Below are 57,671 nucleotides of genomic sequence, written 5' to 3'. Positions count from 1 at the left end.
TCCTGGTAGCCGACGCAGATATTGATGGTTTGCAGGCCGTCGAGTACGTCCAGCTTGGTCAGGCAGATGCCCGAGATGCTGTTCACATCGATAGCACGACGCAGGATAACGGCGTCGAACCAGCCACAACGGCGGGCACGGCCGGTAGTCGCGCCGAACTCGTGGCCTTGTTTGGCCAGGTGCGCACCGACTTCGTCGAACAGTTCAGTCGGGAAAGGACCCGAACCTACGCGAGTGGTGTAGGCCTTGGTGATGCCCAGGATGTAGTCCAGGAACATGGGACCAACACCCGAACCAGTCGCCACGCCACCAGCGGTGGTGTTGGAGCTGGTCACGTACGGGTAGGTACCGTGGTCGATGTCGAGCAGCGAGCCTTGGGCGCCTTCAAACATGATGTCTTTGCCAGCGCGACGCAGGTCGTGCAGTTCGGCAGTCACATCCAGCATCAGCGGCTTGAGCAGCTCAGCGTATTCCTTGCACTCGGCCAGGGTCTTGTCGAATTCGATGGCTGGCTCTTTGTAGTAACCCACCAGCATGAAGTTGTGGTAACCCACCAGTTCACGCAGTTTGTCTTCAAAGCGCGGCATGTTGAGCAGGTCGCCCACACGCAGGCCGCGACGTGCGACCTTGTCTTCGTAAGCCGGGCCGATGCCGCGACCGGTGGTGCCGATCTTCAGCTCGCCACGGGCTTTTTCACGGGCCTGGTCCAGCGCAACGTGGAAGGACAGGATCAGCGGGCAGGACGGGCTGATACGCAGGCGCTCACGCACCGGTACGCCTTTCTCTTCCAGCTTGGTGATCTCACGCAGCAGGGCGTCCGGTGCAACCACCACGCCGTTGCCGATCAGGCACTGCACGCCTTCGCGCAGCACGCCCGACGGGATCAGGTGCAAGACGGTTTTTTCGCCGTCGATCACCAGGGTGTGACCCGCGTTGTGGCCACCTTGGTAGCGCACTACGGCGGCAGCATGTTCGGTCAGCAGATCAACGATCTTGCCTTTGCCCTCATCACCCCATTGGGTGCCCAGGACTACGACATTCTTACCCATAACACTTGTCCTCTTCGCGCAAACTTGGTGCCGGCCACGGGCCGACAGGAAAACTCAAGAAGCCAATGGCGATACTTGCCACAGCCCGTTCTGCTGAATCAATTGCCGGTCGCAGTCCGCTTCACGGGCGGCGGCCAAAGGTTGCCCAGGCAACGCCTGAACGACACGCTGACCCTCACTGCGCAACTGGCAAACCTGCTGCCAGAGTGCCGCATCCGTACTGTCAGGCATCCAGATACCGCCAGACGGTAGCTCGATCTCAGCACGCCCCAGGGTCACCAGGGTTTTCAAATCGGTGGAGAAGCCGGTGGCCGGGCGGGCACGACCGAAGTCGGCGCCGATGTCGTCGTAACGACCGCCCTGGGCGATGGACTGGCCAACACCCGGCACGAATACGGCAAACACCACACCGGTGTGGTAGTGGTAACCACGCAATTCGCCCAGGTCGAAATACAGCGGTAACTCCGGGAAGCGCACGGACAGCCGTTCGGCAATTGCCAGCAGGTCGTCCAGTGCAGCCAGTACCGGCGCCGGCGCATGAGCCAGGCGCTCACGGGCCGCTTCCAGCACTTCACGCCCGCCGCACAGGTCGACCAACGCACGCAGCATGCCCGACAAATCGGCAGGCAAGCCCTCGGTCAACGTAATGACCTCGTCGATGGCCTTGCGTTGCAGCGCGTCGAACAACTGCTGCTCGACTTCACCGGACAAACCGGCGGCGCGCGCCAGGCCACGGTAAATGCCTACATGCCCCAGGTCCATGTGCACGTCCGGCACATCGGCCAGTTGCAGCATGGCCAGCATCAGGCTGATGACTTCCACGTCGCTGCTCGGGCTACCGTCGCCGTACAGTTCGGCGCCCAGCTGAATCGGGCTGCGCGAGGACGACAAGGCGCGCGGCTGCGCATGCAGGACGCTGCCGGCATAGCACAGCCGGCTCGGGCCTTCGCGACGCAGGGTGTGCGCATCGATGCGCGCCACCTGCGGCGTGATGTCGGCACGAAAGCCCATCTGCCGCCCCGACTGCGGGTCGATGACCTTGAAGGTACGCAGATCGAGGTCCTGGCCCGCGCCGGTCAGCAGGGATTCCAGGTACTCGATATGGGGAGTCACGACAAACTCGTAACCCCAGCTCTGGAACAGATCCAACACCTGGCGGCGCGCTACTTCAATGCGCGCTGCCTCCGGTGGCAGTACTTCTTCGATGCCATCTGGCAGCAGCCAGCGGTCTACCGTTGCCATTACGCCATTCCCCTATGATCCGGGCGGCCAGCCGTTGGGCGAGCCTTGAGTGAAGCAGAAAATGACCGGCTCATGCGCAAATCAGCGCGCATGAACAACAGGGCGAAAAGCCTGTAATCGGCTTCGCCTGTCATTTCCCTCGAAAAACCTGTCGAGTCGTTCAACTCGGGTGCCTGCATAAAAACAGCAATCAAACGTGCAGACGCAAAAAAGCCGGGAATTTCCCGGCTGCCGCATCATACACACGTTTTCCCAAAGGATCACCCCGCCCGAGGCTTTAGCCGCCAGGCGGAGGACGATTCAGGTCAACGCCGTATCAAGGCTTGGCTTTTTCCAGGTAACGGAAGAAGTCGCTGCTTGGGTCGAGGACCATGACGTCGGATTTGTTCGCGAAGCTTTCACGGTAGGCTCGCAGGCTACGATAGAAACCGTAGAACTCCTGGTCCTGGCCGTAGGCCTTGGAATAGATCGCCGCCGCCTGGGCGTCGCCGTCACCGCGAACCTCTTCAGATTCACGATAGGCTTCAGCCAGCAGCACTCGACGCTGACGATCAGCGTCGGCACGGATGCCTTCAGCCAGTTCGTTACCTTTGGCGCGGTGCTCGCGAGCTTCACGCTCACGCTCCGAACTCATGCGTTCGAATACGCTGCGGTTCACTTCCTTCGGCAGGTCGATGGCCTTGACCCGAACATCGACAACTTCGATGCCCAGCTCTTTTTCGGCCATCTTGTTCAGCGAAGCGGTGATGTCAGACATCAACGCATCACGCTCGCCCGAGACAACCTCGTGCAACGTGCGCTTACCGAACTGGTCACGCAGGCCCGATTCCAGACGACGGGACAGACGCTCGTCAGCGATCTGCTTGAGGCCGGAGGTTGCGGTGTAGAAGCGCTCGGCATCTTTCACGCGCCACTTGGCGTAGGCATCGACCATGACGGCTTTCTTTTCCAGCGTCAGGAAACGTTGTGTCGGTGCATCCAGCGTCATCAGGCGTGCGTCGAATTTGCGCACCTGGTTAACGTAAGGCACTTTCACATGCAGGCCCGGCTGAACGTCAGCCTGGACCACGCGACCGAACTGCAGCAACACCGCACGCTCGGTCTGAGCCACGATGTAGAAGCAGTTCCAGGCAGCGATCGCCACGACGACCACGACAATAAGGGCGATCAGCGATTTATTGCTCATCAGCGACTCTCCCTGGTACGTGCCTGCTGTTGCTGCAGATCAGCTGCTGCACGCGCATTCGCTTCATTGCTGGTGGCTGCTGCGCCCGTCACCGGAGCGCTGGTGCTGCGACCACTGTCAATCATCTTGTCCAGCGGCAAGTACAGCAGATTGCTCTGGCCGTTCTTGTTACCGGTCACGAGAACCTTGCTGGTATTGCTGAAGACTTCCTGCATGGTGTCCAGATACAGACGCTCGCGGGTAACTTCAGGTGCCTTGCGATACTCGCTAACCAGTTTGGTGAAGCGATCTGCCTCACCCTTGGCGCGCGAGACGGTTTCGTCACGGTAGCCGTTGGCATCTTCAAGGATGCGCTGGGCCTGACCACGGGCTTCCGGCACGACGCCGTTGGCATAGGTTTCAGCCTGGTTGCGCGAACGCTGCTCGTCTTCACGGGCACGGATCACGTCATCGAAGGCTTCCTGCACTTCACGCGGTGCCGCTGCGCTCTGTACGTTGACCTGGGTAACGGTAATACCGGTGCGATAGGTATCCATGAAACGTTGCAGGCGCTCCTTGATTTCGCTGGCCATCAACTCACGACCTTCGGTCAGTACCTGGTCCATGGCGGTGGAACCCACCACATGGCGCAAGGCGCTTTCAGTCGCGTGCTGCAGGCTGATTTCCGGCTGATCGACGCTCAGCACGAAGTCCTGCAGGTTGCTGATCTTGTACTGCACGGTCAGCGGCACTTCGACGATGTTCTCGTCTTCAGTCAGCATTTGACCCTGTTTGGTGTAGGCACGCTCACGAGTGACGTTTTCCAGGTACTTGCGATCGATTGGCGGGAAGTAGATGTTCAAGCCCGGGCCAACCGTTTCGTAGTACTTGCCGAAGCGCAGCACCACGGCTTGCTCCTGCTCGTCGACGACATAGACCGCGCTGTACAGCCACACAGCCGCCAGCACGACGAGGACGACGCCAAGTATGCCGCCGAAGCCGCCACTTTTGCCCGAACCGCCGCCGTCATCACCACGTTTCTTACCACCACCGAACAACCCGTTCAGGCTTTCCTGCAGCTTTCGGAAGGCCTCGTCGAGATCCGGTGGTCCCTTGCGGTCGCCGTTATTGCGGCGCTTGCCACCCCAAGGATCCTGATTATTCGAGTTGCCACCCGGCTCATTCCAAGCCATAGCGCTCTCCATCTGATAAAGCAAAGACGCACCCACGGCGCGCCGACCAATGCTACAGAATGCCTGCGACTGCGGCACAACCGCTTTCTCAGGCTTTTATTGCAAAGTGTGTTGCTCGATGAACTCTGTCGGCACAACGCCTTCACGGCTGACCAGCCGATTGAGCTCCGAGCGCGGCAATCGAACGGCCAGCAAGCTGACCCCTTCTTCGTCGTATTCTTCTTTCTGCACCGCACCGAGGTCGAAAAACTGCGCACGCAGTCGAGCGAATCGTTGCGGCAAGCGCAAGGTACCCACAAACAGCTCACTGCCCAGCAACTCGGCAATGGCTTGCTCCAGCAACTCCAGGCCACTGCCATCACGCGCCGACAACCAGACCCTTAGAGGCTTGCCGTTTTCGTCGCGCTGGATTTGTGGCTCGACGCCTTCAAGCAAATCGAGTTTGTTATAGACCTCGAGGATCGGCAAGTCCTGGGCACCAATCTCGCCCAGCACCACCATCACCTGTTCGATCTGCAACATGCGATCCGGCTCGGCCGCATCGATCACGTGCAACAGCAGATCGGAGTTGCTCGACTCTTCGAGGGTAGACCGAAACGCCTCGACCAGCTTGTGTGGCAAGTGGCGAATGAAACCCACGGTGTCGGCCAGCACGATCGGCCCCAGGTCGTCCAGTTCCAGACGGCGCAAGGTCGGGTCCAGGGTGGCAAACAGCTGGTCAGCCGCATACACATCGGATTTAGTCACGTTGTTGAAGAGCGTGGACTTGCCGGCGTTGGTATACCCCACCAGAGACACGGTAGGGATATCCGCGCGCGTACGGCCACGTCGCGACTGTTCGCGCTGGCTGCGCACTTTTGCCAACCGGCCCTTGATCTGACGCAGGCGAACCCGCAACAGGCGGCGGTCGGTTTCCAGTTGGGTTTCACCCGGGCCACGCATGCCGATACCGCCACCTTGACGTTCAAGGTGAGTCCAGCCACGTACCAGGCGGGTGCTCATGTGGTCAAGCTGGGCCAGTTCTACCTGGAGCTTGCCTTCATGGGTACGGGCGCGCTGGGCGAAAATATCGAGAATCAGACCGGTGCGGTCAATCACGCGACACTCGAAAACCCGTTCGAGGTTACGTTCCTGACTCGGCGTGAGGATGTGATTGAAGATCACCAGATCTGCCTTCTCGGCATGGACCAGGTCGCGCAGTTCCTCGACCTTGCCACTGCCGATCAGGAATTTGGCGGTTGGCCGATGACGCGGCACGTTAAAAAACGCAACGGTCTCGGCGCCGGCCGAATTAGCCAACTCCTGAAACTCCTGCGGATCTTCGCGCGCCTCAGGGTCCTGTCCATCCAAGTGAACGAGGATCACTCGCTCACCACCACCGTGGCGCTCAAAGAACAAAGGAGACTCCTATCAGGCGTTACCTGGCTCAGCGTCACCCGCTTCGGATTCGGTTGCGCTAGGCAGACGAATTGGACGAACCGGCACCACTGTCGAGATAGCGTGTTTGTAAACCATCTGGCTCACGGTGTTCTTCAGCAGGATAACGAACTGGTCGAAAGACTCGATCGTGCCTTGCAGTTTGATCCCGTTGACCAGGTAGATGGAAACCCCAACTTTCTCTTTACGTAAAGTATTCAGGTAAGGGTCTTGTAGCGAATGCCCTTTTGACATGTGCCGCACTCCTTTAAGGATTCAAAATAAAAAATAGGTAAACAGATGGCTTGTGGCCGTCACACCCCCAAGGATAGACGGCAATTGCAAGGACTCAGCTCAATATGGAGATGGTCCCCAGGTATTTCAAGGCGCGCGGCAGATTGTCGCAATCCAGGCTGTCCAACCAATGTAAGTCAGCCCAACTGCGCAGCCAGGTGAACTGACGCTTTGCCAACTGGCGCGTGGCAATAATTCCACGCTCCTGCATCTCGGCTTGCGTCAGCTTGCCATCCAGGTAGTCCCAGACTTGTCGGTAGCCTACTGCACGTATAGAGGGCAACCCGGCATGCAGGTCACTTCGTTTACGCAGGGCTACGACCTCGTCAATGAATCCCTGTTCCAACATTAATGTGAATCTTTGTTTAATTCGCTCATGCAGTACTTGGCGATTCGCCGGAGCAATGGCCAAGTTCGCGACAGTATAGGGCAATTGTTGCCGCCCCGAAGCGGCTGCTTCAGTACTTTGCGCAGATTGTTGCAAGCGTAGCGCAGTCATGCTCTGACCGCTCACCCGGTAAACTTCCAAGGCTCGACTAAGGCGCTGGGGATCGTTCGGATGAATACGCGCCGCGGATTCCGGGTCAATGGCCGCCAACTGGTCGTGCAGGGCTTGCCAACCCAGGCGCGCAGCCTCTTCCTCGATCTGTGCGCGAACCTCGGCGTCGGCCGCTGGCATGTCTGCCAGGCCTTCCACCAAAGCCTTGTAATAGAGCATTGTACCGCCCACCAGCAGCGGTATTTTGCCGCGAGCGGTGATCTCGGCCATAGCCTCCAGCGCGTCACGGCGAAAATCGGCGGCTGAATAGCTCTGCGCCGGATCAAGAATATCGATCAGGCGGTGCGGGTATTCGGCCAGCAGTTCCCTGGAAGGCTTTGCAGTGCCGATATCCATGCCGCGGTAGACCAGCGCCGAATCAACGCTGATCAGCTCGCACGGCAGGACCTTGCTAAGTTCGATGGCCAGGTCGGTCTTGCCGGCGGCGGTCGGCCCCATGAGGAAAATCGCAGGAGGAAACTGGCTCATCAGCGACCGCGCAAGAACAGTTTGTCCAGATCGTCCAGGCCCAGTTGGGTCCAGGTCGGTCGGCCATGGTTGCATTGGCCGCTGCGCTCGGTGTTTTCCATGTCACGCAGCAGACCGTTCATTTCCGGCAATGCCAGGCGCCGGTTGGCGCGGATGGCGCCATGGCAGGCCATGGTGCCGAGCAATTCATTCAAATGAGCCTGGATGCGGTCACTGGTGCCGTATTCCATCAGGTCCGCCAGCACGTCACCGACCAGACGATTGGCCTCGGCCTGCTTGAGCAGTGCCGGTATCTGCCGGATGGCCAGTGTTTCCGGGCCCAGGCGCTGCAACTCAAACCCCAGGCGCTGGAACCAGGCCTGGTGTTCCTCGGCGCAATCGGCTTCGCGCTGGCTGACCGCCAGGGACTCTGGCACCAACAGCGGCTGGCCACTCAAGCCTTCGCTGGCCATGGCAATTTTGAGGCGCTCGTACATGATCCGCTCGTGGGCGGCGTGCATATCGACCAGCACCAGCCCCTGGGCGTTTTCCGAGAGGATGTAGATGCCCTTGAGCTGCGCCAGGGCGTAACCCAGCGGCGGAATGTCCTCTTGTCCGGCCGGCAGCGCGGCTGCGTTGGCTTCGGGCAGCGGGGCAAAGAACTCACGGTAGGCCGCCTGCGCTTCAGCTGCCGGCACTGTGGACTGTGGCCGTGGCGAGTATTGATACTGGTAGCCGGCACCCGCGCCCGAACCCGCCGGCGTATTGAACGTCGGCTGGGCCTGGGGTTGCTCCAGCAGCGCGTTGGCCGCCAGGCGCATTTCACCCTGCGGGCCGAACTCGCCGGCATCGATGCCGGTGGGGCGCACGATCGCCGTGGCGACAGGCGCTGCCAGATGATCGTCCGGACGCACATCGCCCAGGGCGCGGTGCAGCGTGCCATAAAGAAAATCGTGAACCATGCGCCCATCGCGAAAGCGCACTTCGTGTTTGGTCGGGTGCACGTTGACGTCAACGCCTGCCGGATCGACCTCGAAGAACAGCACGAAGGTCGGGTGCCGGCCATTGAACAGTACGTCGCGATAAGCCTGGCGCACGGCGTGAGCCACCAGCTTGTCGCGCACCGCACGGCCGTTCACGAAGAAATACTGCAGGTCGGCCTGGCTGCGGTTGAAGGTCGGCAAACCCACCCAACCCCACAGATGCAAGCCGTTGCGCTCGATTTCGATCGGCAGGGCCTGCTCGAGGAAACCCGCACCACAGATTGCCGCCACGCGCCGGGCGCGGGCCGCATCATCGTGCGCCTCATGCAGGCTGAGGATAGTCTTGCCGTTGTGGCGCAGGTGGAATGCCACGTCGAAGCGGGCCAGCGCCAGACGCTTGATCACTTCCTGCAGGTGATCGAATTCGGTTTTTTCGGTCTTGAGAAACTTGCGTCGCGCCGGTGTATTGAAAAACAGGTCGCGAACTTCCACCGAGGTGCCCACCGGGTGAGCAGCTGGCTGCACGCGGGGCGCCATGTCCCGGCCTTCGGTCTCGACCTGCCAGGCCTGATCGGCGTCGCGGGTGCGCGAGGTCAGGGTCAGGCGCGCCACGGAACTGATCGACGCCAATGCCTCGCCACGAAAACCAAGGCTCATGACCTGTTCGAGGTCTTCCAGGTTACGGATCTTGCTGGTGGCGTGGCGGGCCAGGGCCAGCGGCAGGTCATCCGCCGAGATTCCACGGCCATCGTCACGCACTCGCAGCAGTTTGATGCCGCCCAGCTCGACATCGACGTCAATGCGCCTGGCGCCGGAGTCGAGGCTGTTCTCCAGCAACTCCTTGATCACCGAAGCCGGGCGCTCGACCACCTCGCCGGCAGCAATCTGGTTCGCCAGGCGCGGGCTGAGCAGCTCGATACGAGCATCGTTGCCGACAACTGCGCTCATTCCTTGGCCGCCAGTTCGGTGCCAGGAATGGTCAGGTGTTGCCCGGCCTTGAGGTCGTCACTTTTCAGGTTGTTCGCGCTGCGCAAGGTGGCCGGGGACACCTGGTAGCGCACGGCAATCATCGCCAGCGTCTCCCCAGGGTTGACCCGGTGATCACGCGGCCCCTGGGCGATCCCACCGGAATCACGCAACCAGGCGATGTAGGTGCCTGGCGGCGGGTTCTGCTGGAAGAATTGGCGTACGCCGCTGCTGATGGAGCGGGCCAGCGCCTGCTGGTGACTCGCCGCGGCAAGTTTCGACGCTTCGTTGGCATTGGAGATAAACCCGGTTTCCACCAGGATCGACGGGATATCCGGTGACTTGAGCACCATGAACCCGGCCTGCTCCACTCGTTGTTTGTGCAGCGGAGTGACGCGACCGATGTTGCTCAGGACTTTCTGCCCGACGTTCAGGCTGGAGGTCAGGGAGGCGGTCATCGACAGGTCGAGCAGTACGCCAGCGAGCATGCGGTCCTTGTCATCGAGGCTGACATTGCCAGCGCCCCCGATCAGGTCGGAACGGTTTTCGCTATCAGCCAGCCAACGGGCTGTCTCCGAAGTGGCACCGCGATCAGACAGGGCAAACACCGAAGCGCCGAATGCCGCCGCCGATGGGGCCGCGTCGGCATGGATCGAGACGAACAGGTCGGCGCCTTTCTTGCGGGCAATTTCGGTTCGGCCGCGCAGCGGGATGAAGTAGTCGCCGGTGCGGGTCAGTTCGGCGCGGAAGCCTTTCATGCCATTGACCTGACGCTGCAGCTCCCGGGCAATGGCCAGTACCACGTCTTTTTCACGTTGGCCACGGGAGCCCGAGGCGCCAGGGTCTTCGCCACCGTGCCCGGCATCGATGACCACGATGATTTCCCGCTTGCCAGCCGGGGCTGGCGGCAACTTGACCGGCGGATCGATTGGCGTGACCGGCACCGGCGCCACCTTGGCGACGTTGGTCGGCGCGGGAATAGGCGCGGCATCGGCAGCGTCGTCGAACAGGTCGACCACCAGGCGATTGCCGTACTGGGCGTTCGGCGCCAGGGTAAAGCTCTTGGGAGTCACGGCTTTCTTCAGGTCGATGACCACGCGCAGGTCGGTCGGCGTACGCTGGGCCGAGCGCATGGCGGTGATCGGCGTATTCGCCGAATTGACACTCAATGGTGCGCCAAGGGACGCGCCATTGATGTCAATGACCAGTCGATCCGGCGCTGTCAACGTGAAGACACTGTGTTGCACTGGCCCAGACAGGTCGAACACCAGCCGGGTGTTGTCCGGCGCTCGCCACAAGCGAACGCTGTTGACCTTCGATTCGGCCACAGCGTTGACGGTTACCGCCAAAAGCAACAATCCTACGGCAGCTACCATCGCGCGAAAGCGCATACCTGACCCCATCATTTAATTGAATTCCAATGCCAAAGCGGCACACCAGGACTCGCCACGCGAGCCTTGGGACAAAATTTTCAGCGAACGGCCGCTGTGTTGCGGGCTAATGGTAATGGTCAGGTCGGGCTTTGGCAAAAAGCCTGCACCCTTTTCGGGCCATTCAATAAGACACAACGCGTCATCTTCGAAATAATCCCGTATCCCCAGGTACTCCAGCTCTTCCGGATCGACCAGCCTGTAGAGGTCGAAATGGAAAGCCCGGACCTCGCCGATCTCGTAAGGCTCCACCAAAGTGAAGGTCGGACTTTTTACCGCGCCGACATGCCCCAGCCCCCGAATGATTCCCCGTGACAAGGTGGTCTTGCCTGCCCCCAGATCGCCCTCGAGAAAAATCAGACCATGCCCGCCAGTGGTTCGTGCAATGCGCTCGCCAAATGCGCTCATCGCTTCTTCATCAGCCAGGTACAGGTTTACTTCAGACACGGTGCTTGCTCCTCCAACAACTGACGAATGGCCGGGATCAGATCACTGGCCGCCAGCCCACGGCCCGATTTTCCTTCTTGCGCGCCGGCATTGGCATGCAGCCATACCCCCAGGCAGGCCGCGTCGTACGCGTCCATGCCCTGGGCCAGCAACGCACCGACCAATCCTGCGAGTACATCGCCCAAGCCGGCGGTAGCCATCGCCGGATGGCCTTGATGACACAGCGCCAGACGCCCATCCGGGCTGGCGATCAAGCTGCCGGCGCCTTTGAGAACGACGACAGCTGTATATTTTTTGCTCAACGCGCGGGCTGCAGCCGGGCGGTCCGCCTGGACCTCGGCCGTCGACATGCCCAGCAAGCACGCGGCCTCCCCCGGGTGCGGGGTAATGATGCAGCCTTTGGGCAAGCTGACGTGCGCCTCGGACAGCAGGTTCAGTGCATCGGCGTCCCAGACTTGCGGCAGCGGTGCGTTGGCAGCGGCCGACAACAGGCTGCGTCCCCAGGCGTCGCGACCCAAGCCTGGGCCGACGACCAGCACCGAGACCTTTTCCAGTAACCCCATCAGCTGGTTCGCGGAGGAAGTCCCCAGCACCATGGCTTCTGGCATTCTGGCTAAAGCGGCGGGCACGTGTTCGCTACGAGTCGCCACGGAGACCATGCCCGCACCACTGCGCAGGGCGCTTTGCGCACTCAGGAGAATAGCGCCGCCGAAGCCCCGATCACCGCCGATAAGCAACACATGGCCAAATTTACCTTTATGTGACGCCGGCGCCCTGGGTGCCAGTCGAGGCAGATTGCCAGTACCCAGGCGACGAGCGCTGACAGGCGCCCGCGCCAGCAGCTGCGGCTCCGCCTGCAGGTCGTTGAATACCAACGTTCCTACTTGATCCGCCGCATCGCCGGTGAACAGCCCCAGCTTCAGGCCAATGAAAGTCACCGTCAGGTCGGCGCACACGGCGCAGCCAAGGATGCGCCCGGTATCGGCACACAGGCCTGAAGGAATATCCACCGCGGCCACTGGCAGGTCGCTACAATTGATGGCGGCGATTGCACTGGCATAGGGTTCACGTACTTCGCCGCTCAGCCCGGTGCCGAGCAAAGCGTCCAGCACGATGCCACGCAAGCATGGCTGCGCATCCCAGGCCTCAATGACGACCTGTTCGGCAACGGCTTCGGCATAAGCCCGCGCCGCATCTCCCTGCAGCCGCTGGGGGTCAGCAACAGCCAGCACTCGCACCGACCATCCCGCGCGCCGGGCCAGCACGGCAACCAGATAGCCGTCACCGGCATTGTTGCCGTGCCCCGCCAACACGCTCAGTTCGTTCGCCGCCGGCCATTGGCGCACCAGCGCGCGCCAGGTTGCCCGCGCCGCGCGCTGCATCAATTCGAAGCCTGGCGTACCTGCCGCAATCAGGCTCGCATCAAGCTCGCGGACTTGTGCGGCGCTGTACAGCGCGTCGGGTAATTCATCTTTAGTGTGCGGCATACGTCTTCGGGCTCCGATGTCTGGCAGAATTATACGCACCTCAGCTCCGGTTTCTCTCGCCTCATGCCCGCTATTACTACAGACCTGCCCGCCCTCGCCCAATCCATCAAGGACTGGGGCCGCGAGCTGGGCTTTCAGCAAGTCGGCATCAGCGGCCTCGACCTGGCCGAGCATGAGCAGCACCTGGAGCGCTGGCTGGCAGCCGGCTACCACGGCGAAATGGAATACATGGGCGCCCACGGCAGCAAACGCTCGCACCCGGATCAGTTGGTACCCGGCACCCTTCGAGTGGTTTCCCTGCGCATGGACTACCTGCCGGGCGACACCGAAATGGCCAAGCGCCTGGCACAACCTGAAAAAGCTTATGTCTCGCGCTATGCGTTGGGCCGCGATTACCACAAATTGATCCGTAAACGTGTGCAACAGCTGGCAGAAAAAATTCAGGCGGTCATCGGCCCCTTCGGCTATCGCGCTTTCGTCGACAGCGCTCCGGTGCTCGAGAAAGCGATCGCCGAAAAGGCCGGCCTGGGCTGGATTGGCAAGAACACCCTGGTATTGAACCGCAAAGCCGGCAGCTACTTCTTTCTCAGCGAGCTGTTCGTCGACCTGCCCCTGCCGGAAGACCCGCCCCACGCCACCGAGCACTGCGGCCGCTGCACCGCTTGCCTGGACATCTGCCCTACCAATGCCTTCGTGGGGCCCTATGTGCTGGATGCCCGCCGCTGCATCTCCTACCTGACCATCGAACTCAAAAGCGCGATTCCCGAAGAACTCCGGCCGCTGATCGGCAATCGGGTGTTCGGCTGCGACGACTGCCAGATGGTCTGTCCATGGAACCGTTTTGCCCGGCCATCTGGCGAAAGCGATTTCAAGCCGCGGCACAATCTGGACAACGCTGAACTGGCCGAGCTGTTCATGTGGGATGAAGAAAAATTTCTCGGCAGCACTGAAGGCTCGCCGCTACGCCGGGCGGGTTATGAGCGTTGGCTGCGCAATCTGGCGGTGGGGCTGGGGAATGCACCGTCGAGTATTCCGGTACTGGAGGCGCTGAAGGCTCGGCGCGAGTACCCGTCGGAGCTGGTGCGCGAACATGTCGAATGGGCCCTCAAGCAACATGGACTGCTGTAGGAGCGAGCTCGCTCGCGATGGTCGTCAACGATGACGCTGGGGACCTGGCACCCGGCGGCGCTCTCAGGTTTTTCGCGAGCGAGCTCGCTCCTACAGGAGGCGTTTCAGTCAACGATAACCTGTGCCCCGCAGGCAGGGTGGCGGCGTCAGGCCTCGTCGTTATAAACGAACTTGGGCATTTCCCAGTGGAATCGAATCGCCAGCAAACGCAGCAGGAATCCGCCAAACAACGTCACCAGGATGGCCTGCTCGCCAGGCATCTGCAGGTAAATGCACAACATGTAGCACCAGGCTGCGGCGAACGAGACGCTGGCGTATAGCTCGCGGCGGAAGATCAGCGGTATATCGTTGCAGAAGATGTCCCGCAGGATGCCGCCGAACACGCCGGTGATCACTCCGCTGACAGAAGCCACCAACATGCCATGGCCCATTTCCAGGGCGGTCATGCAGCCGATCAGGGTGAAAGCCACCAGCCCCACGGCGTCCAGCACCAGGAACAATGAGCGCAAGTGGCGCATCCAGCGTGCCGCAAAGATGGTGAACATGGCTGCGAACGAGGTCAGCACTAGGTATTCCGGGTGTTTGACCCAAGTCAGCGGGTAATGCCCCAGCAGCACATCGCGCACCGATCCACCGCCCAGGGCCGTGACGCAGGCGATCAGCACCACGCCAAACCAGTCCATGCCGCGACGCCCGGCAGACAGGGCGCCAGTCATGGCTTCGGCGGTGATGGCGATCAGGTAGAGCATCAGCAACATGGTGGCGGTCCTTGCAGGAAGGCGCGCAGTCTACTCACTTCGCCGAGGCACCAAAAGAGGGCGCGTGCGGTGCCCCCCCCGCAGGCTGCGGTCTTTTAACTTTTTTCAAGATCAAGAGATCGCAGCCTTCGGCAGCGCCTACGCAGGGCGCGTAGTCCGCAATCAGAACTTGATGAAGTGCTTGCGGTAATGTTGCAGCTCGGCGATGGATTCGCGGATGTCATCCAGGGCCAAATGGGTGCTGCCCTTCTGGAAGCTGTCACGCACCTCGGGCGCCCAGCGCGCGGCCAGCTCCTTGAGCGTCGACACATCGAGGTTGCGGTAGTGGAAATAGCTTTCCAGGGATTTCATGTGCGTATAGAGGAAGCGACGGTCCTGACAGATGCTGTTCCCACAGATCGGCGACTTGCCCTTGGGCACCCACTTCTCCAGAAAGGCAATGGTCTCGGCTTCGGCTTCAGCCATGCTGATGCGGCTGTCGCGAACCCGTTGAGTCAAGCCTGAGCCGCCATGCTGACGGGTATTCCACTCATCCATGCCGGCGAGAATTTCATCGCTGTGGTGGATAGCAATCACCGGACCTTCGGCCAAGGTGTTCAAATCACTGTCGGTGACGATGGTGGCCATCTCGATGATGACGTCGGTATCAGGGTTCAGACCGGTCATTTCCAGGTCGATCCAGATCAAATTCTGCGGGTTTTGCATGTGTCGGCTCCTAGGCAATGCTGCGCAGTTTAGCTTAGAGAGGTGGCTGGGCGTGCTAAACTCGCGGCCGTTTTACCTAATCGCTGCATTCTTGATACGGAACACCCATGGCCAAACGCCAACTCAATCGTCGTCAAAACTGGCGCATCGAAAAGATTCAGGGCGAGCGCGCTGCCCGCGCCGCCAAACGCGAGTCCTCGGCTGTCGAGGCACTCGAAGGTGGCGACCTGGGCCCGGAACAGACCGGCCTGGTGATCGCGCACTTCGGTGTACAGGTCGAAGTCGAGGCGCTCGATGGCGATTTGGCCGGCCAGGTATTCCGCTGCCACTTGCGGGCCAACCTGCCTGCGCTGGTAACCGGAGATCGGGTCGTCTGGCGTGCCGGCAACCAGGGTATCGGCGTCATCGTCGCGCAATTGCCGCGCAACACCGAGCTCTGTCGCCCGGACAGCCGTGGCCAGCTCAAGCCGGTGGCGGCCAACGTCGACATGATCGTGATTGTCTTCGCCCCGCTGCCCGAGCCTCACGCCAACCTGATCGACCGTTACCTGGTCGCCGCCGAGCATGCGGGTATTCGCCCGCTGCTGCTGCTCAACAAATTCGACCTGATCGACGAGCAGAATGCCCCGGCGCTGAATGCCCTGCTGGCGGTCTACCGCACCCTGGGTTATCCAGTGCTGGAAGTCTCTGCGCACCACGGCAATGGCATGGAGCAGCTTCAGCAACAGCTCGATGGGCGCATCAGCGTATTCGTCGGCCAGTCCGGCGTCGGCAAGTCCTCGCTGGTCAACAGCCTGCTGCCGGAAGTCGACACCCGTGTCGGCCCGCTGTCCGAGCTCTCCGGCCAGGGTACTCACACCACCACCACCGCGCGCCTGTTCCACTTCCCCGGCGGCGGTGAGCTGATCGACTCCCCGGGCATCCGTGAATTCGGCCTGGGCCACGTCAGCCGTGCCGATGTCGAGGCCGGCTTCATCGAGTTCAACGACCTGATCGGCACCTGCCGCTTCCGCGACTGCAAACACGACCGCGAGCCGGGTTGTGCCCTGCTCAAGGCACTGGAAGATGGCCGCGTGCAACAGCAACGGATGAACAGCTACCGCTCGATCATCGCCAGTCTGCCGGAAAGCACCTACTAACAGCTGCCCTGCCCCCTCGATGCCGAGGTGGTGGGCTCGCTGCTGCCTGCCTGCCTGCCTGAAACCTGAAACCTGAAACCTGAAACCTGAAACCTGAAACCTGAAACCTGAAATCATTAGATGTCAGATGTTTCTGCAGGGCTTGTCCACGTCTATTGCGCCGGCGCGCCCGGTTTCGGCGCCGCATCCTCGAACAGATTCAACCGCTCGCGAATCTCATGCGCCGGTATCGGCTGCTGGTCGGCAGGCAAGGCATTCGGATCAACCGGAGTGGCCGGGACCTCCCCCGGCGCGCCCTGCCCCTGGGGCAGCGCTCCCGTAGGATCAGCACCTTGCGCCCCTTCAATGGCTTCCTGGGCCTTTTTGGTCAAGACCACTATGTCGATACGGCGATTGACCGGATTGACCGGGTTGACCCGGTCAAACAAGGCCGAAGACGCATAACCGACCACGCGCGCCACCTGCGATTCAGGATAACTACCCGCTACCAGTGCACGTCGTGCGGCGTTGGCGCGGTTGGCCGAGAGTTCCCAGTTACCAAACTCGCCGCTGCCGGTGTACGGCGTGGCATCGGTGTGGCCACTGATGCTGATCTTGTTCGGCACAGCCTTGATGGTATCGGCCATGGCCAGCAGGATGTCTTCGAAGTAAGGCTTGAGCCGGGCGCTGCCCGAGTCGAACATCGGCCGGTTTTCCGCGTCCATGATCTGGATACGCAAGCCGTTCGGGGTAATCTCGAACAGGATCTGGTCCTTGAACTTCTGCAGCTGCGGGTTCTCGTCAACCTTGTTCTGCAACTCCTGCAGCAACAGTTCCAGGCGCTCTTTCTCGACCTGCTCGGCCATGCCTTCGACCTGCTCGGTATCGATGGTCACCTTGTCCGGCTGCGGCTGGGACTTGACCTCAGGATTGAGGGTGTTCTCCGGCGCCAGGGTCGGCGAGCCGCCCAGGTCGATGATGTAGGGCGTGCCACTTTCGGAGAACCCGATAGGGTCCTTGAAGTAGCCGGCGATGGCGATCTTCTGCTCAGGCGTTGCCGTGGACATCAGCCACAACACCAGGAAGAACGCCATCATCGCCGTCGCGAAGTCGGCGAAGGCGATTTTCCAGGCGCCGCCGTGATGCCCGCCGGCGATGCGTTTGACGCGCTTGATGATTATCGGCTGGTTGTTTTCCATGACTCAGCGTCCGCGAACCGCTTGTTCCAGCTCGGAGAAGCTTGGACGGTGCGCCGGGTACAGGACCTTGCGCCCGAACTCCACCGCCAGCGACGGCGGCATGCCGGAGGCCGAGGCGACCAGCGAAGCCTTGATGGCTTCGTAGACGTTCAACTCTTCCTTGGCATCGTGGGCCAGGGAAGTGGCCAGCGGGCCGAAGAAACCGTAGGCCGCGAGGATACCGAAGAAGGTCCCCACCAGTGCCGCACCGACGTGCATGCCGATCGCTTTCTGGTCGCCTTCACCCAGGGAAGCCATGGTCACCACGATACCCAGTACCGCAGCCACGATACCGAAACCCGGCATGGCGTCGGCGATGCCGTTGACCGCGTGGGATGGGTGCTCGAGGTCTTCCTTGAGGCTGTAGAGCTCCATGTCGAACAGGCCTTCAAGCTCATGGGGAGCCATGTTGCCGGAGGACATGATGCGCAGGTAATCACAGATGAAAGCGGTCATGCGCTCATCTTTGAGCACAGTCGGGTACTTGGCGAAGATCGGGCTCGCCGCCGCATCTTCGATGTCGCCTTCGATGGCCATCATGCCTTCACGGCGGCTCTTGTTGAGGATTTCGTAGATCAGGCCCAGCACTTCGAGGTAGAAGGCGTGACTGAAACGCGATCCGAACATGCTCAGGGATTTCTTGAGCACGTGCATCGTCATGTAGCCGGGGTTGGCCTGCAGGAAGGCGCCGAGCGCCGCACCGCCAATGATCAGTACCTCGAAAGGCTGGATCAGGGCGGCAATTTTGCCGTGGGATAGCACGTATCCGCCGAGCACGCTCGCGAATACGACAATGATGCCGATTATTTTAGCCATAGGTAGGAGAGCACTTACTGAGTCGGGTTCAAGGTCATATTCGGAAGTTAAACAATCTCTTCTTCTACTTATCGGCGAAACTGCGCCAGACTATAGCCCGTTCAGGCGAAAAGCCACTTTGGCTCATTCAGCGCGCAGGTAATGCAGACGATGATCACGTCCATCCATGGCTAATGAAACGAACGTTCCAACCCCAAAACCAACGACGCTCGAAGGCTGGATCAAGCTTCTCGACAGCGTCCGGCTGCCCGTACCGCAGGCCAGCCATGACCGGGTATGCCAGGCGATTCGCAACAGCCGCAGCTCACTGCGTGACATCGCCGAACTGATCCAGGGCAGCCCGGCCCTGGCGCTGAGCGTGATTCGTGAAGCCAATCGGCAGGTGCGCAGCGGCCTTAGCGAACCGGCGGAAAACCTGGAAGTGGCGATCAATCGTCTCGGCCTCAAACGCACTGAAGAACTGCTCGCCCGCCTGCCGACGCTGCCCCAGATGCAAATCCCTGCGACCTTGCGCCAGTTGCAGCTGATCAGCCAGCACGCGACCCAGCAGGCCAACGGCTTTTTCGCCAGCCGCCTGGCCCGGCTCTGGCAGGACATCCATTGGGGTAGCCTGCTGTTTCTGTCACCACTGTGGCCGATGGCGCTGATCTACCCGCAGTTGCTCGAAGAGTGGGAACGGCGCGTGATTCATAGAGGTGAATCCGCGCGCAAGGTCGAACAGCAGTTGTTCGGCGTGCGTTTGCTGGACATCTGCCAGGCCCTGGTCGATCTGTGGCGCCTGCCGATCTGGGTGCAGCAGGGTTACCGCCTGTTGCTCAAGGAACAGCGCGAACTGGTCAAGGTGCTGCGCATTGCCCGCGACAGTGACCACCCGTTGCGCCAGCAGAATAGCCTGGATGACGACCCGACCCTGCGTCGCTGGCTCAATCAACCTGCCAACACCGTACTACTGGCCAATGGCCTGGCGCTTTCGGCACAACAAGCCTGGGACAGCCCCCACAGTAGACGCTGGCAGAACCTGACCAGCCTGTACCTGCAAGTTTCGATGGACGAGGTGCAGCAGCAATTGCACCAGCAGGCTGCCAACAGCGCCCGCTACCATGCCATGCCAGACCTCTGGCACCCGGCGGTCTCACTGATCTGGCCCTGGGACACCCCGCGCCAGCAGGCAGGCGCACAGCCGACCCCGCCGCCGACTGCGCAAGACCTGGCCAAGTGGCGCAAGGTGTGTGCCGAGTTGCTGGTGGAGCCGAGCCGCTTTGCCAATGCGATGCACCTGACCACGTCCGCCAGGGATGCCCTGGTTGCCTGCGGCATGCGCCGGGTGCTGATCCTGATGGCTGATCGCACTCACGCCAATTTACGCGTGCATCAGAGCGCCGGACTGCCCAAGGACGCCGCCAGCCTGAATTTGCTGGTCAGCCAGAGCACCGTGCTGCAACGCCTGCTCGCCCACCAGGCCCAGGTGCGCCTGACCCCGGAAAATAATGCACAATTTTCCGCATTGCTCCCGGCCAGCCTGCGCTCGCTGTTTGGCGGCGAGCATTTGCTGCTGCGTTCACTGGTCAATAATGGCCGGGTGATCATGCTGGTGGTGGCGGACCAGGGTGGTGGACCGTTCTCGGATATCACCGTACAAGCCTTCGGCAAAACCGCGCAGTGCATCGAGAAGGCGCTGCACAGCTTTAGCCACCGTGGCCAATGAGGCTGCGTTACAATCCCCCTTTTTGTGCTCGGGAGACCTCACATGTCTGACTTCTCTGGCTTGGCGCTGGTCATCGAGCCCGGCGACCTGCTCGCCCGTCTCGACGCGCGCAATCTGATCCTGGTGGACCTCACCAGCAGTGCCCGCTACGCCCAAGGGCATATTCCTGGCGCGCGCTTTGTCGACCCCAAGCGCACGCAACTCGGCCAGCTACCCGCTCCGGGCCTGATCCCGCCAGACGCGGCACTTGAAGCGCTGTTCGGCGAACTGGGCCACCACAAGGATGCGCTGTACGTGGTGTATGACGACGAAGGCGGCGGCTGGGCCGGGCGCTTCATCTGGCTGCTCGACGTCATCGGCCACAAGCACTACCACTATCTGGATGGCGGCCTGCTGTCCTGGCTGGCGGATGGCCTGCCGGTCTCGACCGAGGTCCCGGCTTCGGCGGGAGGCCCGGTAAGCCTGACCTTGCACGACGAACCCACGGCCACCCGAGAGTACCTGCAAAGCCGGATTGGCGCCGCCGACCTGGCCATTTGGGACGCGCGCGCGCCGCAGGAGTATTCCGGCGAGAAGGTCCTGGCTGCCAAGGCCGGACACATTCCCGGAGCCATCAATTTTGAATGGACCGCCGGCATGGATCAGGCGCGCAACCTGCGCATCCGTAAAGACATGCCGCAGATCCTGGAACAACTGGGGATAACCCCGGACAAAGAAGTTATTACTCACTGCCAGACTCACCATCGCTCTGGCTTCACTTATCTGGTGGCCAAGGCGCTCGGTTATCCGCGGGTCAAGGGTTACGCCGGCTCCTGGGGCGAATGGGGCAACCATCCCGACACCCCCGTAGCGATCTAAGGTTTTTAAGGACAGTTAATGAACAAGCGTCTGTTTATCCTCAGCCAATACCTGCTGCCTCATCACTTGCTCTCGCGACTGGCCGGCTGCATTGCCGAATGCCGTGTGCGCTGGTTCAAGAATGCCTTCACCGCCTGGTTCGCCAAGCGCTACCAGGTGGACATGTCCCAGGCACTGGTAGAAGACCTGACTGCCTATGAACATTTCAATGCATTCTTCACCCGCGCCTTGAAAGAGGGCGCTCGCCCTCTGGACGAAACGCCGGGGGCGATCCTCAGCCCGGCCGACGGCGCAGTCAGCCAGCTTGGCCCGATCGAGCATGGTCGCGTTTTCCAGGCCAAAGGCCACAGTTTCAGCGTGCTGGAATTGCTCGGTGGCGATGCGGCCAACGCTGCACCGTTCATGGGTGGCGACTTCGCCACCATCTACCTGTCGCCGAAAGACTATCACCGCGTGCACATGCCGCTGGCCGGCACCCTGCGCGAGATGGTCTACATCCCGGGCCGCATTTTCTCCGTCAACCAGACGACTGCTGAAAACGTGCCGGAACTGTTCGCCCGCAACGAGCGCGTCGCATGCATTTTCGACACCGAGCGCGGGCCGATGGCCGTTGTGCTGGTCGGGGCAATGATTGTGGCCTCGATCGAAACCGTCTGGGCAGGCCTGGTCACTCCGCCCAAGCGTGAACTGAAAACCTTCCGTTACGACGAAGCCGCCCGTGCGCCGATCCACCTGGAAAAAGGGGCGGAATTGGGGCGCTTCAAGCTAGGTTCGACCGCCGTGGTGCTGTTCGGCCCGGATCAGGTGAAATGGGCTGAGGGCCTGGGTGCACTGTCGCCGGTGCAGATGGGCCAGGCGCTGGGCTTGCCGAAGGCCTGATAACCGGCCTGTCCCGGTAGGAGCTGCCGAAGGCGGCGATCTTTTGATGTTAAAAACAGAGTCAAAAGATCGCAGCCTGCGGCAGCTCTACGGGGGCGGCATGGTTTTTATATTCGCAATCAAAAGATCGCCGCCTGCGGCAGCGCCTGCACGGTCTGATTCCTGCTATGGTTTTCGCCATGAATGAGACCACCCCACTCCAGCTGTTACGTGCACCGCTCCCTCAACAGGCTCGCCTGTCGTTCTGTGAGCCAACCCCGCGCGATCTCAAGCGCTGGATCGCCAACCTGCCCAAGGCCAACATTGGCGAAACGGCCCGCTTGCTCTATCAGGGCCTGGGCGAACTCAACCAGCTGCTCACCCCCAGTGACAATCGCCTGCAATTGCTCGAGCTGTTGCGACCCGAGGTGTACTACGTCTGCAAACACCTGGAGCGGCACTTCCTGCATCAGGCGATTGTGCTGGACGAGCGCTCGCGCAAGATCGCCAACCTGTGCCAGGCATTGCAAAGTCACCTGGCGATTGGTTACAAGCAGATCGTCCTGCGCGTGTCACCGCGCTTCAGCAAGGATCGCGCCGCGCTCTTGACTAAAGCGCTGCAACGGGCAATCCATTGCCTCAACGGGCCGCTGATGCGCGCGACGCAGCTGTATTGCCCGGCGCCGGAAGGCCTCTGGCTGGAGCTGCATCAACTCTACCAAATCGCCTGCTCGCACCAGCTCCAGCGCCAGAATGTGCGCGACGAATTGGCCAGCCAGACGCAAAACCTCAGCATTGAGCAGACCTATGTCACGGCGCTGCTGATGGGTGCTGCACGCTGCAATCAACTGCGGCAGAACCAGATCGCCCGTCTCGCCGAAGTGCTGGAGTCATGGAGCTCGCTGATACGCCTGAATCCGGGCCAATCGGTGGAAGGGCTGTTCGCCGTCGCGCCAATGCTCGATACCGCGCCGCGCTACCGCTCCAAATTCAGGAGCGAACAGCAGGGCGATTTGCTGGCCATTGATACCACCCCGCTGGTGGCGGCCATCGACGCTCATCTGCACAAGACCGACTCGGCCCAACCTCTGCTGGTGCCGACGGGTTTGAGCCTGGATACCTTGCAACACCTGAGTGCCGCCTGGGGGCAGACCGCCGAGCGCAGTTTTCAACGCACGGCAAGCCAGGGCCAACTGACCCTGTGCGTCGGCATGAGCGCCCTGCATTTCTATCTGGGTGGCCAGCGCTCGTTCAGTGAGCTGCTGAAAAACCACGGCGGCCGGCAGGCGAAATTTTCTGCGCTGTCGTCGGCCACCAAGGGCCAGGACCAATGGAGCCACGCCTTCGACGTGGCGCCGGAGGGCAACACCCAGGACCTGCTGCCCTACGAAGAAATCGAATACCCGCAGCTGCAAAATGATGACGGCAATGACACGGCCGACAGCAATCGGCATTTTCCGACTTATGTCTTGCCTGTGGTCAACCACAGCCCGGGAGGCTATTGCCTGGCATGGCCTGGCGAAGTACCCGCCGAGCTTCAGGCGGGTGAGATGGTCGGCATCGAGGATGTCGCGGGCCAGGGCTGGAGTATTGCGGTGGTGCGCTGGATTCGTCAGGTTCGTGGCGGCGGCACACAGATGGGCATCGAACAGGTTGCACCGTACGCCGAGCCCTGTGGCCTGCAACTGGTGCGCACCCGTGATGATCACAGCCACTACCTGCGCGGCCTGTTGTTGCCCGCGATCAGCGCGGTAGACGTGCCCGCCACACTATTGGCACCGCGGCTGCCCTTTCAGGAAGGGCAAAAGGTGATGATCAACACCAACGGCGAGGAACATCGGGCAGGGCTGGATCGGCGGGTGGCGAGTACCAACAGTTTTAATCAGTTCGCTTACCGGTCTTTGGAGGGTGCCAAAAACGATAACGCCGCCGGTGGCGGCGTCGAGGAAGACTTTGATTCTTTGTGGAAGTCGCTTTGAGGTTAGGCATGAAAAATGTGGTGCGGCCATCGCGGGCAACCATTGCTCCCAGGTCGGTGATTCTGTGGGAGCAAGGCTTGCCCACGATGAGGCCTGATCAAGGGACTAAAGCCTTAGAGCTGCCCATCACGATCGCGAAAGCCCAGCAGATACAGCACCCCATCCAGCCCTAGGGTCGAAATCGCCTGCTTCGCCGACTGCTTGACCAGAGGTTTGGCACGGAACGCCACGCCCAACCCGGCGATCGCCAGCATCGGCAAATCGTTGGCGCCGTCGCCCACCGCAATCGTCTGCTCCAGACGCAGGCCTTCCTTGTGCGCCAGCTCCCGCAACAGGTCCGCCTTGCGCTGCGCATCGACAATTGGCTCGACCGCCACGCCAGTTACCTTGCCGTCGACCACTTCCAGTTCATTGGCAAATACGTAGTCGATGCCCAGTTTGGCTTGCAGCTGCTTGGCGAAGTAAGTGAAGCCGCCTGACAGGATCGCTGTCTTGTAGCCCAGGCGCTTGAGTTCGGCGAACAGGGTCTCGGCGCCTTCGGTCAGGCGCAGCGAGGCGCCGATCGAATCCAGCACGCTGACGTCCAGCCCCTGCAGCAAGGCCAGGCGCTCCTTGAAACTCGCGCGGAAATCCAGCTCGCCGGCCATCGCCCGCTCGGTGATCGCAGAAACCTGCTCGCCCACACCCGCGGCCTTGGCCAGTTCATCAATGACTTCGGCTTCAATCAGCGTGGAGTCCATGTCGAACACCGCCAGGCGGCGGTTGCGGCGGAACAGCGAATCTTCCTGGAAAGCGATATCGACGTTCAGGTCCTGCGCCACGCTGAGGAATTCGGCCCGCAGCGCCTGCGGGTCGGCCGCTTCGCCACGCACAGAAAACTCGATACAGCCCTTGCCCTTGTCGGCCGGCGTATCCAGCGGCATGCGTCCCGACAAGCGATCGATATGATCGATATTCAGCCCGTACTTGGCCGTGATCGAGCTGACGGCCTGCAATTGCTCGGCAGTCACCTTGCGGGTCAACAGGGTAACGATGTGGCGTTTTTTTCCCTGGTTGCCGACCCACTGCTGGTAATCCGCTTCGGAAACCGGCGTGAAACGGACCTGTTGATCGAGCTTGTAGGCCGTAAACAGTATGTCCTTGAGGACGGACTTGCCTTGCTCGGTGTCGGGAATCTCAACCAGGATGCCGAACGACAGGGTGTCGTGGATCACCGCCTGGCCGATGTCGAGAATGTTCACACCACCCTGGGCCAGAACGCCGGTAATGGCCGCAGTCAGACCCGGACGGTCGACTCCCGTGATGTTTATCAGGACGATTTCGCGCAAGGCGCACCCCCGCAAGTGGAAAAAAACCGCATTCTACCCACATTCAGTGACCATCGGGCACCGTGAGCGCTTTGCCGGTCTGGGGCCTGTCGCTATACTGCGCGTCAACTTCACGGACAAAAGAGCCGAGCTCAAGTGAACCGGCCCACGCCAGTAAAAACCGATAACTTCTTTCTGCTGATCTTCCGGGCACTGCGCCATCGCCGTGTACCGATTGCATTACGCATTGCCAGCCATAACGTGATCCTGGTCGCCCTGGCCCTGGTCATCTACGCCTGCGTGATGGGATTGCAGTTCAAGCAGGCCATGCATGAGCAGGCGGATGCGCTGGGTGAAAGCCTGACCACGCAAACCGCCACCTCCGCCACCGAGTTGCTGGTGTCCAATGACATCCTCAGCTTGAACGTGCTGCTCAACAACCTGACCAAGAACAAGCTGGTGGCTCATGCTGCCATCTATAGCGTGGATAACCGCATCCTCGCCGAAGCCGGTCAGCGCCCCAAGCACAGCCTGCTGGGCGAAGCCGAGGGCATGTACCAGAGCAAGATCACTTTCCAGGACGTGACGGCCGGGCAACTGCGCATTAGCCTGGACATGGATCAGTTCCAGCAGCCGATGACCATCAGCCTGCAGAGCATGGGCATTCTCAGTGCCATTCTGCTGGCCTTGTCCCTGGCGCTGAGCCTGCGCCTGGGTCGGCACATCTCCACGCCACTGCTGCAACTACGCGTGTGGCTGCGCAACATCGACGAATACACCCCGGCCACCGAGCGTCAGGACGAGATCGGCGACCTGGCGCGTCAACTGCACGCCAACTTCGCCCCGGAGCCGGTTGAACCGGAGCCGGACCCGGAGCCTGAGTACGAAGAGACAGAGGACGAAGACGAGCCGTCTTTCGAAGTGCGCAACCTGCGTGACCCGAGTTTCGACGAAACCAGGCCGGTGGCCGGCTTGAAGCCTGCGCCTCGGCAGATTGTCAGCACTGTCGAAGATGATGACGACGAAGACCCGTTTGCCGACCTGCGTGACGAAGCAGTGGCCAGCGCGCCCAAGCCCGTGGTTAAAGCGCCTGCTTCCAACGTGCCTCAACACAGCGCGGTGCTGGCCGTGCAACTGGGTGCCCAGGATCAACTGCGCCGCCTGCCCCGTACTCGCCTTGAGGAGTTGCTCAAGCGTTATCGCGACTGCCTCGACCAGGCCGCCTCGCTCTATCAGAGCGAGCTGCACACCCTGAACGACGGCAGCACCCTGATGCTGTTCCACACTGAAGACAGCGGCGAAGACTACCTGACCAATGCGATCTGCTGTGGCGAGTTGCTGCGCGCACTGGGTCATCAGTTGCAGATCGAAGTGGCCGACTCGGGCATTACCCTGCAACTGCAGCTGGGCCTGACCCTGGGTGACGAGCTGTTCGGTCTGAGCCAGATTGACCTGCTGCTGACCGAATCGGCCCAGGACGCCCTGGCCTTGTCTCAACACAGCCGCAACCTGCTGCTGGTGGAACGCAAGATCGGCGACGACGTGCTGATCCGCCAGCGCGCGCGGATCCGCCCGATCGCCAGCCCTGAAGGCGCCTGCTGCGTGGAGCGTTTGATGGAGCCGTATCCATCGATGCTGGAGCGGCAACTGGCGCGGATGCATGAGCGTCGGGCTTAAGCCCTGATGTGAAAAAGCCCGCAGACAAGTGATTGTCTGCGGGCTTTTTGTTGCCTGTGCTGGCGCCATCGCGGGCAAGCCCGCTCCCACAGGGGTTCTGGGTCCACACATTTTCTGTGGACACTGCGGGTCACCGCAGGAGCAGGCTTGCCCGCGAACTGCCCCCAACAGGGTTCTGGGTCTGCACATGTTCTGTGGACCACCGCAGGTCACTGTGGGAGCGGGCTTGCCCGCGAAGAGGCCCCCACAGGCAACATCGATCTCCCAAGACAGACAGAACAAAGCCCGCACAAGGCGGGCTTTGTTCTGGCCTCATTCAGGCCTTAAAACCTGAACACTTCCATATCGGTGCGAATCGGCGAAGCCATCGGGATCTTCGGCTGTTTGTCCTTTTCCGCTGCGGGTGCGGCAGGCTTGGCGGCCGGTTTTTTCGGCCCTTCGGCAACTGGGGGCTGGTTGGCCAGGGGCTTGAGCGCCACAGACAGCTGCTCGGCCAGCCGTTGCAGCAATACGCCCTGGGCCTGGACCTGCGCCGCCGTGCCGCCTGCGTGCTGCTCCTGCAGATGAATGATGCGGTTGTCCCGCACCTGGCCGCGACGGTCGATCAAGCGCCATTGCGCATCCAGGATAGCTGGCTGCGACTCACCCGAATCCAGGCGTGTAATGGTCAACAACACCTGCACATCCGGCGTGAAGCCAAGCGTCGCCGGCGCCAACACCACGCGCTGGCTGTCCAGGTGACCAGACACCTGGCGTAGCAGCAATTGATCGATGTCCGAAGACAGGCTGCCAGCCCAACGACCGTCGGTCGACGCCTGGAGGCTGCCATCCGGTTGCCGCTGCAAGAGGGTCTCACGTTGCAGGTAGTCGGCAATTGTCACCGGCCCCAGCAAAACCGCCATGCCGGCACTTTGTGCCGGCTGCACCGGATTACCGCTGTCCAGCTGATACAGCGACACCGGTTGGTGAACGCTGCAACCCGCCAGGCCAAGAACGCCAGCGAGCATCAAGATAAAAGGAAGGCGCAGAGCAGTCATCGTCCCATCCAGGTGGTTGCCACACGGCTAACCACAGTGAAAATACTCAATAAATATGAAGATCGCTCGGCCACGCCGGCGCTTGAAAGGCCGTATCATCCGTGAATATGCGTCCCGACTCCAGCGCGAAAGCGTCGATCTACGCGTTAAATCGTAGATCGAGCGCTCTAGCACGCCTAATTGAGGTTTTCGACGAACAGCGCATCCACCCTTTGAAAGCCTCGTGGCAGTTTGTTACCACGGCGTCCACGCTCACCTTTATAGTGTTCGAGGTCGTCTGCCTTGAGCGAAAGCGTGCGTTTGCCGGCCTGCAGCACCAGTGTGGCGCCATCGGGCAGCACGGCGATGTCCGTGACATATTCTTCGCGACTGGCTACTCGCTCACCGGGAATGCCGATGATCTTGTTGCCTTTGCCCTTACCTAATTGTGGCAGATCACTGATCTTGAAGATCAGCAGGCGACCTTCGGTGGTCACCGACGCCAGCCAGTTATGCTCTCGATCAGCAACCGGGCGTGGCAGGATCACCTTGGCGTTGTTCGGCAGGCTCAACAGCGCCTTGCCCGCCTTGTTCTTGGCCTGCAGGTCCTCGCCCTTGACCACGAATCCATAACCGGCGTCGGATGCGATCACGTACAGCGCATCGTCCTCGGGCATCATCACGCATTCAAAGGTGGCGCCTGGCGGCGGCGTCAGGCGACCGGTCAGGGGTTCGCCCTGGCCACGGGCCGATGGCAGTGTATGCGCCGCGACCGAGTAGCTGCGACCGGTAGAGTCGATAAATACCGCAAACTGGTTGGAGCGCCCGGCAGCCAGGGCCTTGTACCCATCACCAGCCTTGTAGGACAGCCCGGTGGCGTCGATTTCGTGGCCCTTGGCGGAACGTACCCAGCCTTTTTCCGACAGCACCACCGTGACTTTCTCGTTCGGCAGCAGGTCGTGCTCGGTCAGGGCCTTGGCCTCGGCGCGCTCGACGATTGGCGAGCGACGGTCGTCGCCGTAGGTTTCGGCGTCCTTGATCAGCTCGGTGCGCACCAGTTTCTTCAACTTGGCCTCGCTGCTCAGCAAGGCTTGCAGCTTCGCTTGCTCCTTGAGCAGTTCGTCCTGCTCGCTGCGCAGCTTCATCTCTTCCAGCCGCGCCAGTTGACGCAGGCGGGTGTCGAGGATGTAGTCGGCCTGGATCTCGCTCAGGGCAAAGCGCTCGATCAGCGCAGCCTTGGGGTGCTCCTCGGTGCGGATGATGTGGATCACTTCATCCAGGTTGAGGTAGGCAATCAACAAGCCGTCCAACAGGTGCAGGCGACGCTCGACCTTGTCGAGGCGGAATTGCAGGCGGCGACGCACGGTCTGCACGCGGAATTCCAGCCATTCCACCAGCAGCGCGCGCAGGTTCTTCAGCTGCGGCTTGCCGTCCAGGCCGATGATGTTGATGTTGACCCGGTAGCTCGACTCCAGCTCGGTGCTGGCGAACAGGTGCTGCATTAACCCATCGTGGTCGAAATTCTTGCGCGCGCCCGGGATGATCACGATCCGGCACGGGTTCTCGTGGTCCGATTCGTCGCGCAGGTCAGCGATCTGCGGGGCCTTGGAAGGCTTGGCCTGCATCATCGCGGCGATCTGTTCCAGCACCTTGGCACCGGACACCTGGTGCGGTAATGCGGTAACGATGATGTCGCCGTCTTCGATGTGGTACACGGCGCGCATGCGCACCGAGCCGCGACCGGTCTCGTAGATTTTCAGCAGGTCGGCGCGGGGGGTGATGATCTCCGCCTCGGTCGGGTAGTCCGGCCCCTGGATGTGCTCACAGAGTTGTTCGACCGTGGCCTTGGGTTCATCCAGCAAACGTACGCAGGCCGTGGCCACTTCACGCAGGTTGTGCGGCGGCACGTCGGTGGCCATGCCCACGGCGATGCCGGTGGTACCGTTGAGGAGGATATTCGGCAAACGTGCAGGTAATACCAGCGGTTCGTCGAGCGTTCCGTCGAAGTTTGGCCCCCAATCCGCCGTGCCCTGTCCCAACTCGCTAAGCAGTACTTCGGAATAACGCGACAACCGCGCCTCGGTGTAACGCATGGCGGCGAACGACTTGGGATCGTCGGGCGCACCCCAGTTGCCCTGGCCGTCGACCAGCGTGTAGCGATAGCTGAACGGCTGGGCCATCAGGACCATGGCTTCGTAGCAGGCCGAGTCACCGTGCGGGTGGAATTTACCGAGCACGTCACCGACGGTACGCGCCGACTTCTTGTGCTTGGAATCGGCGTCCAGCCCCAACTCGCTCATCGCATAGATAATGCGCCGCTGCACCGGCTTCAGGCCGTCGCCGATATGTGGCAAGGCGCGGTCCATGATCACGTACATGGAGTAGTTGAGGTAGGCACTTTCGGTGAAGTCAGCCAGCGATCGGCGTTCTACGCCGTCTAAGCTGTCTGCAAGGATGTCGCTCATGCGGGCCTCATCGGTTCGTTGTCTGGCGCAGCAGCATGGTGCCACCGCGCTGAGTAAATTCAAGTTTGTTCAGGGCGCTCATACCGAGCAGCACCTGTTTGCCTTCCAGCCCGGGGGCGACCAGCGCGCGAACGTCACGCAGCACGATGTCGCCGACCTGCAGCCGGTCGATTCGGGTTCGATAGCCCTTGCTCAAACCGTTGGCGGTGCTCAGGGTCACCCCGAAGCCCTCTTCCAGTTTCAGCTGCTTGGCCATCTCTGCCGGGACCGACACATCAGTCGCCCCGGTGTCGAGCATGAAATCCACCGGCTGGCCGTTGATCTGGCCGCTGGCGACGAAGTGGCCCTGGCGATTGCTGGCCAGTTTTACCTCGATGAACCCCTCGCCCTGTTCGGAGTCGACCACAACGTTGGGATTTTGCTGGCGCGCTTCCCATTCGCCGAAAAACCGCGTCGCCAGAAACAACGCGGCGCACCAGGCCAGCACCATTAGCACACGGCCGGCACGCTTGCCCGGCGTCTGTTGACTCATGATTTGCCACCCCATCCGCCTTCAGGCGCAGCAAAGCGCCAGATGAACGGGCGAACCTCGCCATCGACGCGAGCCCCTGTGTTGTTGTCGACGCCTATCCAGACGCCCGTGGCGTCCACTACCAGTGCTTCTTCCAGCCCGTAGTCCTGTGGATAACGCCGGTCATCCTGCAGCAACTCGGCGGCATACGACCAGCAACGCTCGACCTTGGCCGTTGTTGCATCGCGCCGGCATATTTCGTAGGCATTGCGTTCGAGGGTGAACAGCTTGCCGTTGAACAATGACAGGTCGGCGAAGTCCAGCGACACCGGTCTTGCGTGGTGAAACTGCGGCGGCTGCGCTCGCTTGCCACCCTCGCTCAGCAGCACACAGTTGCCGTCACAGTCCCATTGCGTGGCCCCACGCTTGATCAGCAGCAGGCCGCGGCGATCACGCTCGGCGGCCAGCCATAGCTGGTCGCCTTGCGGGTTGACCGCCAGGCCTTCGAACAGTGCATTGAAGCGCAACAACATGCCCCCGGCCCGCGCCTCGCGGACCAGCCTGGGCGCAATGTTCAACCAGGACGCAGGCCCGGTTGGCGGCACCTGCAACACGGCCGCATGGGATTCGCTGACGATGTATCGATTACCGGCGTTGTCGCAGGTGATGCCTTCGAAGTCCAGGTCGCCGCCGCGCACGAATGATGCCGCCCAACTGCGCGAGCTCAAGCTCCAGGGCAAACCGCTGGCCGGTACCACGGGCACATCGATGTGCACGGCTGCGGCCTGCCAGGGATCCTGCAGGGTATCGAGACGGTAGATCTGGTCATCGTCGCGATCGGACACCGTCCACAGCTCGCCGCCGCACTGCGCCAGCCCTGACAGGTTGCCGCCATGCATGCCGGCCACGGCATGCCCGGACACCAGGCGCAACTCCGGGACCGGGTCGGCCAACGCCGCCGTGCTCAGGAGTAACGCACACGCCAGGGCCAAGCCAACCCGCATCAGCCAAGAACCTCGGCCAGGTTGCCTTTGGACTCCAGCCAGGACTTGCGATCGCCAGCGCGTTTTTTCGCCAGCAGCATGTCCATCATTTCAGCGGTGGCTTCGTAATCTTCCAGCGTCAGCTGCACCAGGCGCCGGGTGTTCGGGTCCATGGTGGTTTCGCGCAGTTGCGGCGGGTTCATTTCACCCAGGCCTTTGAATCGGGTGACCTGTGGCTTGCCGCGCTTCTTCTCGGCCACCAGGCGATCGAGAATGCCATCACGCTCGGCCTCGTCCAGGGCGTAGAAGATCTCCTTGCCGAGGTCGATACGGTACAGCGGTGGCATCGCGACATAGACGTGACCGGCATCCACCAACGGGCGGAAATGCTGCACGAACAACGCGCACAGCAGGGTCGCGATGTGCAGCCCGTCGGAGTCGGCGTCGGCGAGGATGCAAATCTTGCCGTAACGCAGCTGGCTCATGTCCGCAGCACCGGGATCAACGCCAATCGCCACGGCGATGTTGTGCACTTCCTGGCTCGCGAGGACTTCACTGCCGTCGACTTCCCAGGTGTTGAGGATCTTCCCGCGCAGCGGCAGGATGGCCTGAAACTCCTTGTCCCGCGCCTGCTTGGCCGAACCGCCGGCGGAATCACCTTCCACGAGGAACAGCTCGGAACGCATCGGGTCCTGCCCGGCGCAGTCGGCGAGTTTGCCCGGCAATGCCGGGCCTTGGGTGATGCGCTTGCGCTCGACCTTCTTGCTGGCCTTCAGGCGACGCCCGGCGTTGTTGATCGCCAGCTCAGCCAGGAGCATGCCGGTTTCCGGATTGGCGTTGAGCCACAGGCTGAACGCATCCTTGACCACCCCGGAGACAAACGCCGCCGCCTCACGGGACGACAGGCGCTCCTTGGTCTGGCCGGAGAATTGCGGCTCCTGCATCTTCATCGACAGGACGAAGGCAATGCGTTCCCAGACGTCTTCCGGCGCCAGCTTCACACCGCGCGGAAGCAGGCTGCGGAATTCGCAGAATTCGCGCATGGCGTCGAGCAAGCCCTGACGCAAACCGTTGACGTGGGTGCCGCCCTGGGCCGTCGGGATCAGGTTGACGTAGCTTTCCTGCACGCTGTCGCCGCCTTCCGGCAACCACAGCAGCGCCCAATCGACCGCTTCCTTGTTACCGGCCAGGCTGCCGCAGAACGGCTCGTCCGGCAGGCGTTCGAACTCGGTGACCGCATCGACCAGGTAGGAGCGCAGGCCGTCTTCGTAATGCCATTCGACTTTCTCGCCGGAGGCCTTGTCTTCAAAACTGACCAGCAAGCCGGGGCATAGCACGGCCTTGGCTTTGAGTACGTGCTTGAGGCGGCTGACGGAAAATTTCGGCGAATCGAAGTATTTCGGATCCGGGGCGAAGAAAACACTGGTGCCGGTGTTGCGCTTGCCGACGGTACCCACGACTTCCAGCTCGGTTTTCTTGTAGCCATCGGCGAAAGTCATCTGGTATTCGTTGCCGTCACGCTTGACGCGCACCCGGACTTCGGTCGACAGGGCGTTGACTACGGAGATACCCACGCCGTGCAGACCGCCGGAAAACTGGTAGTTCTTGTTGGAGAACTTGCCACCCGCATGGAGCTTGGTGAGGATCAGCTCGACGCCTGAAACGCCCTCCTCCGGATGGATGTCCACCGGCATGCCACGGCCGTCATCGCTGACTTCCAGGGAGTGATCGGCGTGCAGGATCACCTGCACCGAGGTCGCGTGACCGGCCAGGGCTTCGTCGACGCTGTTGTCGATGACTTCCTGGGCGAGGTGGTTCGGCCGACTGGTGTCAGTGTACATGCCAGGGCGTTTGCGCACCGGGTCGAGGCCCGAGAGGACTTCGATGGCGTCTGCGTTATAAGAGCTAGCGCCGGGAGTGGCCATGGGGTCTCGTCGTCCTTTGAAAAAAGTGTTCTGTAGAAAAGGGACCGGTCACAGTGTTGTGAAATCAATCGCTTGATACAAATCTGCGCCAATGCCGGCAAAACTCAACATGGCCGGCAGGAGCGCGGCAAAGCCCTGAAAGCTGTGGTCGCCGCCGGCCTGGATGCGCAAGGCACAGGCCCGGTAGTGGTGCTGGGCGTGGCGATAGTCCAGGGTTTCATCACCGGTCTGCAACCACACCTGATAACGCTGGGGGTCCTGCGGTGCCGGCACTTCCAGCTCGGCCAGGGCCGTTACATGGTCGTGGGTCAGTTCCCAGGCCTCATCGGTGTACAGGTTTTTCTGCGTCCCCAGGTGCCCGTCGAACATCCGGTGCGGGCTTACGGCCGGGTTGACCAGCAGGGCCTTCAGGCCATGGCGCTCGGCCAGGTGAGTCGCATAGTAGCCGCCGAGTGAGCTGCCGACCAGCAGTGGCCGCCCCAGCTCGGCAATCGCCTGTTCAAGCTGACCGATGGCTTCGCGCGGATGATGATGCAGGGCGGGTACCCGCAGCTGATCGCTCAAACCCAGGCGGCCCATCACCGTCATCAGCTGCGTGGCCTTTTTCGAGGAGGGCGCGCTGTTGAAACCGTGGATATAGAGGATCGAGCCGGACATTTGAGCTCCCTGTTCGTCAGGTAAAGAAGGCGGAGTTTACAGGGTGTCAGGGGAAGCAGGGATATCCGTGGAATTTGGAGCGTCTGTGCGAACGCCTTCGCGGGCAAGCCCGCTCCCACAGGATATGCGCTGTCCCTGTGGGAGCGGGCTTGCCCGCGAAGGCCATCACGCGGTCCTCAGGAATGACTAATAACCGTCAGCGTCGTAATCGACCTTGAATTCGAACCCCGTAACCCGCTCAACGCCCGTCTCGATCCGCCCATCCGGCAGCAACCGCAACCATCGATACCCCGGCGCCTGATCCCCCACCTTGAAATCATCGCTCCCCGGTTCAAACTGGATGCAGGTCGAAGGCGACGCGATCAACCGAACACCGTTGCGCTCACGGTCAATTTCCTGATGCACATGCCCCCAGAGCACCGCCCGCACTTGGGGAAAGCGATCCAGCACGGCAAACAGCGCCTCTGGATTGCGCAAGCCGATCGGCTCCATCCAGGCACACCCGATCGGCACCGGATGATGATGGAAGCACACCAGGTGATGGCGCTCTGGCGCTTCGCTCAGCGAACACGCAAGCAATTGCAGCTGTTCATCCTGCAAATAACCCGGCACCGAGCCCGGCACCGCCGAATCCAGCAGCGTCACTCGCCAGTTGCCGATATCCACCACCGGCTCCAGCAAAGCGCTTTGAACCGCCGCCTCGGCCATGATCTGCGGCTCATCGTGGTTACCGGGAATCCAGCGCGCCGGGGCGTCGAGCTGGCGGGTCAGGTCGCGAAACAGCTGGTAAGACTCCAGTGTTCCGTCCTGGGACAAATCTCCACTGGCAATCACCAGGTCAATCCGGGGCTGCTGCAGGCGCACCAGCTCGATGACTTTCACGAGGCTGTCCCGGGTATTCATGCCCAGCAACGTGCCATCCGCGGCGGCGAACAAGTGGCTGTCAGACAGCTGCACCAGCAACGCCGAATCGGCGGTGGTCAATGTGGATACGCTCGGCAAGGCGTTCTCCCAGGGCGAAAGCACGGGTATTGATGAGTGCCGCAATTATGCTGGGGGACAAGCGAAAGAGGAAAGTGGTGAACGCAACGCTGTTCACAACTAACGAACGACTTCGTATTCATGCCCCAACGCCAGGCAATGGCTCAACCACTCCCCCAGGAACATGTTCAGCTGGGCTTTTTCATCCGGTTGATGCATCGAGGCATTCGGATAAGGATAGATGCCGCGAAAGCGTCGTGCATGTTCGGCACTGACGACTTCAGCCATGCAGGCGTCGTGATACACCTGGACTTCCAACTGCGGCACCGGCAGCCATGGCAGGCTGTGCTCCTGGCGCACTTGCAGGGTAGTGGTGTACGGGCAGACCTGCAGCACCTCGAGCGCCAGTACGCCGAGCATCTGGTCGCCATGAGTCACGGCAATGCGTCGCGCCGCCGGCTCGCTACGCATGTCCGGCAACAGTCGCATAAGGCGCGCATAGTTGGCCTCGCAAGAAGCTTGCAGCCCCGCGAGGTCGACTCGATAGCGATCGCGCAACTTGTTTACGACCATAACCCCCTCACTTCAGCGCGGTTTAAAGCTAGCCATTGCATGGCAATGATGCTGGCCGCGTTGGCAATTCGTCCGTCGCGCACGGCTTGCAGGGCATCTTCGAACGCCCAGACCGTAACGCGGATATCTTCTGCTTCTTCTTCCAGCCCATGCAGGCCCCCGGCCCCGGTGGTCTCGCAACGTCCCAGGTATAAATGCACAAACTCATTGCTGCCGCCCGGCGATGGAAAATACTTGGTCATCGGCCAGAGCGCCCCAAACACAAGCCCAGCTTCCTCCTGCGCTTCGCGGTGAGCAACTTCTTCCGGCACTTCATCCTTGTCGATCAGACCGGCGACCAGTTCAATCAGCCACGGGTTGTCGGTCTTGCCCATGGCGCCGACGCGAAACTGCTCGATCAGTACCACTTCGTCACGCTGCGGGTCGTACGGCAGGACGCAGACGGCATCATGGCGAACGAACAGTTCTCGATTGATTTCGCGACTCATGCCTCCGGCGAACAATTCGTGGCGCAGGTGCACACGATCAAGCTTGTAAAAGCCCTCGTAGCACTTTTCGCGCCGAACGATCTCAACAGCGGTCGGAATGGCGTTGGCAAAATCAGTCATGACAATCCTCGTAGTTGCTCCGAGGCTCCAGCCTCGACTTCGCGCCATCCTAACGCGCCCGCTACCTTTGATGCAGCCCCTTTCCAGACAGCGGGATAGACGGTGAGGGCGAAACCAACTCTAATTAGCTTAGTGGCGAACTGATTACCGCGCTGGCAGTCGAAGCGGGTAACTTTCGCCTTTCCCTGTTTCATGAAGGACGCCCATGTCGCTTTTCAAAATCGCCTCCGTGGCCGCAATCGCGTTGACCCTGGCCGCTTGCCAGAGTCTGTTCCAGCCCAACTACCGGACGCCGCTGGAAACCACCCGTGACGCCTCCGAGCAGCTGAAGCCGGGCTGCACGACGGCTGATTGCCCGCTGGTCAATATCGACACCCTGCGCTTCCCTGCCGAGCCTGCGCTCGACGGCATCATCGAAAAGCGCTTGCTGCAAATGACCCGCACCTCGCCCGACGCCCCGGTGGCGCCGACGCTGGCGGCCTATCGCGATGAGTTTTTGCGCACCGCCGGCCCGCGCTACAGCAGCTATTTGCAGGCCAAGGTACGGGAACAGCATGACGGCTTGGTGATCATCGAGTTTTCCAGTTACCTGGACACTGGCGGAGCCCATGGCACGCCGGGCCGCAGCTTCATCAACTACTCGCGCCAGCAACACAAGGTGCTGACGTTGTCGGACATGTTGCTGCCAGGCCAGGAAGACGCATTCTGGAAAGCCGCACAGGTGGCTCACAACAGCTGGCTGATCAGCACCAAGCTCGATCAGGAAGCGGAGTTCGTGAAGAGCTGGCCCTTCCAGAAGACCCAGAATGTGGCGCTGACCTACGGCGGGGTGATCCTCAAGTACGAAACCAGCACCATCGCTCCCTACGCGCTGGGCCATGTCGAACTGAAGATCCCCTACCCACGCCTGAACGGCATTCTCAGGCCCGAGCTGTTTCCTGGCCGTAACTGAAGGCTCGGCCCAGCACCAACTGCAGCAACCCTGCCAGAATCAGTGACGGCAGGGTTGCGCCGATGTCCGGGTACAGATTGGCCAGCAAATGATAAGTGCTCACCCCGCCCAACCAGGCGAGCAACGCCGGCCAGCGCAATGCGGCTGATGCGACTCGGGCACTGCGCTTGCGCAGGATGAAGTGATCCACCAGCACCACGCCGAACAGCGGCGCAAACACCGAGCCGATCAACAGCAGGAAGTTCTGGTACTGCGCCAATGGCGCCAGCAAGGCGATCAGCGTGCAGACCAGGCCGATGGCCAACGCCAGGTGCTCGACTTTGAAGCGCACCAGCACCCCGCTGGACACTGCCGCCGAGTGAATGTCGGCAAAGGCGTTCTCTGACTCGTCCAGCAGGATCAGCAGCAGCGGAATCCCCAGGCCGGCGCCAGCCAGTGCCAACAGCAAGGCATTGACTTCACCACTCGGGGCGAACGCCAGGGTGTAGGCCACGCCAAGGCTCATCAGCCAGAAGTTACCGATAAAAAAGCCCAGCGCGGTTCCGCCGAAGACGTTTTTCGCACGCGTGCCGAATCGCGAGTAGTCGGCAATCAGCGGCAGCCAGGACAATGGCATCGCAATGGCGATGTCGAAGCCCACGGCGAACGGCATCGAACCGTCGCCCGCCTGCGCCCACAGTGCGGCCAGGTCGGCTTTGACGAACAGGTTCCAGGTCAGCCAGATGCACGCGGCCAGCAACAGCCAGATACCCCACTTGCGCAGGATCTGGCGCACGAACGTCAGTGGGCCGCTGACCGCCAGCAAAGTCGCCAGGCCACCGAAGAACAGGGTCCATAACAGTGGGCTCGACAGCAGACTGCCTTCGCTGAAGGCGCGTGCGCCCAGCAGACTGGCGGCGTCGCGCATGACGATGATTTCGAACGAGCCCCAACCGATCAGTTGCAGCAGGTTCAGCACCGCCGGCAGGCTTGCGCCCTTGATGCCGAGGCTCAGCTTGAGTGCGGCCATCGACGACAGGCCGGTGTCGCTGCCGATCACGCCGACGGCCGCCAGCAGCAGGACGCCGACCAAGGTGCCGAGGAAGATTGCCAGCAGTGAACCGGACAGGCCGAGGCCCGGCGCGAGCAAAGCGCCGGTTTGCAGCACCATCAGGCCGATGCCGAGGGAGAACCACAGGGAAAACAGATCGCGACCACCGAAGACACGCTTTTCAGCGGGCACCGCAATGTCGGGGGAGTAAGTGCTGGGTTGAATGCTCACGGGTGTTATCTCAGAGGGACATTTGTTGTTGTGTTGATCGCTATCGCTGGCAAGCCAGCTCCCACAGGTATCGTGGCGATCACAAAATCTGTGTGCGACACAAATCCTGTGGGAGCGGGCTTGCCCGCGATGGGGCCCTTGAAGGCCCCACCTTTTCAGGTCAGATCAAACCTTCTTGTACAGCTGACTGCCTTCCTGCTTGAACCGCTCAGCCTGCTCCGCCAGTCCCTGGGCAACTTCGGCATCAATGGTTTCGATCCTCTGGTTGGCCGCATATTCACGGACTTCCTGAGTGATCTTCATCGAGCAGAATTTCGGTCCGCACATGGAGCAGAAATGCGCGACCTTGGCCGAATCCTTCGGCAACGTCTCATCGTGATACGAACGGGCGGTGTCCGGGTCAAGGCCCAGGTTAAACTGGTCTTCCCAACGGAATTCAAAACGCGCCTTGCTCAGGGCATTGTCGCGAATCTGTGCACCCGGATGGCCTTTCGCGAGATCGGCAGCATGCGCGGCGATCTTGTAAGTGATGATCCCGGTTTTCACGTCATCCTTGTTCGGCAGGCCCAGGTGTTCCTTGGGCGTCACGTAGCAGAGCATGGCGCAACCGAACCAGCCGATCATCGCCGCACCGATACCGGAAGTGATGTGATCGTAGCCCGGCGCAATGTCGGTGGTCAGCGGGCCCAGGGTGTAGAACGGCGCCTCGTCGCAGCACTCGAGCTGCTTGTCCATGTTTTCCTTGATCAGCTGCATCGGCACATGGCCCGGGCCTTCGATCATGCACTGCACGTCGTGCTTCCAGGCGATTTTGGTCAGCTCGCCGAGGGTTTCCAGTTCGCCGAACTGCGCGGCGTCGTTGGCGTCGGCAATCGAACCTGGGCGCAGACCGTCACCCAGCGAGAAGCTGACGTCGTAGGCCTTCATGATTTCGCAGATGTCTTCGAAATGCGTGTAGAGGAAGTTTTCCTTGTGATGCGCCAGGCACCACTTGGCCATGATCGAACCGCCACGGGAAACGATGCCCGTCACGCGCTTGGCGGTCAGCGGCACGTAGCGCAGCAGCACACCGGCGTGGATGGTGAAGTAGTCCACGCCCTGCTCGGCCTGTTCGATCAGGGTGTCGCGGAACAGCTCCCAGGTCAGGTCCTCGGCCGCACCGCCGACTTTTTCCAGGGCCTGGTAAATCGGCACGGTACCGATCGGCACCGGCGAGTTGCGGATGATCCACTCACGGGTTTCGTGAATGTGCTTGCCGGTGGACAGGTCCATGACCGTGTCCGAACCCCAGCGAATGCCCCAGGTCAGTTTCGCCACTTCTTCTTCGATGGACGAACCCAGGGCGCTGTTGCCGATGTTGCCGTTGATCTTCACCAGGAAGTTACGGCCGATGATCATCGGTTCCAGTTCGGTGTGGTTGATGTTGGCCGGAATGATCGCGCGGCCACGGGCGATCTCGTCACGGACGAATTCAGGGGTGATGATCTTCGGCACGCTGGCGCCGAAGCTGTGGCCGGCGTGTTGCTGGTCCAGCAGGCCGGCGGCACGGGCCACCTCGAGCTTCATGTTCTCGCGGATGGCAACGTATTCCATCTCTGCGGTGATGATGCCTTTGCGCGCGTAGTGCATCTGGCTGACGTTGGCCCCGGCCTTGGCGCGGCGCGGGTTGTTCACGTGGGCGAAGCGCAGCTTGGTCAGCTCGGCATCGGCCAGGCGTTCCTGGCCGAAATTGGAGCTCAGGCCGGGCAGGCGCTCGGTGTCGCCACGGGCTTCGATCCACGGCGAACGCACATCACCCAGGCCTTTGCGCACGTCGATGATGACGTTGGGGTCTGTGTACGGGCCCGAGGTGTCGTACACAACGACAGGCGCGTTGATCTCGCCGCCGAAATCGGTCGGGGTCACGTCAAGGCTGATTTCGCGCATCGGCACGAGGATGTCCGGGCGAGAGCCCTGGACGTAGACTTTTTGCGAGCGGGTAAAGGGCTGAACCGACTGTTGATCGACTTGGGCCGAATCACTCAGGTTCGTCGTATTTTTTAGTTTTATAGTCATCACGGGCTCTCCAGACAGCATCCAGGCAGTGGATTTTTGTCGGAGCGAACCTGTAACGAATGGACGCGACCAATCAGCGATGACACTGCTGCTGGTGCTGTGCTCAGTGCTCGAGGGGTGTTCGATTGTCGAACAACATCCCGGACGAAGCACAAGAGGACTCGCCGGGTGACGAGAAATCTTGTTCCCTACGCAGGCGCTAACCTGATCAGGTTCAACGGGATCCGAAATTATTCGATCTCAGCCTCATAGCAAGGCACCCCGACAAGAACCCGGCCAGTCTAGACACAACTGACACAGAACGCCAACCCCGCAGTAAACACCTTGATGAATGGCGTAATTACAGGATTGTTGCCGAACGTGTGGGCAACTACACTCGCTACGCCGCATCACGTCATGACGTTGTGCGTTGACGATCTACAACATCGCGCCGTACCTTGGCGCAAATTATCAGCGTAATTTTTAGGGATGGCCGCATGCTGCGCAAACTTTCACTGGCCCTTGCCGTGTCTTGTGCTTCGAATGGAATGGCCTGGGCAGCGGAAGCGCCCTTATCGACCAGGACTGACCTGGTGAGCGTCTATCAGGAAGCCGTGGATAACAACGCCGACCTGGCCGCTGCTCGCGCCCAGTACGGCGCGCAGAAAGAGGTAGTGCCGCAGGCACGGGCCGGGTTGTTGCCGAATCTGTCCGGCGGAGCCCAGGTCGCCAATGTGCGCACCGACATCAATCAGCCGTCCGCCGTGGCTTCCCGCAGCGCCAACTCCTATCAGGCGACACTGGCCCAGCCACTGTTCCGCGCCGATCGCTGGTTCCAGTACCAGGCGGCCAAGGACGTCAACGAACAGGCGGCCCTGCAACTGTCCGCGACAGAGCAGAACCTGATCCTGCAGACGGCCGAAAGCTATTTCAATGTGCTGCGCAGCCAGGACAACCTGGCCTCGACCAAGGCTGAGGAAGCGGCATTCAAACGCCAGCTGGACCAGTCCAACGAACGCTTCGATGTCGGCCTCTCGGACAAGACCGACGTGCTGCAATCGCAAGCCAGCTACGACACTGCGCGGGCCAACCGCATCGTTGCGCAGCGCCAGGTGGATGATGCGTTCGAAGCGCTGATCACCCTGACCAACCGTCAGTACAACTCGATCCAGGGCATCGTCCATACCCTTCCGATCCTCCCGCCTGCACCGAATGATGCGAAGTCCTGGGTCGACACGGCCGCCCGGCAGAACCTCAATCTGCTGGCCAGCAACTACGCGGTCAGCGCTGCTGAAGAAACGCTCAAGCAGCGTAAGGCCGGCCACGCTCCGACGGTGGATGCGGTGGCGAAGTATGAAAAAGGTGACAACGACGCTTTCGGCTTCAGCAATCCGAATGCTTTCGGCCAGGCCTATGGCGGCCCCGTCGAGCAACGCACCTTGGCGCTGCAGCTGAACATCCCGATCTACAGCGGCGGGCTGACCAGTTCCCAGGTCAGGGAGTCCTACTCGCGCCTGGACCAGACCGAACAACAGCGTGAAGGCCTGCGCCGGCAAGTCGTGGAGAACACGCGCAATCTGCACCGCGCGGTGAATACCGACGTCGAGCAGGTGCAGGCGCGCAAGCAGTCGATCATTTCCAACCAGAGCGCGGTGGAAGCGACTGAAATCGGCTATCAGGTCGGTACGCGCAACATCGTCGACGTGCTCGATGCCCAGCGCCAGCTGTACACCTCGGTGCGCAACTACAACAACACCCGGTACGACTACATCCTCGACAACCTGCGCCTGAAACAGGCAGCGGGCACGTTGAACCCGGGCGACCTGGAAGACCTCAAGCGCTACCTCAAGCCCGACTACAACCCCGACAAGGACTTCCTGCCGCCGGATTTGGCCAAGGCTGCGGCTGAGCAATTGAAAGCTCGACCGTAGACGCAAAAAATCGTCCGAACACGGCCCGAGCCTGCGGCAGCTCCTACATGGAAATGCATTCCAAAGTAGACGCTGCCGCGCAGGCTCGGGCCGCGTTCGGACGATCTTTGATTCCAGGCGACGCAGTCTAACGATCGATCAACCGCCCCAACCCATCCAGCAAGCGTTGCAACGCGCCCTGGTTGGCGCGCATCACACTCAATCCGGCCTGGGCCATGCGCTGCGCGTCCCGGGGCAATTCGAACAAACGTTGCACCTCTACCGCCAACCCTTCGGCATCTTCCACCTCCTGCAGCGCGCCGGCATTGCGCAGTTGCGCGGCTATTTCGAGGAAGTTGAACAAGTGCGGGCCGCTCAGTAAGGGCTTGGCCAGTGCTGCCGGCTCCAGCAGGTTGTGCCCGCCGTTCGGTACAAGGCTGCCACCGACGAATGCGGTATCCGCCAAGGCGTAAAGGAACAGCAATTCGCCCATGGTGTCGCCCAGCAGTACTGAAGTACCGGCGCTGACCGTCTCGCCGGTGGAGCGTCGAACCGTGGCGAAGTCCTGCCGGGTGCACAGCTCGAACACCGAATTGAACCGCTCCGGATGGCGCGGTACCAGGATCAGCAGCGCATCGGGATGATTGGCGAGCAACTGACGATGCGCCGCCAGCACCACCTCGTCCTCACCTTCATGGGTGCTGGCGGCAATCCACACCGGACGCTCCCGTGCTTGCCATTGGCCGCGTAACTCGGTGGCACGCTGCAGCAGCTGCGGGTCGATGGTCAGATCGAATTTGATCGAGCCGGTGACTTCGACGGTTTCCGGGCGCGCACCCAGGTCGCGAAAGCGTGAGGCCTCGGCCTCGGTCTGCACCGCAAACAGGCTCATTTCGGCGAGCATCGGCCGGGTCAGTTTGGGCAAACGGCCGTAACCCCTGGCCGAGCGCTCGGACAGTCGGGCATTGGCCAGCGCCACGGGAATACCCCGTTTTGCACACTGGTGGATATGGTTGGGCCATAGCTCGGTTTCCATGATCACGGCCAGTTTCGGCCGCACGCGATCCAGGAATCGCTTTGCCGCACAGGGCAGGTCATAGGGCAGGTAGCAGTGTTGAATTCGCGGTTCATTGGCGAACAGGGCCCGAATGCGCTCGGATCCGGTCGGGGTCATGCAGGTCACGGTGATCGGCAACTGAGGATAACGTTGCAACAGAGCGCGGATCATTGGCGCCGCCGCGACGCTCTCGCCAACTGACACCGCGTGTACCCAGATTCCGCCGGGCTGCAACACCGGCAGGCCGTAGGAAAATCGCTCGCCGATGCGTTTGGCATACGCCGGCGCCTTGCGCGCCCGCAGCCAAAGCCGAATCGCTACCAATGGCAGCCCCAGGTAAAACAGCGCGGTGTAGAGAGTTCTATTCATGGCGGCGGAGTTTATCGGCTTTTGTCGCCGATCGCCCGCAAGTGCACGGCAAAACGTTCCGCCAGCCAGCGAGCGGCCGGGCCCAGTGGTTCGTCGCGACGCCACACCAGCTCCACGACGAGGGCCGGAGGCGTCCATTCGCTGACCAGCTCTACCATCTGCCCCTGATAAGCCGGGTACTGCACCACGTGCCGCGGCAACCAGGCCCAGCCGAGACCACGTACCAGCCATTCGGCCATTACGTAGAAACTGTCGGCCCGCCAGACCTGCGGACTGGCGGGTTCGCTACCGGGGTAGACACTGGATTGAGTGGACATGAGTAACTGGCGATGCTGCGCCAACTGCTGGCAATCAACTTCGTTTTTGCCTGCCAATGGGTGGCCGGTGCCACACACTGTAACCATTTCGACGCTACCCAATACCCGGCGCTCAAGGGATTCGGGAATCTGGTCGTGATAAAACAGCAGGCCGAGGTCGGCCCGGCGCTCCACCAATTTACGCGCCACGTCGCCCTGGGCAGCACTGGTCAGTTGCACCTCAAGGCTGGGAAATTGTTGCGCCAGGGCTTCAAAGCTATCCACAACTGCCTGGTAGGGCATGGCCTCATCCTGGGCCACCCGCAGACGGGCTTCCTGCCCGCGCATCATCGCCAATGCCCGGCCGTTCAAACGCTCGCACTGACGCAGGACTTCCCTTGCTTCTTCGAGCAAGGCATCGCCGGCTTCAGTCAATTTCGGCTGGCGCCCGCTACTGCGATCAAACAGGCTGACGCCGAGGTCTTCTTCCAACAGCGCAATCGAACTGCTCACGGCCGACTGGGCCTTGCGCTGAACGCGCGCCACCGCCGAGAACGAGCGTTGTTCCGCTACGCTGACAAACAGACGAAGCTGTTCCAGATTCCATTGCATGCTCATGGGCAACCCATCTCCGTAACAGATAGGTAATGACTTTACCGCATCTGGGGAATCTCTAAAATGCAGGCTTGATAAAGCAACACATCACTTGAGGATGCACCTATGACCGCTTACTACTACCTGGCCATTGCCATCTGCGCCGAAGTGATCGCGACCGTTTCAATGAAAGCCGTCAAAGGTTTCAGCACGCCCCTGCCGTTGGTGCTGGTGATCGTCGGCTACGGCATCGCCTTCTGGATGCTGACGCTGGTGGTGCGCAGCGTACCGGTGGGGGTGGCTTATGCGGTGTGGGCCGGCATGGGCATCGTGATGGTCAGTGTCGCCGCGCTGTTTATCTACGGGCAGAAGCTGGATGTGCCGGCGATGCTGGGCATGGCGCTGATTGTGCTGGGGGTGGTGGTTATCCAGTTATTCTCCAAAACTGCAGGCCACTAACGCCCGCAATGCTGTCTAGTCTGGGAGTGAGCCTGCTCGCGATAGCGGTGCGCCAATCGACGCATCGGTTGCCAGGTAAACCGCTATCGCGAGCAGGTTCACTCCCACGGGTCTGTCGGCCGCTGCAATGTTTGAGTCTGTATACTGCGCCCTCGTCTTGAACACTGAGGTCGCTGCATGCCATCCGTTATTTCCACCGACGTTCTGATTGTCGGCGCTGGTGTCGCCGGCCTCTGGCTGAACGCGCGCCTGCGCCGCCAGGGTTTTTCGACCGTGCTGGTGGAAAGTGCCACCCTCGGTGGCGGGCAGAGCCTGAAGTCCCAAGGCATCATCCACGGCGGCGCCAAGTATGCGCTGCACGGTGCACTGACCGGCGCCTCGGAAGCCATCGCCGATATGCCACGACGCTGGCGTGAAGCGCTGGCCGGCGACGGCGAACTGGATCTGAGCGGCGTACGCCTGCTGTCCGAAGCCCACTATCTCTGGTCCCCCGGCACCATCGCTGGCAACCTCACCAGTTTCTTCGCCAGCAAAGCCGTGCGTGGCCGGGTCGACCAGGTCAAGGGCGAGCAACTGCCACCCGCCCTGCAAGACAAGCGTTTCAAGGGCAAGGTCTATCGCCTGGCCGAGCTGGTGATCGATGTACCGAGCCTGATCCAGCGCCTGGCCGACCTCGCGGGCGACGGCCTGCTGGCCGGGCATGAGATCGAACCGTTTCTGGAAGCTGGCCTGCTGGTCGGCCTTAGAGTCGACGGGCGCGATATCCGGGCGCAGCGCATCGTTCTCAGCGCCGGGGCGGGTACCGCAGAGCTGCTCGAAGCACTGGGGTTGAGCCAGCCGGCCATGCAACGTCGACCGCTGCACATGATCATCGCCAAGGGCCCCGGCCTGAAGCCGTTGTACGCCCACTGCCTGGGTGGCGGGACCAAGCCGCGCATCACCGTCACCACGCACCCGGCGGCCGATGGCCAGTGGGTCTGGTACCTGGGTGGCGATATTGCCGAAGCCGAAGGCGTCGCCCGCGAGCCGGTCGAGCAGATTGCCACCGCGCAGAAAGAACTCGGCCAGCTCCTGCCCTGGATCGACCTCAGTAGCGCCCGATGGGCCACTTTGCGAGTGGATCGTGCCGAGCCTTTGCAGTCCGGCCTGACACGCCCGGACAATGCTTTCCTGGCTGAACAGGGCCGGCTGCTGGTCGGCTGGCCGACCAAGCTGGCACTGGCGCCGGACTTCGCTGACCGGGTCATTGCCTCTCTTCAACGCGATGGCATCCAGCCCAGCCACAACGCCACGTTGCCTGAACTCCCGAAACCACCCATGGGCATTCCTGCCTGGGAGCAACTGCTGCCATGAGCCAACCAACCCTGCACGAACTGCACCGCCCGCTGGGCAGCACCGGCCTGATGGTTTCGCCACTTGGCCTGGGCACCGTGAAACTGGGCCGCGACCAGGGCGTCAAGTACCCGAACGGTTTCCAGATCCCGGGCGATGATGAAGCGCGCATGTTGCTCAAGCTCGCACGGGACATGGGGATCAACCTGATCGACACCGCCCCGGCCTATGGCCACAGCGAAGAACGCCTCGGCCCGTTGCTGCGTGACCAGCGCCAGGACTGGGTGATCGTCAGCAAGGTGGGCGAAGAGTTTGCCAATGGCCAGTCCAGTCACGACTTCAGCGCCGCCCACACCCGGTTGTCAGTGGAACGCAGCTTGAAACGTCTGGAAACTGATTTTATCGACCTGGTGCTGGTGCACTCCGACGGCAATGACCTGGCGATTCTCAACGACAGCGAGGTCTACACAACCCTCGCCGAGCTCAAGCAAGAGGGCAAGATCCGCGGATTCGGCTTCTCCGGAAAAACCGTCGAAGGTGGCTTGAAGGCCCTGGAACAGGGTGATTGCGCGATGGTCACCTACAATCTGAACGAATTGAATGAAAAAGCCGTCATTGACTATGCTGCTGCTCACGGCAAAGCCATTCTCGTCAAGAAAGCCCTGGCCAGCGGCCATGTGTGCCTCAGCCCTGGCGTAGATCCGGTGCGCGCCAGCTTCGAGTTGTTGTTTGAACATCCGGGCGTTGCCAGTGCTATTGTCGGGACCATCAATCCGCTGCACCTCGCCCACAATGTCGCGACCGTTGCCAAGGTCCTTCGTAGAAACTGACGCCGCCGACGCGGCCTTAAGCAGGAGCCGACATGCCGCGTACGCTCATAAGAAAGAACCCCAGCAACTTCAAGACCCTGCCGTTATTCGTCGAAGCGACTCCCGAAGGCCTGAGTTACCAGAGCGTCGGAATGCCGCTCAATTTCTCGCAAACCCTGCAGCGTCGCCGCCCCGTGGCCGTGGCCGATGCAGAGCGCTTCGCCGTGGAGCTGGCCAATCTCGGGGTTTCGGTGCGCCTTACATTGCACTGGCAGAACCGCGATTACTGGGTCTTGGTGCGCCAGCGCCGACAGGATCGCGGCGACGTGGTGCTCAAGCTGATCTCCGGTTATGTGCCGGCCCACGAGCTCAACCTGCCGCTGCACACGGCCATTCAGGAAATCGCCGAAGAATGCCTGCTGGAAACGCCCGAAGGCTGGCTTGGCGGACGCTTCAATGACACCTGGCTGCCTGCGCCCTACTCGTCCGCCCTGCATTATCGGGAAGCCTTGCCGTTTCGATTGACGCCCCTGTCGGGATCGGCTCGACCGGTGCGCTGCGCGAACATGCAACTGATCGAACGTCCACGCGCTTACGTGCACCTGCCCACAGCCTCGTTGCAACTGATCTACGACTTACGCCTCGACGTCCCCAAGGAAGCCAAGTCGCTCAGCCTGTTCCATGTCGACGAACGCCTGGAAGGCGACCAACTGGTGGCCAGGCTCGATCGCAAACGGCCCGATCTGTACCTGATGCCCTTGCAGGACGGCCAGCCGATGGCTGAGCTCTACACCTTGAAGAAGGACCACCTGTATCCGGCGAGCACTCGCGGGTTGTACCTGGCAGAGAGTTTTGCCCTGCAGGAAGGCTGGCTGGTGCGCGATGAGCGGATCAAGTGGAAGGATTGGGTGAAGCAGCAGGGACTGAGCCCACCGGGGAAGGACTCGGGTTTAGCGAGGTTGCGGGGCAAGGCCAAGCAATTGCTCAAGAGAATCGTGCCACGCAAGAAGGTCAGTTCCTGAACCAAAAGATCGCAGCGTCTACAGGGCAGGAGCTGCCGCAGGCTGCGATCCTTTGACGTGCGATCAAAGAAATTTTCAAGGATCGCAGGCCAGCTCTTACGACTTGCGGATCTTCTCCACAATCGCCGTAGTCGAGCTGTTTTCCACCAGCCCCAGGACTTTCACCGTGCCGCCGTAGGCTGCCACGATGTCCGCACCCACCACCTGCTCAATGCCGTAATCGCCACCCTTGACCAGAACGTCGGGCTTGACTTCGCGCAGCAGGTTTTCCGGGGTCCCCTCCGAGAAACTGATAACCCAGTCCACAGCGCCCAGGCCGGCCAGGACGGCCATGCGCCGGTCAACACTGTTGATCGGACGCCCAGGACCTTTCAGTCGGCTCACTGACGCATCGTCGTTGACCGCAACGATCAGACGATCGCCTTGGGCCCGCGCCTGCTCCAGGTAAGTCACGTGACCGGCATGCAATATGTCGAAGCAGCCGTTGGTGAACACGATCTTCTCTTTATGCGCACGGGCATCGTCAACCGCCAGCAGCAGTTGCTCGAGCCCCAGCACACCGCGCTCGGAGCCTTCTTCGCGCTGAATGGCGCGCCGCAGTTCCGGTGCACTGATGGCAGCAGTACCCAGCTTGCCGACCACGATACCCGCGGCCAGGTTGGCCAGGGCCACTGCATGGGGCAATTCTTCACCGGCTGCGATCGCTGCTGCCAGGGTCGAAATCACCGTATCACCGGCCCCCGTGACGTCGAACACTTCACGCGCCCGTGCGGGAAGGTGCAGCGCGGGATGACCGGGGCGCAACAAGGTCATGCCGTGCTCACCGCGAGTCACCAGCAAGGCGCCGAGGTCGAGCTCCTGCATCAGGGTCGCGCCCTTGGTCACCAGTTCGTGCTCATCGCTGCATTTGCCGACGATGGTTTCGAACTCGCTGAGGTTCGGCGTGATCAGGCTTGCACCACGATAGATGGAGAAGTCCTTGCCCTTGGGATCGGCCAACACCGGAATACCACGAGCGCGGGCAGCCTGGATCAGCACCTGATGATTCTTCAGCGCGCCTTTGCCGTAGTCGGACAACACCAGCACCTTGATGCCTTCGAGCAATCCATCGACTTGCTCGCCCAAGGCGAGGGCATCGGTAGCGAAAGGTTCTTCGAAGTCGATACGCAGCAATTGCTGGTGACGACTCATGACCCGCAACTTGACGATGGTCGGCTGGTGCGCGATGCGCTGGAACAATGCCCGCACGCCGGCGCCCTTGAGGCTGTTGGCGAGGCTGTCGGCGGCTTCATCGTCGCCGGTGACGCCAATCAGGGAGGCCGGCGCACCTAGAGCGGCAATGTTCAACGCAACGTTGGCGGCACCGCCTGGGCGGTCCTCGATTTGCTCGACCTTGACGACTGGTACCGGCGCCTCCGGGGAGATCCGTGAGGTACCACCATGCCAATAACGGTCGAGCATGACATCGCCGACCACCAAGACAGGGGCTTGATCGAATCGCGGCATGGACAACTTCATGGAGCAACCCACATACAAAATGAACAGGGGCGCGATATTAACACAGGGTTGCCGTGGGCTTGCGCCACGGCTGCAACCGAATGAAACATCGTTCTTCGCCCCCGGGTCTGGATCAGGCGATATTTTCCGTCGGTGCGTCGAGCCCCATGGCGTGCAGGCGCGAGTAGTAGCCATTTTGCGCCAACAACTGCGCGTGGGTGCCACGCTCGACGATTTCACCATGGTCCATGACCAGAATGAGGTCGGCCTTTTCGATGGTCGACAAGCGGTGAGCGATCACCAGCGTGGTACGGCCCTTCATGACCTGGTCCAGTGCCGCCTGGATATGGCGCTCGGACTCGGTGTCGAGTGCCGAGGTCGCCTCATCCAGGATCAGCAACGGGGCATTCTTCAACAGGGCCCGGGCAATCGCCAGGCGCTGGCGTTGACCACCGGACAACAGCACGCCGTTTTCACCGACCTGGGTATCCAGGCCATCGGGCATCTGGGAAATGAAGTCCATCGCATAAGCATCGGTGGCGGCCTTCTCGATATCGGCCCGCGGGGCGCCAGCCAGGTCGCCGTAGGCGATATTGTTGGCGATGGTGTCATTGAACAGCGTCACATGCTGGGTGACCTGTGCCACGTGCCGACGCAGGTTACGCAGGCGATAGTCTTCGATTTCGACATCATCGAGCAGGATCTCGCCGGTCTCGTGATGGTAGAAACGAGGGATCAGGCTGGCCAGGGTCGACTTGCCACTGCCGGAGCGACCCACCAGCGCGATCATCTGGCCGGGTGCCGCGGTGAAGCTGATGTTTTTCAACACTTCACGATCGGTGTCCGGGTAGGTAAAGCTCAGGTTGCGCACTTCCAGGTAACCGCTGACGCGATCACGCTCGACCGTACCGCTATCAACTTCAGGCTCAACGTCCAGCTGTTCAAAAATGCTTTCGGCACCGGCCACGCCTTTCTGGATGGTCGAGCTGACTTCCGACAATTGACGGATTGGCTTGGGCAGCAGGCCCGCCGCCGTGATGTAGGCCACCAGGTCGCCCGCCGTAGCATCGCCCCGCAGGAACAGTACCAGGAACATCAACACGGCCATGGCGGTATAGATGACCAGCTGCAACATCGGCGTATACACCGCGCCGGTCTTGGTCATGCGCAGCTGCTTGTCCGTGTTGCCCTGGCTGGCTTCGGCAAAGCGGCGCTCTTCATAGCTCTCGCCGCCGAAGCTGCGCACCACGCGATAACCCTGGATGGTTTCAGAGGCGACGTGGGTCACATCCCCCATGGCTACCTGGATTTTCTTGCTCTGCTTGCGGAATTTCTTGCTGGTGTTACCCACCATAAAGGCAATCACCGGCAGAATCGCCAGCATCACGATCGTCAACTGCCAGTTCATCCACAACAGATAGGCAAACAGGAACACCACGGTCAGGCCTTCACGAATCACGACCTTGATCGCGTCCGTGGCGGCGCCGGTGACCATGGTCACGTTGAAGGTGATGCGCGAAATCAGATGCCCCGAGTTATGGGTATCGAAGTAGCGGTTGGGCAGTACCAGCAGCTTGTTGAACAGCTCGACGCGCAGGTCATGCACCAGCCCCAGCGAAACCTTCGCCAGGTAGTAGTTACCCAGGAACGAGCCCAAGCCCTGCCACGCCGCGATCAGGATGATCAGCAGTGGCACCGCCATCAGCAACTGCAGGTCCTTGAGATAGGGAACATTGGGAAAGAGCACCGCTTCAGGGTTGCTCAGGCCGTCGACGAAATATTTGAGGATCCCCGCCAGCATCGGCTGGGTGGAAGCAAAGATCACGAAGCCCACGATACTCAGCAGGAAAAGGCCAACATAGGGTTTTACATACCCCAACAGCCGAAGATAGATTTTCAGGCTGGAGTCCTGTCCCGCTTTGGGCGGTGCGTCACTCATCGTAGAGCTCACTTGTTAGGAAGAACGCGAAATTTTATCACAGGCACCGGGGTTGGCCCGCGCCCATACCAAAACACTGGCCAACCCGATCGGTAGCCAGCTGATGAACCACTCAGCCCTGGGCGTGCCGGTCAGGCTGGCCGCATCAAATTGCATGGCCAGGGTGGAAAACAGCCAGATGCCGATAATGCCCTGGCCGTACAGCGACGTCCTGGCTTTCCAGGCCTCAAGCAGCACGCCAAACCAGACTGCACACCACAGCAGCAGGCCTGGCAGACCCAGCTCGATTGCCACATGGCTGAACAGATTATGGGCATGGTCGAAATACATGTCTGCGGCGAACACCTTGTAGTCGCCGCCCAGCCCGAGGCCGCGCCATGGATGCTCGGCGATCATGTTGAGGCTGGCAACCAGGATCTCCGGACGATAGGAGGCACCGCGGGCCAGCACCAGTGGTTCGAGCAACCAGAACGCCAGCAGCGCCACCGCCAGGGCACCGATGGCGACGACGCAGCTGCGCCGGTCCCGGCACCAGATGGGCATGGCGAGCAACGTGAAGAACAACGCCAGGGCCGCACCCCGGCTCTGGCTCATCACCACGAATGCGCCAAGCAAGCCCAAGGCCACGGCCCAGAGGGCCTGCATCCAGCGCTCGCTGGGCACCCAAAGCACGAGCCACACGGCCGCGAGCCCGATGACGTAGCCGCCAAGGATCGGGTGAGACAGCTCCCCCAGGCCTTCAAGACGTGCAACCCAGGCATTGCCATTAACACCGTAGAATTTTATGACGGCGGCCAGGGCTGTCAGCGCCAGACCAAAACCGCCCCACTGCATGAGGCGAATCACGCGCTCCGGTCGACCATTGGCCAATATCGGAAAAAACAGCAGGAACACGACTATGTACAACAGGCGCTTGGCCTCGCGAGCGGGTTCCTCGACGTTGGTCCACGACAGGCTGATCAACGACCAGACGAGCAAACCCAGCAGCGGCAGGTAGATCCAGCGCTGTTCGTACAGCAGCTCTTTGAGTCGAACCCGCGCAGGCCAGGCGAATACCAGGGCCGGGAGCCAGAGCAAAGCGACCAGGCCCTGTTGATAGGCTTTGTTGGTAGGCGCTACGGCAATGGCCAGTAAAAACCAGATCAGCCCTGCGGCCATCCATAGTTGCGCCCAGCGTGTTTCCTGCATCGATTTGCTCCTTGGATAGTTCGCCCTGCCTCACCCGGCATGGTTAAAACTGAAACTTTTCGGCATCATTGCCCGCCACGGCGCTCCGCAATTCCCACAAGGCTTTCTACGATGCAATGTTCCCGACTTCCGCAAGACGCTTTAAATCAAATGATTGAAGGCGCCAGAGTATTGGAGGCTGATAGCTACGGTCCGAAAGTCTACCTGTTGCAGGATGGGAATATCCTCAAACTGTTCAGGCGCAAGCGACTATTTTCTTCCGCCATATTTCGCCCTTACTCGAAACGGTTCATCGATAACGTCCTGGAACTGCAAAAGCGCGGTGTGCCCACCCTTCAGGTGCTGCAGTTCTACCGTCTGCAAGGTCCAGGCATGACCGCCGTACTGTATGAGCCATTGCCGGGTGAAACCCTGCGCCAGATTGCGGCAAAAGACGGCTTCGACTGGCAGCAGAACCTGCCGGCGCTCGCAGAATTGATCCGCAGCCTGCACAAATCGGGAATTTATTTTCGCTCGTTGCACCTGGGCAACATCGTGGTGACGCCAGATAACCGCATGGGTTTGATTGATGTCGCAGACATGCGCTTTGTGCGTGGCCCACTGCCGAAGCACCTGATCAAGCGCAACCTGCAACACTTCGCGCGCTATATTGCACGCGAGAACCTGAACGGCAGCTTTCCAATGCAAGCATTGGAGCAGGCCGTCATGCCGTCATGACAACAGTTCGCGGACCGCTTGGCTGAAGTCGAGCCAGGCCTGGTCAGGTGCCAGCTTGCGGTACTGGGCCGCTGCAATCGTTGATGCAGAGGCATCGAATGCACTCACAATAGCCGCGCTCCAGGCGTTGACGTCGGCAGCGGCGACATACACGCCCTTGTCATCGAGCTGTTCGCGAAACACTGGAAGTTCGCTGGCTATCACCGGCACGTCCGCCATGACGGCCTCCTGCATGATCAGCCCGAGGCCCTCGCTCAACGAGGGGATCGCCACCCAGTCGAAAGCGCGGTAGAGCTGCGCGGCGTCGTTCAAATGCCCCGGCAACGAGACATTGCCGCCGAGCCCCAGGCTATCAATACGCGCCTGCAGCGCGGCACGATTCGAGCCCTCGCCGATAATGACCAGACGCAGATCTGCGCGCTGTTTCAGTGCTAGCGCGAAGGCGTCGAGCAGGCACGCAAACCCTTTCTTGTCTTCCAGTCGACCGACCGCACCCAGCACCGGCGTCTCGTCGAGCGGCAGCCCCAGGCGAGCACGGGCATCCTCTCGCGAGAGCACCTCGGCGCGAAAGGCAACAGGGTCATATGCACTGCGCAGCGCCTGGATAGGGAGTTGAAGGTCCTGGCCCAGCTTGGTCGCCAGCGTGCCTGACACTGCGACCAGCGTCAGTTGAGTCGGCTTGAAGTGCTGGAACAGCGCCCGGTCTTCGGGACGAAGTCGAGTGGACCCGTGAAAAATCACGATGGCCCGCACGTGAGGCAGTTTCTTCAGCAGGGGCAACAAAGTGCGGGCAACGCCCAGGCCGTCGAGCAGCAACAGATCCGCCTGGCTTTCCAGGAGCGCTTTCTTGAAACCGGCCTGCATCCAGGGCTTGGTCAGCCGCCAGAAATGCCGCCCTTTCAACTGCGCGGAGGACAGGTTCCACTCCCTGGCGCCAGCCACGTTCACGCCACAATCGGTTGCGCAGCCCTGTAACAGCCAGGTCTTGACCGGTGATGTCGAGGCCGCCTGGGACAGAATCTGTTGGTGAACCTTGTGTATCGACGCAAAAGGCGCACCGCCGGACCACATCACATTAAGAATGCTCATGGCGACACGTATCGCTTCAGGCATCTGCCGGGTTCTCTCCTGGTGCACTTAATTGATGAACCAGCCAATGCATACTCCCACCAGTAGAGACAATGCGAACTTGATCTGTTCGCGCCGACTGCGCCGCGCCTTGCGCTCACGCTCGACAGAAGTCTGGACGTGCAAACCAAACCCCGTATGCCGAACCGCATCACCCTCAAGCGTCACTGCAGTCAGGTTCAGCTGCGCGTAACGCTTGGACAGCGCCTTCTCCCCGTCGTGCGAGGCATAAGGGGCACACAGCCGATATTCCTTGATTCGGCGCAGCCCGGGGTTCAGCGAGAAACTCTGCCACTCGGGCTTGTCCGAGATCAGCGGATAGCAGGCCACGCCACCAATGAACTCCCGAGCACCCAGGCGAATGTAAGGGCTGTGCACACTCAGATCGTAAATATAGCTGCGCATCCAGACCTGGAGGATTTCCGGACGCAATTCGAGGATTTTCAGCGAATCTTCCACGAATCCTGGGCGATAGAATTCCCAGTCGTCTTCGCAATGGAAAATGTACGGAGTGCTGACATGTTCGTAAGCCAGGTCAATGGACGCCAACTGACCGAGCTTCGGGCGATTGACGAAAATCGTGCAATGGTCTTTCCAGCCCGCAGGGATGGCCGAATGCACAGCCTCGTCCCCGGCATCTTCAGTAATGAAGACTTCGCGGATGGGCGCTGTGTTGAACCGGTCAAAACTCTCGAGAGTGGTTTTGAGCAGGTCCAGGCGGCCACAGCTGGTGACCACCAAGGTGATGTTACTTTCTGTTGAAAACTGCACTTGATTCTCGTTTAAAGTCAAAGTGCCAGCAATATCAATGGCTGACCGGCCCTTGTCAAACGCCCAGCTTCAGGCGCACTTTTTCCAGCAGACTCAGTGGCGCACGGACGCGCAGCGCCGGCTTGAGCGCCTCGACGATGCGTTCGCCGATACGCGCAAAGCTCAATTGCGCCACGACCAGTTCCCGGCCGTTACTGGCAATGCGCCGGGCCAGCTCGGGGTCGGCCCGCAGTTGCGCCAGCTTTTCCTGCAACTGTGCGATGGTCTGGTAGAACACGATGTTATGCATGTCCTGCAGACCCAACGCGCGGCTCTCGGCCTCGCCCTGGTCATACGCCAACAACACACAACCGCAGGCCATGGCTTCGAAGTTCTTGATCATGAACTCGCCCATGCCGACATCGGCACTGACGAAGAAACGGATGCGGTTGAGGGTATCGCAGTATTCCTCACCGGACTTGGTCCGGGTCACGACCAGCGGCTCAACCCGCCCCAGCTCATCGAGCAAGGCTTTGCGACCGCTGTAGGCAACGCTGTTGGTGCTGCCGACAAATGCCAACTCGATATCACGTTCGCGACCCTGGTCCTGCAGCAGGGTCTGGTCGTAGCCCTTGGGCACGAACACGGCATCAAACCCTTCCTCGCGCAGACGCTCGGCCACCACATATCCCGAGCTGATCACCCGCACCCACGGCAACTTGCGGTAATGGGCGCTGAACTTGCCGGTGTACTTGCACGGGATGTAATTCTGGTAGGCATCGTGTTCCAGAAAGACCAGGTTGGGCACGGTCTGGATAAAGCGAACCTGCCTGATTTCCTTCTTGAAGCGCAGGAAGAACACAATGCGGTCGTAGCGAGTTACATCGACGTGATGGCGGAAATAACCGCGCAGGTCGTCCTGCTCCTCGCTGGTCAACTCGCGCTTGTCGCAATCGCAATGGGCGGCGATTCCGTCGTAGAGGCGATCAAGGATCGCTCGCTGCTCTTTCTGCACCAGGAACAGGACTTTCAATTGTTTTCTCTCTTTCCAGACAGATCTTGCACCCAGAACAATTCATGGCGGCGCACGGTTTTGCGGAAAAACTCGTTTTCCCCGTAAGCCGGCCAGCGTCGAGCCGCCAGGCACCTCTGTATCGCGCGCCGCAGCAGGCGCTTCAATGGCAGCCTCGGCTGGAGGTCGTGCATCATGCCCAGGGCCATTGCCTTGCGGCATTGTTGTTTGTCGGACAGGCCGAGCGCCCAGGGACGCATGGGCTCGTCGGCCGTCAGTTGCGGCGGCAACGCCACGCCAGTGCCTGCTTCACCCATTGGCCAGCGATCGTTATCGTGGAGGTGATTGGCGTAATACAACAAGGTTTCAGGCTGCCAGGCAGTGGCGCCCAGCGCCTGCATGACGGCTTGCTGAGAACACTGGTGGTCCGGATGGGGATCGAAGCGCGGATGCGGCAACACGATGACCTGGGGCTGGATACGCTCGATGAGCTCATGCAGATCCCCCAGCAGGTTGTTCCAGGTAGGGGCACCGTCAGCATCACTGCGCAGGGCAAACGGATTGAAGCGGCGGAAGTAGCGAGTATCGCCAAGCTGCGCTTCGCGGGAGGCCGCCGGACAGTCCGGGGCATCCTGCATCGCCGGCAATTGCAGACAGAAATACCCCAGCTGGATGCAGCGTTCCTGCGCGACACCGCCCCACAATGGCACGCCAATGCTGTCCCACGCACGCAGCGAGCCTTTGAGGCGCGCCGCTTCGACGCTATCAAGGCCCATCTGCTGGTAGTGCTCGGCCTCTATT

50 protein-coding genes and 1 riboswitch (2 of these 51 only partly in view) are annotated in these 57,671 nt (G+C 61.2%); of the genes, 14 read left to right on the top strand and 36 right to left on the bottom strand.

Going from position 1 to position 57,671, the window contains the following annotated elements; genetic code table 11:
• From HYI44_RS10325 to HYI44_RS10275, 11 genes are all read right to left on the bottom strand, one after another.
• Window positions 1-1,049 carry the 5' portion of an adenylosuccinate synthase gene (locus tag HYI44_RS10325; protein WP_225569351.1) on the bottom strand. The gene continues 241 nt to the left of window position 1, outside the view, so the window shows 1,049 of its 1,290 coding nt (coding positions 1-1,049); its start codon is at window positions 1,047-1,049; the stop codon falls past the left edge of the window.
• 54 nt (window positions 1,050-1,103) lie between these two features.
• Window positions 1,104-2,291, bottom strand: a complete 1,188-nt coding sequence (locus tag HYI44_RS10320; RefSeq protein ID WP_225569350.1) for an ATP phosphoribosyltransferase regulatory subunit — start codon at window positions 2,289-2,291, stop codon at window positions 1,104-1,106.
• Between the two features lie 316 nt (window positions 2,292-2,607).
• On the bottom strand, window positions 2,608-3,477 hold the full coding sequence (gene hflC / locus HYI44_RS10315) for a protease modulator HflC (RefSeq protein WP_045061835.1): 870 nt from the start codon (window positions 3,475-3,477) through the stop codon (window positions 2,608-2,610).
• On the bottom strand, window positions 3,477-4,649 hold the full coding sequence (gene hflK, locus HYI44_RS10310) for an FtsH protease activity modulator HflK (protein ID WP_122841560.1): 1,173 nt from the start codon (window positions 4,647-4,649) through the stop codon (window positions 3,477-3,479). Before hflK ends, hflC begins: the two co-directional genes overlap by 1 nt.
• A 96-nt stretch (window positions 4,650-4,745) precedes the next feature.
• Window positions 4,746-6,047: a ribosome rescue GTPase HflX gene (hflX, locus tag HYI44_RS10305; RefSeq protein WP_045061837.1), complete on the bottom strand. Its 1,302-nt coding sequence runs from the start codon at window positions 6,045-6,047 to the stop codon at window positions 4,746-4,748.
• Window positions 6,048-6,059: 12 nt separating this feature from the next.
• Window positions 6,060-6,320 (bottom strand): RNA chaperone Hfq, encoded by a 261-nt coding sequence (hfq, locus tag HYI44_RS10300; RefSeq protein WP_007902656.1) that lies wholly within the window; start codon window positions 6,318-6,320, stop codon window positions 6,060-6,062.
• A gap of 94 nt (window positions 6,321-6,414) precedes the next feature.
• Window positions 6,415-7,386 carry a tRNA (adenosine(37)-N6)-dimethylallyltransferase MiaA gene (gene miaA, locus HYI44_RS10295; RefSeq protein ID WP_122841559.1) on the bottom strand — a complete coding sequence of 324 codons (972 nt, stop codon included), beginning with the start codon at window positions 7,384-7,386 and terminating at the stop codon, window positions 6,415-6,417.
• The gene (mutL, locus tag HYI44_RS10290; protein ID WP_122841558.1) at window positions 7,386-9,296 is read right to left on the bottom strand and encodes a DNA mismatch repair endonuclease MutL; all 1,911 of its coding nucleotides are present in this window, start codon (window positions 9,294-9,296) and stop codon (window positions 7,386-7,388) included. The genes miaA and mutL overlap by 1 nt, the downstream gene beginning before the upstream one ends.
• Entirely contained in the window at window positions 9,293-10,720 is a 1,428-nt protein-coding gene (locus HYI44_RS10285) for an N-acetylmuramoyl-L-alanine amidase (protein WP_122841557.1), read from the bottom strand. Before HYI44_RS10285 ends, mutL begins: the two co-directional genes overlap by 4 nt.
• On the bottom strand, window positions 10,721-11,191 hold the full coding sequence (gene tsaE / locus HYI44_RS10280) for a tRNA (adenosine(37)-N6)-threonylcarbamoyltransferase complex ATPase subunit type 1 TsaE (protein ID WP_045061841.1): 471 nt from the start codon (window positions 11,189-11,191) through the stop codon (window positions 10,721-10,723). It lies immediately after the preceding gene.
• The gene (locus HYI44_RS10275; RefSeq protein ID WP_225569349.1) at window positions 11,179-12,678 is read right to left on the bottom strand and encodes an NAD(P)H-hydrate dehydratase; all 1,500 of its coding nucleotides are present in this window, start codon (window positions 12,676-12,678) and stop codon (window positions 11,179-11,181) included. Before HYI44_RS10275 ends, tsaE begins: the two co-directional genes overlap by 13 nt.
• A gap of 63 nt (window positions 12,679-12,741) precedes the next feature.
• On the opposite strand from HYI44_RS10275, the gene queG reads away from it, so the two are divergent.
• Complete coding sequence (gene queG / locus HYI44_RS10270) at window positions 12,742-13,806, top strand: tRNA epoxyqueuosine(34) reductase QueG (protein WP_225569348.1); 1,065 nt, start codon at window positions 12,742-12,744, stop codon at window positions 13,804-13,806.
• A 146-nt stretch (window positions 13,807-13,952) separates the two neighbouring features.
• Here the strand turns inward: queG and HYI44_RS10265 are convergent, their stop codons facing one another.
• On the bottom strand, window positions 13,953-14,564 hold the full coding sequence (locus tag HYI44_RS10265; protein ID WP_045061844.1) for a trimeric intracellular cation channel family protein: 612 nt from the start codon (window positions 14,562-14,564) through the stop codon (window positions 13,953-13,955).
• Between the two features lie 162 nt (window positions 14,565-14,726).
• Window positions 14,727-15,269 carry an oligoribonuclease gene (gene orn / locus HYI44_RS10260; protein WP_045061845.1) on the bottom strand — a complete coding sequence of 181 codons (543 nt, stop codon included), beginning with the start codon at window positions 15,267-15,269 and terminating at the stop codon, window positions 14,727-14,729.
• 107 nt (window positions 15,270-15,376) lie between these two features.
• On the opposite strand from orn, the gene rsgA reads away from it, so the two are divergent.
• Window positions 15,377-16,408 carry a small ribosomal subunit biogenesis GTPase RsgA gene (gene rsgA, locus HYI44_RS10255; protein WP_045061846.1) on the top strand — a complete coding sequence of 344 codons (1,032 nt, stop codon included), beginning with the start codon at window positions 15,377-15,379 and terminating at the stop codon, window positions 16,406-16,408.
• A gap of 152 nt (window positions 16,409-16,560) precedes the next feature.
• Here rsgA and motB read toward each other — a convergent pair whose 3' ends face one another.
• Together motB and motA are read right to left on the bottom strand one after the other, a co-directional pair.
• Complete coding sequence (gene motB / locus HYI44_RS10250) at window positions 16,561-17,586, bottom strand: flagellar motor protein MotB (protein ID WP_225569347.1); 1,026 nt, start codon at window positions 17,584-17,586, stop codon at window positions 16,561-16,563.
• 3 nt (window positions 17,587-17,589) lie between these two features.
• A complete protein-coding gene (motA, locus tag HYI44_RS10245; protein WP_122841553.1) occupies window positions 17,590-18,441 on the bottom strand; it encodes a flagellar motor stator protein MotA in 852 nt (283 codons plus the stop codon).
• Between the two features lie 166 nt (window positions 18,442-18,607).
• Between motA and HYI44_RS10240 the strand changes: the two genes are divergently transcribed.
• The 4 genes from HYI44_RS10240 (at window position 18,608) to HYI44_RS10225 (ending at window position 23,841) form a co-directional block, all read left to right on the top strand.
• The gene (locus HYI44_RS10240) at window positions 18,608-20,146 is read left to right on the top strand and encodes an HDOD domain-containing protein (protein ID WP_225569346.1); all 1,539 of its coding nucleotides are present in this window, start codon (window positions 18,608-18,610) and stop codon (window positions 20,144-20,146) included.
• Between the two features lie 42 nt (window positions 20,147-20,188).
• Window positions 20,189-21,004 (top strand): rhodanese-like domain-containing protein, encoded by an 816-nt coding sequence (locus HYI44_RS10235; protein ID WP_225569345.1) that lies wholly within the window; start codon window positions 20,189-20,191, stop codon window positions 21,002-21,004.
• Window positions 21,005-21,022: 18 nt separating this feature from the next.
• Window positions 21,023-21,883, top strand: coding sequence for an archaetidylserine decarboxylase (gene asd, locus HYI44_RS10230; protein WP_045061852.1), 861 nt, complete (start codon window positions 21,023-21,025; stop codon window positions 21,881-21,883).
• Between the two features lie 179 nt (window positions 21,884-22,062).
• Window positions 22,063-23,841 carry a molecular chaperone gene (locus tag HYI44_RS10225; RefSeq protein WP_225569344.1) on the top strand — a complete coding sequence of 593 codons (1,779 nt, stop codon included), beginning with the start codon at window positions 22,063-22,065 and terminating at the stop codon, window positions 23,839-23,841.
• A gap of 113 nt (window positions 23,842-23,954) precedes the next feature.
• On the opposite strand, the gene serB is transcribed toward HYI44_RS10225, so the two are convergent.
• Window positions 23,955-25,169, bottom strand: a complete 1,215-nt coding sequence (gene serB, locus HYI44_RS10220) for a phosphoserine phosphatase SerB (RefSeq protein ID WP_225569343.1) — start codon at window positions 25,167-25,169, stop codon at window positions 23,955-23,957.
• Between the two features lie 135 nt (window positions 25,170-25,304).
• On the opposite strand from serB, the gene HYI44_RS10215 reads away from it, so the two are divergent.
• On the top strand, window positions 25,305-26,825 hold the full coding sequence (locus HYI44_RS10215; RefSeq protein WP_225569342.1) for an AhpA/YtjB family protein: 1,521 nt from the start codon (window positions 25,305-25,307) through the stop codon (window positions 26,823-26,825).
• 323 nt (window positions 26,826-27,148) lie between these two features.
• On the opposite strand, the gene HYI44_RS10210 is transcribed toward HYI44_RS10215, so the two are convergent.
• The 9 genes from HYI44_RS10210 to HYI44_RS10170 all read right to left on the bottom strand — a co-directional run bounded on the left by HYI44_RS10210 (window position 27,149) and on the right by HYI44_RS10170 (window position 36,544).
• The gene (locus tag HYI44_RS10210; RefSeq protein WP_045061856.1) at window positions 27,149-27,862 is read right to left on the bottom strand and encodes a membrane integrity-associated transporter subunit PqiC; all 714 of its coding nucleotides are present in this window, start codon (window positions 27,860-27,862) and stop codon (window positions 27,149-27,151) included.
• A 176-nt stretch (window positions 27,863-28,038) separates the two neighbouring features.
• Window positions 28,039-30,306, bottom strand: coding sequence for a DNA topoisomerase IV subunit A (gene parC, locus HYI44_RS10205; protein ID WP_045061857.1), 2,268 nt, complete (start codon window positions 30,304-30,306; stop codon window positions 28,039-28,041).
• 7 nt (window positions 30,307-30,313) lie between these two features.
• Window positions 30,314-30,838 carry a TIGR02281 family clan AA aspartic protease gene (locus HYI44_RS10200; protein WP_122841549.1) on the bottom strand — a complete coding sequence of 175 codons (525 nt, stop codon included), beginning with the start codon at window positions 30,836-30,838 and terminating at the stop codon, window positions 30,314-30,316.
• Window positions 30,835-31,821 (bottom strand): esterase-like activity of phytase family protein, encoded by a 987-nt coding sequence (locus HYI44_RS10195; protein ID WP_225569341.1) that lies wholly within the window; start codon window positions 31,819-31,821, stop codon window positions 30,835-30,837. Before HYI44_RS10195 ends, HYI44_RS10200 begins: the two co-directional genes overlap by 4 nt.
• On the bottom strand, window positions 31,821-33,725 hold the full coding sequence (gene parE / locus HYI44_RS10190; protein ID WP_045061860.1) for a DNA topoisomerase IV subunit B: 1,905 nt from the start codon (window positions 33,723-33,725) through the stop codon (window positions 31,821-31,823). Before parE ends, HYI44_RS10195 begins: the two co-directional genes overlap by 1 nt.
• Window positions 33,726-33,773: 48 nt before the next feature.
• Entirely contained in the window at window positions 33,774-34,382 is a 609-nt protein-coding gene (locus HYI44_RS10185; protein WP_122841547.1) for a YqiA/YcfP family alpha/beta fold hydrolase, read from the bottom strand.
• 186 nt (window positions 34,383-34,568) lie between these two features.
• Complete coding sequence (gene cpdA / locus HYI44_RS10180; RefSeq protein ID WP_225569340.1) at window positions 34,569-35,384, bottom strand: 3',5'-cyclic-AMP phosphodiesterase; 816 nt, start codon at window positions 35,382-35,384, stop codon at window positions 34,569-34,571.
• Window positions 35,385-35,483: 99 nt separating this feature from the next.
• The gene (locus HYI44_RS10175) at window positions 35,484-35,936 is read right to left on the bottom strand and encodes a DUF1249 domain-containing protein (protein ID WP_045061863.1); all 453 of its coding nucleotides are present in this window, start codon (window positions 35,934-35,936) and stop codon (window positions 35,484-35,486) included.
• Complete coding sequence (locus HYI44_RS10170) at window positions 35,927-36,544, bottom strand: NUDIX domain-containing protein (protein ID WP_225569339.1); 618 nt, start codon at window positions 36,542-36,544, stop codon at window positions 35,927-35,929. Before HYI44_RS10170 ends, HYI44_RS10175 begins: the two co-directional genes overlap by 10 nt.
• Before the next feature lie 205 nt (window positions 36,545-36,749).
• Here HYI44_RS10170 and HYI44_RS10165 point away from each other — a divergent pair, with 205 nt between their 5' ends.
• Window positions 36,750-37,496 (top strand): RsiV family protein, encoded by a 747-nt coding sequence (locus tag HYI44_RS10165; RefSeq protein ID WP_122841545.1) that lies wholly within the window; start codon window positions 36,750-36,752, stop codon window positions 37,494-37,496.
• Here HYI44_RS10165 and cytX read toward each other — a convergent pair.
• Both cytX and thiC read right to left on the bottom strand, forming a co-directional pair.
• On the bottom strand, window positions 37,465-38,757 hold the full coding sequence (gene cytX / locus HYI44_RS10160; RefSeq protein WP_122841544.1) for a putative hydroxymethylpyrimidine transporter CytX: 1,293 nt from the start codon (window positions 38,755-38,757) through the stop codon (window positions 37,465-37,467). The genes HYI44_RS10165 and cytX overlap by 32 nt on opposite strands.
• Window positions 38,758-38,922: 165 nt before the next feature.
• Window positions 38,923-40,812, bottom strand: coding sequence for a phosphomethylpyrimidine synthase ThiC (gene thiC, locus HYI44_RS10155; protein ID WP_225569338.1), 1,890 nt, complete (start codon window positions 40,810-40,812; stop codon window positions 38,923-38,925).
• 168 nt (window positions 40,813-40,980) lie between these two features.
• A riboswitch (TPP riboswitch) is annotated at window positions 40,981-41,086 on the bottom strand.
• Window positions 41,087-41,288: 202 nt separating this feature from the next.
• Between thiC and HYI44_RS10150 the strand changes: the two genes are divergently transcribed.
• Window positions 41,289-42,722 (top strand): TolC family outer membrane protein, encoded by a 1,434-nt coding sequence (locus HYI44_RS10150; protein WP_122841543.1) that lies wholly within the window; start codon window positions 41,289-41,291, stop codon window positions 42,720-42,722.
• 127 nt (window positions 42,723-42,849) lie between these two features.
• Here HYI44_RS10150 and waaA read toward each other — a convergent pair whose 3' ends face one another.
• Both waaA and HYI44_RS10140 read right to left on the bottom strand, forming a co-directional pair.
• Window positions 42,850-44,127 (bottom strand): lipid IV(A) 3-deoxy-D-manno-octulosonic acid transferase, encoded by a 1,278-nt coding sequence (gene waaA, locus HYI44_RS10145; protein WP_225569337.1) that lies wholly within the window; start codon window positions 44,125-44,127, stop codon window positions 42,850-42,852.
• A gap of 11 nt (window positions 44,128-44,138) precedes the next feature.
• A complete protein-coding gene (locus tag HYI44_RS10140; RefSeq protein WP_205895992.1) occupies window positions 44,139-45,041 on the bottom strand; it encodes a LysR family transcriptional regulator in 903 nt (300 codons plus the stop codon).
• Window positions 45,042-45,143: 102 nt separating this feature from the next.
• Here HYI44_RS10140 and HYI44_RS10135 point away from each other — a divergent pair, with 102 nt between their 5' ends.
• The 4 genes from HYI44_RS10135 to HYI44_RS10120 all read left to right on the top strand — a co-directional run bounded on the left by HYI44_RS10135 (window position 45,144) and on the right by HYI44_RS10120 (window position 48,639).
• Window positions 45,144-45,476, top strand: coding sequence for a DMT family transporter (locus HYI44_RS10135; RefSeq protein WP_015093202.1), 333 nt, complete (start codon window positions 45,144-45,146; stop codon window positions 45,474-45,476).
• A 177-nt stretch (window positions 45,477-45,653) separates the two neighbouring features.
• Window positions 45,654-46,829: an NAD(P)/FAD-dependent oxidoreductase gene (locus tag HYI44_RS10130; RefSeq protein ID WP_225569336.1), complete on the top strand. Its 1,176-nt coding sequence runs from the start codon at window positions 45,654-45,656 to the stop codon at window positions 46,827-46,829.
• Window positions 46,826-47,638, top strand: a complete 813-nt coding sequence (locus HYI44_RS10125; protein WP_225569335.1) for an aldo/keto reductase — start codon at window positions 46,826-46,828, stop codon at window positions 47,636-47,638. Before HYI44_RS10130 ends, HYI44_RS10125 begins: the two co-directional genes overlap by 4 nt.
• A 32-nt stretch (window positions 47,639-47,670) precedes the next feature.
• Complete coding sequence (locus HYI44_RS10120; protein ID WP_122841539.1) at window positions 47,671-48,639, top strand: metal ABC transporter ATPase; 969 nt, start codon at window positions 47,671-47,673, stop codon at window positions 48,637-48,639.
• Between the two features lie 96 nt (window positions 48,640-48,735).
• Here the strand turns inward: HYI44_RS10120 and hldE are convergent, their stop codons facing one another.
• The 3 genes from hldE to HYI44_RS10105 form a co-directional block, all read right to left on the bottom strand.
• Window positions 48,736-50,157, bottom strand: a complete 1,422-nt coding sequence (gene hldE, locus HYI44_RS10115; RefSeq protein WP_122841538.1) for a bifunctional D-glycero-beta-D-manno-heptose-7-phosphate kinase/D-glycero-beta-D-manno-heptose 1-phosphate adenylyltransferase HldE — start codon at window positions 50,155-50,157, stop codon at window positions 48,736-48,738.
• Window positions 50,158-50,269: 112 nt separating this feature from the next.
• Window positions 50,270-52,075 (bottom strand): lipid A export permease/ATP-binding protein MsbA, encoded by a 1,806-nt coding sequence (gene msbA, locus HYI44_RS10110; RefSeq protein WP_045061877.1) that lies wholly within the window; start codon window positions 52,073-52,075, stop codon window positions 50,270-50,272.
• 15 nt (window positions 52,076-52,090) lie between these two features.
• The gene (locus tag HYI44_RS10105) at window positions 52,091-53,263 is read right to left on the bottom strand and encodes an O-antigen ligase family protein (RefSeq protein WP_122841537.1); all 1,173 of its coding nucleotides are present in this window, start codon (window positions 53,261-53,263) and stop codon (window positions 52,091-52,093) included.
• Between the two features lie 111 nt (window positions 53,264-53,374).
• Between HYI44_RS10105 and HYI44_RS10100 the strand changes: the two genes are divergently transcribed.
• Window positions 53,375-53,980: a lipopolysaccharide kinase InaA family protein gene (locus HYI44_RS10100; protein ID WP_122841536.1), complete on the top strand. Its 606-nt coding sequence runs from the start codon at window positions 53,375-53,377 to the stop codon at window positions 53,978-53,980.
• Here HYI44_RS10100 and HYI44_RS10095 read toward each other — a convergent pair.
• The 4 genes in view from HYI44_RS10095 to HYI44_RS10080 are tightly spaced (at most 55 nt apart) and all read right to left on the bottom strand, a layout consistent with a single transcriptional unit that may run on beyond the window.
• Window positions 53,975-55,069, bottom strand: coding sequence for a glycosyltransferase (locus HYI44_RS10095; RefSeq protein WP_225569408.1), 1,095 nt, complete (start codon window positions 55,067-55,069; stop codon window positions 53,975-53,977). The genes HYI44_RS10100 and HYI44_RS10095 overlap by 6 nt on opposite strands.
• Before the next feature lie 48 nt (window positions 55,070-55,117).
• Window positions 55,118-55,879, bottom strand: coding sequence for a glycosyltransferase family 2 protein (locus tag HYI44_RS10090; RefSeq protein ID WP_225569334.1), 762 nt, complete (start codon window positions 55,877-55,879; stop codon window positions 55,118-55,120).
• A gap of 55 nt (window positions 55,880-55,934) precedes the next feature.
• Entirely contained in the window at window positions 55,935-56,891 is a 957-nt protein-coding gene (locus HYI44_RS10085) for a glycosyltransferase (protein ID WP_225569333.1), read from the bottom strand.
• Window positions 56,888-57,671, bottom strand: partial view of a PIG-L deacetylase family protein gene (locus HYI44_RS10080; protein ID WP_225569332.1) — the 3' portion only. The gene runs 659 nt beyond the window's last position; 784 of the gene's 1,443 nt are visible here — the last part of the coding sequence; the start codon falls outside the window, past its right edge; it ends in the stop codon at window positions 56,888-56,890. Before HYI44_RS10080 ends, HYI44_RS10085 begins: the two co-directional genes overlap by 4 nt.

The organism is Pseudomonas sp. Y24-6 (assembly GCF_020295325.1).
GTDB classification, from domain to species: domain Bacteria; phylum Pseudomonadota; class Gammaproteobacteria; order Pseudomonadales; family Pseudomonadaceae; genus Aquipseudomonas; species Aquipseudomonas gregormendelii.
This window is presented reverse-complemented; position numbering and strand designations above follow the sequence as displayed.

Bases quoted from the DNA above. Each gene is read 5' to 3' on its own strand.
- motA (WP_122841553.1), bottom strand. From the start codon at position 18,441: ATGGCTAAAATAATCGGCATCATTGTCGTATTCGCGAGCGTGCTCGGC.
- HYI44_RS10165 (WP_122841545.1), top strand. From the start codon at position 36,750: ATGTCGCTTTTCAAAATCGCCTCCGTGGCCGCAATCGCGTTGACCCTG.
- HYI44_RS10210 (WP_045061856.1), bottom strand. From the start codon at position 27,862: ATGACTGCTCTGCGCCTTCCTTTTATCTTGATGCTCGCTGGCGTTCTT.
- thiC (WP_225569338.1), bottom strand. From the start codon at position 40,812: ATGACTATAAAACTAAAAAATACGACGAACCTGAGTGATTCGGCCCAA.
- HYI44_RS10120 (WP_122841539.1), top strand. From the start codon at position 47,671: ATGCCGCGTACGCTCATAAGAAAGAACCCCAGCAACTTCAAGACCCTG.
- HYI44_RS10140 (WP_205895992.1), bottom strand. From the start codon at position 45,041: ATGAGCATGCAATGGAATCTGGAACAGCTTCGTCTGTTTGTCAGCGTA.
- HYI44_RS10185 (WP_122841547.1), bottom strand. From the start codon at position 34,382: ATGTCCGGCTCGATCCTCTATATCCACGGTTTCAACAGCGCGCCCTCC.
- hflK (WP_122841560.1), bottom strand. From the start codon at position 4,649: ATGGCTTGGAATGAGCCGGGTGGCAACTCGAATAATCAGGATCCTTGG.
- msbA (WP_045061877.1), bottom strand. From the start codon at position 52,075: ATGAGTGACGCACCGCCCAAAGCGGGACAGGACTCCAGCCTGAAAATC.
- HYI44_RS10130 (WP_225569336.1), top strand. From the start codon at position 45,654: ATGCCATCCGTTATTTCCACCGACGTTCTGATTGTCGGCGCTGGTGTC.
- mutL (WP_122841558.1), bottom strand. From the start codon at position 9,296: ATGAGCGCAGTTGTCGGCAACGATGCTCGTATCGAGCTGCTCAGCCCG.
- HYI44_RS10320 (WP_225569350.1), bottom strand. From the start codon at position 2,291: ATGGCAACGGTAGACCGCTGGCTGCTGCCAGATGGCATCGAAGAAGTA.
- HYI44_RS10095 (WP_225569408.1), bottom strand. From the start codon at position 55,069: ATGAGCATTCTTAATGTGATGTGGTCCGGCGGTGCGCCTTTTGCGTCG.
- waaA (WP_225569337.1), bottom strand. From the start codon at position 44,127: ATGAATAGAACTCTCTACACCGCGCTGTTTTACCTGGGGCTGCCATTG.
- HYI44_RS10265 (WP_045061844.1), bottom strand. From the start codon at position 14,564: ATGTTGCTGATGCTCTACCTGATCGCCATCACCGCCGAAGCCATGACT.
- hldE (WP_122841538.1), bottom strand. From the start codon at position 50,157: ATGAAGTTGTCCATGCCGCGATTCGATCAAGCCCCTGTCTTGGTGGTC.
- HYI44_RS10240 (WP_225569346.1), top strand. From the start codon at position 18,608: ATGGCTAATGAAACGAACGTTCCAACCCCAAAACCAACGACGCTCGAA.
- HYI44_RS10285 (WP_122841557.1), bottom strand. From the start codon at position 10,720: ATGATGGGGTCAGGTATGCGCTTTCGCGCGATGGTAGCTGCCGTAGGA.
- hflC (WP_045061835.1), bottom strand. From the start codon at position 3,477: ATGAGCAATAAATCGCTGATCGCCCTTATTGTCGTGGTCGTCGTGGCG.
- parC (WP_045061857.1), bottom strand. From the start codon at position 30,306: ATGAGCGACATCCTTGCAGACAGCTTAGACGGCGTAGAACGCCGATCG.
- HYI44_RS10275 (WP_225569349.1), bottom strand. From the start codon at position 12,678: ATGCCGCACACTAAAGATGAATTACCCGACGCGCTGTACAGCGCCGCA.
- rsgA (WP_045061846.1), top strand. From the start codon at position 15,377: ATGGCCAAACGCCAACTCAATCGTCGTCAAAACTGGCGCATCGAAAAG.
- HYI44_RS10105 (WP_122841537.1), bottom strand. From the start codon at position 53,263: ATGCAGGAAACACGCTGGGCGCAACTATGGATGGCCGCAGGGCTGATC.
- HYI44_RS10150 (WP_122841543.1), top strand. From the start codon at position 41,289: ATGCTGCGCAAACTTTCACTGGCCCTTGCCGTGTCTTGTGCTTCGAAT.
- HYI44_RS10225 (WP_225569344.1), top strand. From the start codon at position 22,063: ATGAATGAGACCACCCCACTCCAGCTGTTACGTGCACCGCTCCCTCAA.
- miaA (WP_122841559.1), bottom strand. From the start codon at position 7,386: ATGAGCCAGTTTCCTCCTGCGATTTTCCTCATGGGGCCGACCGCCGCC.
- HYI44_RS10235 (WP_225569345.1), top strand. From the start codon at position 20,189: ATGTCTGACTTCTCTGGCTTGGCGCTGGTCATCGAGCCCGGCGACCTG.
- hfq (WP_007902656.1), bottom strand. From the start codon at position 6,320: ATGTCAAAAGGGCATTCGCTACAAGACCCTTACCTGAATACTTTACGT.
- HYI44_RS10125 (WP_225569335.1), top strand. From the start codon at position 46,826: ATGAGCCAACCAACCCTGCACGAACTGCACCGCCCGCTGGGCAGCACC.
- asd (WP_045061852.1), top strand. From the start codon at position 21,023: ATGAACAAGCGTCTGTTTATCCTCAGCCAATACCTGCTGCCTCATCAC.
- HYI44_RS10170 (WP_225569339.1), bottom strand. From the start codon at position 36,544: ATGACTGATTTTGCCAACGCCATTCCGACCGCTGTTGAGATCGTTCGG.
- HYI44_RS10135 (WP_015093202.1), top strand. From the start codon at position 45,144: ATGACCGCTTACTACTACCTGGCCATTGCCATCTGCGCCGAAGTGATC.
- HYI44_RS10175 (WP_045061863.1), bottom strand. From the start codon at position 35,936: ATGGTCGTAAACAAGTTGCGCGATCGCTATCGAGTCGACCTCGCGGGG.
- orn (WP_045061845.1), bottom strand. From the start codon at position 15,269: ATGCAAAACCCGCAGAATTTGATCTGGATCGACCTGGAAATGACCGGT.
- motB (WP_225569347.1), bottom strand. From the start codon at position 17,586: ATGGAAAACAACCAGCCGATAATCATCAAGCGCGTCAAACGCATCGCC.
- queG (WP_225569348.1), top strand. From the start codon at position 12,742: ATGCCCGCTATTACTACAGACCTGCCCGCCCTCGCCCAATCCATCAAG.
- HYI44_RS10195 (WP_225569341.1), bottom strand. From the start codon at position 31,821: ATGCGGGTTGGCTTGGCCCTGGCGTGTGCGTTACTCCTGAGCACGGCG.
- parE (WP_045061860.1), bottom strand. From the start codon at position 33,725: ATGGCCACTCCCGGCGCTAGCTCTTATAACGCAGACGCCATCGAAGTC.
- HYI44_RS10200 (WP_122841549.1), bottom strand. From the start codon at position 30,838: ATGAGTCAACAGACGCCGGGCAAGCGTGCCGGCCGTGTGCTAATGGTG.
- HYI44_RS10100 (WP_122841536.1), top strand. From the start codon at position 53,375: ATGCAATGTTCCCGACTTCCGCAAGACGCTTTAAATCAAATGATTGAA.